A 54,796-nucleotide genomic window follows, 5' to 3' on the forward strand; every position below is an offset into this window, starting at 1 on the left:
TCGCTGTTCGCGCTGTTCGGCGGCACCTACTACTGGCTGCCCAAGTGGACGGGCGTGATGTATGACGAGAAGCTCGGCAAGATCCATTTCTGGTCGTCGCTGATCTCGTTCAACGTCACGTTCTTCCCCATGCACTTCCTGGGCCTGGCCGGCATGCCACGCCGCTATGCGGACTATGCCGCGCAGTTCACCGATTTTCACCAGATCGCCACCATCGGCGCCTTCTGGTTCGGCCTGTCGCAGTTGCTCTTCCTGTACGTCGTGGTGAAGGCGTGCCGCGGCCAGGGAGAACCGGCGCCGGCCAACCCGTGGGGTGCCGAGGACGGCGGGCTCGAATGGACGCTGCCGTCGCCCGCGCCGCATCATTCGTTCGAAACGCCGCCCGTGGTCAAGTAAATGGTCACTCCCGAGCAGCGCCGGCGCAACCGGCGCACGGGCCTCGCGTTGGCATTGCTCGTCATCGCTTTTTTCCTGGCGGTGATCCTGCGCAAGGTCTGGCTCGGCTGAACCGTATACGCCGGAGGTGCCCATGAACAACCCCGATCCCGATACCCAGCCGTCCACGCGGCGCGACAATCGCCAGATGCTCGGCAAGCTGGCGGTCATCATCGCGCTGATGTTCGGCTTCGGCTACGCGCTGGTGCCGTTGTATCGCGCCATCTGCGAGGTCACGGGCATCAACGTGCTGACGAAGGTCGACGAGGATGCGGCCCGGTTCGCCCGCAATACCCAGGTCGATACCAGCCGTACGATCAAGGTCGTGTTCGACGCGAACATCCATGGACCATGGCGCTTCCGCCCCGTGCAGGGCTCGATGGACGTGAATCCCGGCGAACTGGCCACCATCGTCTACGAGGTCGCCAACCAGCAGGATCGCGAAATGACGGGCCAGGCCATCCCCAGCTACGCCCCCATGCTGGCCGGCCAGTATTTCAAGAAGCTCGAGTGCTTCTGTTTTGCGCAGCAGGACCTGAAGGCGCACGAGACCCGGCAGTTTCCGGTGGTATTCGTGGTCGATCCGAAGCTGCCCCAAGACGTCCAGACCATCACGCTGTCATACACCTTCTTCGAAATCGGTGGCAGGTCGGCGGGCGTGCGGGCCGATGCGCCCGCGGGAGGAGTATGAGCGATGATCTGAAGTCCGCAGCGGGTCGCAAGCTGAATTTTTTCCAGACCATCAAGGCCGTATTGTGGTCTTTCATCGGGTTGCGGCGCGGGGCCGATTATCGCGAGGATGCGTCCAAGCTCAATCCGATCTACGTTATCGTCGCCGGCCTGATCATGGCCGTCGTGTTTGTGGTGGTGCTGCTGCTGATCGTCAGGGCGGTAGTCAGCTAGAAGAATCCGGGTGGCCCGTGGGGGCCGCCATCGAATCGTGCGGTTTAGTGGAATTCGCGAAGGAGAGTTGAGATGAGTGCAAGTCACTCGGTTTCGGGGAAGGAGGCGCCATACTATTTCGTGCCGGCACCCTCCATGCACCCGGTCACGGCCAGCCTGTCACTGCTGTTCTTCGGTCTGGGCATGGCCTTGTGGGTCAATGGCGTCGCGGCCGGTCCCTGGTGTGTCCTGGCGGGCGTGCTGGGGCTCCTGTTCGTGCTGTACCGCTGGTTCGGGGACTCCATCGCCGAGTCCGAGGGCGGGCTCTACAGCAAGCGGGTCGACGTCTCTTACCGCTGGAGCATGAGCTGGTTCATCTTCTCCGAAGTCATGTTCTTCGGGGCATTCTTCGGCGCCTTGTTCTACGCGCGGCTTTTCACCACCCCCGAGCTCGCCGACCTCGACCATCGCCTAGTGCTGTGGCCCGGTTTCACCGGTGCCTGGCCCAATACCGGCCCCGCCGGCACGATCGAGCCGTTCACGGCCATGGGCCCGTTCTGGATCCCCACCATCAACACGGCGCTGCTGCTCAGCTCGGGCGTAACGCTGACGATCTCCCACCACGCCCTGCTGGCCAACAACCGCGCACGCTGTGCGCTGTGGCTGGCCATGACCATCCTGCTTGGCGCAATCTTCATGGGCTGCCAGGCCTATGAATACATTCACGCCTACAGCGACCTGAACCTGAAGCTGACGTCCGGCGCGTTCGGTTCCACCTTCTACATGCTGACGGGGTTCCACGGTTTCCACGTGACCATGGGCGCCCTGATGCTGGCGGTCATATTGCGGCGGGTCATCCGTGGCGATTTCACGCCGACCCACCATTTCGGTTTCGAAGGCGCCGCCTGGTACTGGCACTTCGTCGACGTGGTGTGGCTGGGCCTGTACCTGCTCGTTTACTGGTTCTAGCGAGGCTAGCCGGGGAGCGCAGCCGGGGGCGGTTCTCGCCGCGTCCCGGCGGGCTGGCAAGCGGATCTGGAGGCGCTGTACGGCGCCCCGGGGCCCCACCTCGCCGGGTAGCGCAAGCTAGCGCTGGGCTCGCGGTTCTATCGGGCGGCCTCCCGCGAGGCCGGCCTGCCAGTCCGGGGGTGCGACGTTTTGACGTATCGGCCGGCTACCGCGGCTCGGGCAAAATAACGGGGCATGCTGGCAGTCCGTTCCTGCGTTGCTTGCGATGCTGGAGGGCGGCAACTTGCCCCATATCGGCCTCCCATGGAGCCGCCTGAGGACGCCGCGTCACCGGCCGGGAGTCACCTCAGTCCCGTGAACTGGATCCAGCCCATCCAATGGGCAAACAGCACGAAAAGGAACAGCAGGACCGACAGCCCGATCCGGACCGTAAGCGCATAGGCCATGCGCTTGCTGTTACCGGTGTCCTTCATCAGAAAGACCACTGCCGAACCCAGACTGCAAAGAATGCCGATGAAGGCTATGGCGACGATGAAGCGCATCAAGTTTCTCCTCCTGGCTGGGATTATCGCAGGCACAGGGGGTTGAGGAGGCAGTTTTGCATTCTTCCCCTGCGGGCCTTACGCCGCGCCCGCGCCGTCACAAGATCGGGGTCGCGCTCGTATTGCTGGCCTTGACGGTGGCCGCCACAGTGGCATTGGGCCGCTGGCAATTGCAGCGTGCCGAGGAAAAGCGGGGAATCCTGGCGTCGGTAGAAGCGGGGCGTCAGCTGGCGCCGCTGCAATTGACAGCCGGCCTCGACCGTGCCGAGCTGGTCCCGTGGCGGCCGGCGGCGGCGACGGGGCGCTGGCTGGCCGAGCGCACGGTACTGCTGGAGAACCGTATGGCGCAGGGACGGCCTGGTTTCTGGGTCGTGACGCCCCTGGCACTCGAGCGGGGCGGCGGGGCCGTCGCCGTGCTGCGCGGCTGGGTCCCGCGGCCCGTGCCGGACGCTCCGGTAATGGTGGATACGCCAACGGGGCCGGTGACGGTGCGAGGCGAGTTGATTCCGCAAATTCCGCGCCTGCTGGACCTCGGCGCGCTGGGGGGCCACCCCGAGGCGTTGCCGCGGCCGTGGCCCGGGCCGGGCAGTCCGCCGCCACGGATGCAGAACCTGGACCTGCCGTCCTATGGCGAGGCCGCGGGCGTGGGACTGCTGCCGGTCGTGCTGGAGCAGACCGGGGATGCGCCGGACGGCCTGGTGCGTGAATGGGCCGGGCCGCCCACCAACGTCGATACGCACCGCGGCTATGCGTTGCAATGGTTTTCGTTCGCGGCGATTGCCGCCATCGCTTTTGGAGTCCTCCTTGTCCGATCCCTCCGCTCGACACACTGACGGCGCGCGGCCAACGCCGCGCAAGAAGCGGTCCCTGTTTTCGCTGTACGCCGTATTGATCGTGTGCGCCGCGCCGGTCGTGGCGGCGGCGCTGGTTTATTTCCTGGACTGGGGGCCGCGCGGCCCGGGCAGCAATTATGGCCACCTGGTCGAGCCCCAGCGGCCAGTGCCCGACGCATCGCAGCTTCAGCTGACGGACCTGGACGGCACGCCCTTCGATTTGCGGAGCCTGGCCGGCAAATGGGTCATGGTGACCGCCGATAGCGGCGCCTGCGGCGAGGAGTGCGCCAAGAAGCTCTACATCATGCGCCAGACCCATGCCAGCACGGGCAAGAATGTCGCCCGCATCGAGCGTGTATGGCTGATCCTCGACGACGAGCCGGTACCGACCATGGTGATCCGGGCCTACGAGGGTACGCACATGGTGCGGGCCAACGCCGCGCAGGCGGCGCGCTTTCTTGCCTTGCCCGCGGACGTGAGTCCCGGTGGCCCGGCACTTCGGCAGCACATATGGCTGATCGATCCGCTTGGCAACCAGATGCTGCGTTTCCCCGAGAATCCCGATCCCACGCGCCTGCGCAAGGACATCGGCAAGCTGCTGCACGCGTCGCGCATAGGGTGAGGGCAGGGAATGGATACAGCAGTACAACGACCGGCAGACCGCGCCGCCCGCATACGCGCCCGCTACGCCAGGCTGGTAGCGGTCACCATGTTCCTGACCTTCGATCTGATCATGTTCGGCGCCTTCGTGCGCCTGACGGACTCGGGCCTGGGCTGCCCGGATTGGCCGGGGTGCTACGGAAAGGCTTCGCCCATCGGCGCGCTGGATCACATCCATGCGGCCGCCACGGCGATGCCGGAAGGACCGGTTACACTGTCGAAGGCCTGGATAGAGATGATTCATCGCTATGCCGGCACCCTGCTGGGCATCCTGATCATTGCCATCGTGGTGGTGGCCTGGCGCCATCGCCGGGTGCTTGCCCAGTCGCCATGGCTGGCAACCGTGATCCTGCCCGCCGTGTGCCTGCAGGGCGCGTTCGGGGCCTGGACGGTGACCCACCAGCTCATGCCGGTCGTCGTGACCGCGCACCTGCTGGGCGGCATCAGCCTGCTGGCGCTGCTGACCTGGCTCTCGGCCCGACAGACCGTGCTGCCCGACATTCCGGCCAGTGCCGGGCGCTGGTGGGGATATGCCGCGGTCGGGCTTGCGCTGCTCTATACCCAATTGGCCCTGGGTGGCTGGGTCAGCACCAACTATGCGGCCCTGGCGTGCATGGACTTTCCGACTTGCCACGGGCAATGGCTGCCCGAGATGGATTTTCGTGGCGGGTACTCGATCGTGCGGGCGTTGGGGCAGCTGCCTTCGGGCGAAATTATTTCGCAAAGTGCGTTGACGGCCATCCATTGGACTCATCGCAACTTCGCCTTCGTGGTCCTGGTCTATCTGGGCTGGCTGGCCCTCAAGTTGCGCCGCTACGACGGGCTCAAGGGCCCCGCGACGGCGTTGCTGGGCATGTTGTGCGTGCAGCTCCTGACCGGCCTGACCAGCATTTTCCTGCAATGGCCTATAGTGATCGCCGTGCTGCATAACGGCGGGGCCGCCGTCCTGACCATCTTGTGCGTGACGCTGCTGGTCAGGCTGGCGCGGGCTCGCCGGCCGCCCGGAGAGGCCGCGCACGCTTTTTGAAGTTCCGGATTCCTCATGGAAAGCATTCGAGTGTCTAACGTTGGTCTGCGTCTTCGGCAATATTGGGTACTGACCAAGCCCCGCGTGAGCCAGCTCGCCGTTTTCTGTGCCGTCATCGGCATGTTCCTGGCTACGCCCACCGTACCGCCGTGGCGCACCGTCGTGGCAGCCACGATCGGCATCTGGCTGCTTGCGGCGGCCGCATTTGCGATCAATTGCCTCATCGAAGAACAGGTCGATGCCAGGATGGCGCGGACCGCGCACCGGCCGACCGCCCGGGGCGACATCGGGGCGTTGCAGATCATCGCCATGTCGGGCGTGGTCGGCGGCCTCGGGATGGTGGTGCTCTACACCCTCGTGAATCCGCTCACCATGTGGCTGACCTTCGCCACCTTCGTGGGCTATGCCGTGATCTACACCGTCATTCTCAAGCCCCGCACGCCGCAGAACATCGTGATCGGCGGCCTGTCGGGCGCCATGCCGCCCGCGCTCGGGTGGGCGGCGGTGGCCGACAGCGTGCCCGCCGAAGCATGGCTCCTTGTGCTCATCATCTTCATCTGGACGCCGCCGCATTTCTGGGCGCTGGCGCTCTACCGCACCAAGGATTACGAGAACGCCGGTCTGCCCATGCTGCCCGTCACGCATGGGCAGAAAATCACCCGCCTGCACATCCTGCTGTACTCGATAGCGCTGTTCGCCACCTCGGTCCTGCCGTATGTGATCCGGATGAGCGGGCTGGTCTACCTGGTGTGCGCCGTGGCGCTGGGCGCGGTATTCGTGGGCTACGCGTGGAAGCTTTACCGCAGCTATAGCGATGAACTGGCGCGGCGCCTGTTCCGTTTCTCCATCCTGTACCTGGCCCTGCTGTTCGCGGCCTTGCTGGTCGACCACTGGTGGTAGGGCGCCGGGCCGTCCGGCGTGCCGGTGCCGCTCCCCGGGGAGAATGGCGCCCGGTGCGCCAGGGCAAGATGACTTGAGGAGGTTTTGATGATTGCAGGATTTTCCGACTCCCGCCGCTTCGTGCTGCGGGCCGGCGCCGCCGCGGTAGCGGCCGGGTTGCTGGCCGCATGCAAGCAGAAGCCCGCGTTCAACAGTACCGACGTGAGCGGATCGGACCTGGGGACGGATCTTTCCCTGACGGATTTCAACGGCCAGCCCCGTACCCTGCAGGACTTCAAGGGCAAGGTACTGGTTGTTTTCTTTGGCTTCGTGCAATGTCCGGACGTATGCCCCACGACCTTGGCCGATTTCGTGCAGGTCAAGAACCTGCTCGGCAAGGAGGGCGAGCGGGTCCAGGTCGTGTTCGTCACGGTCGACCCCGAGCGCGATACGCCCGAGGTTTTGCGCCAGTACGTGACGCAGTTCGATTCCTCCTTCCTCGGACTGCGCGGCGATCCCGACGCGACTGCCCGTGTGGCCAAGTCGTTCAAGGTGTTCTACGCCAAGGTGCCCGGCAAGGAGCCGGGTTCCTACACCATGGACCATACCGCCGGTGTGTATATCTTCGACCCCGAAGGCCAACTGCGGCTGTTCGCGCGTCACAACAGCGGCGCAGAGGCGCTGGCCAGCGATATCCGGCAGTTGTTGGCATGAGTCCGACCGGCGGGCCGGTAGCTGTTCCCATGACCGCGCTTCGCCGGGGCGCATGGTATAAATCGAACCGCTATGAATCATTAACGATTCATGGGTCTACTCCTGGCCTTCACCATGCCTCGCCGCGCACCTTCCTCTCCTTCCAACACCACCGTTCGGTCCGCGACTGAGGACATGCCGCCGGCGACTATGCCGCCCGGCGCAACGCAATCGATAGGCAGCAGCCTGGCAGAAGTGCTTCGCGACCGCATCGTGACGGGCGTTTATCCGCCGGGGATGTGGATACGCGAAAGCGCGTTGGCCGAGGAGTTCGGGTATTCCAACGGGCCGATTCGCGAGGCGCTGCAGCTGCTGGTCAGTGAGGAACTGCTGGTGCGCGAGCCGTGGCGCGGCGTGCGTGTCGTCGAGCTTAGTGGCGACGAGATCGTCGAGATCTTCCAATTGCGGGCTGCGCTACTCGAACTGGCCGCCGAACTGGCCGCGAGCCATATTACGGCGGCACAACTGGAAGAGGGGAGGCGGATGTTGCTCCAACTCGAAAAGCATCTGGACGAGGGCGACATCAAGGGCCAGATGGCTCTTGGCCACTCCCTGAACCATTGGGTCTGCGAATGTTCCGGCAACCGGCGTCTCGCTCAGAATTGGAGCCGCTTCACCTCGCAGGCACGGATGTACTTTCACACCGCGCTACGCAATAGCACCGACCCGGACGAAGTGAGCGAGCCCTGGCGCCAACTGATCGCGGCGCTCGAGCGCCGCGATGTCGTCGGCGCTCGGGGCGCCGCCCGTCGGATCGTCCGCCGGCCATTGATCGGCCTCGGACTGTCGCCCGGCCTGTAGCTCCGTCATGGATCGAAAATCTGGTGGTTTACCCTGATTTTTCATTAAAGATTAATCATTAATAATTTCTCCGAAGACTGCGCCGGACGGCTACCGCTGTCGCGCGCCCCACCTGCCGGAGAAGTTCCATGAGCCTTACCCAGACAACAGTCACCCTGCAAGGCATCGAAGTGCCAATCAGCCGCAAGGGACACGGACGCCCGCTGTTAATGCTGCACGGCGGAGGCGGCCCCGTTGCGTCTCGTCCGTTCGCCGATTTACTTGCGCAGCACATGGAGGTCATCGAGCCGGTACATCCCGGTTTCGCCGGAACTGCCATTCCGGACCATTTCGACGGAATGGAGGATCTGGTCTACCTGTATCTCGATTTGATGGATGCGCTCGATTTGCAGGATGCCGTGCTGATGGGCTTTTCCATGGGAGGTTGGACCGCGGCCGAAATCGCGGTCAGGAACCTTCAGCGTATCGGGCAATTGATCCTGGTCGACGCCTTGGGCATCAAGCCCGGCGGCCGCGATGATCGCGACATTCCCGACATCTTTGCAATGTCGCCGGAGGACGTAGAACGTTTGATGTGGCACGACCCCGCGAAAGCGCCCGGTGCGACGCAGCGCAGCGATGAGGAGTGGCAGGCGGCCGCCGCCAACCGTGTCGCGCTAGGGATGTACACCTGGGATCCCTACATGCACAACCCGAAGCTGCCGAACCGGCTGCAACGGATTAGCGTGCCGACCCTGCTGCTGTGGGGAGCCAGCGATCGCCTGGTCACGCCCGACTACGGCCGCGCCTACGCCGGATTGATTCCGCAGGCCGATCTGCGGGTGATAGGCGCGGCAGGCCATGCGCCACACATCGAGCAGCCCGAAGCCTTCGCCCGCCGCGTCCTCGATTTCGTTGCCCTCCGTTCCGCTGCCTGACAGGAATTGCCATGAAAACCTGGTTCTTCAATGAGTGCCCCTATCCATATCTGCCGGACCCGGCCAGCTATGAATCGATCCGTGTCACCTTGCCCAATGGACACTACGACCCGCGTATAGGCGCCGATCTGTACCACATGTACCTCGACCTCTGGCTCGAGGCGGAAGACCTGGGCCTGGACTTGATGTTGAACGAGCACCATCAGACGCCCACGTGCACGGTGCCGGCCGTGCCGCTGATGCTGAGCATCCTGGCGCGCCAGACCAGCCGGGCCAGGCTGCTGGTGCTGGGCAATCCGCTTGCCAACCGCAACCAGCCGGTGCGTGTGGCGGAAGAGATGGCGATGATCGACGTGCTGTCGCGCGGCCGTCTGGAATGTGGCTTCGTGCGTGGCGTGCCCTACGAAGCCTCGGCAGCCAACATCAGCGCTTTCCGAGGAAGTCAGCGCGTCTGGGAAGCACACGACCTGATCCTGAAGGCCTGGACGACGCACGATGGCCCGTTCAATTTCGAAGGCCGCTTCTACACTCATCGCCAGGTCAACATCTGGCCCCGCCCTTGGCAGCAGCCGCATCCGCCTGTCTGGATCACCGTGGGAAGCGGCCCCAGTACCACGCCCGTCGCCAAGCGGGGCCACGTCGGCGCAGTCTTTCTCGCGGGATACCAGAACATCCGCAAGATCTTCGACGGCTATCGCCAAGCCTATCTGGATGCACACGGCAAGCCGGCACCGCTCGACCGGCTCGCCTACTGCGCGCTGGTATTCGTAGGCGATAACGAGGCACAGGCGCGCGAAGGGGCCGAAAAGCTGCTTTGGTACATGAATACCAGCAAGGGCGCGCCGCAGTTCTCCAACCCGCCGGGCTACCACCCGCCGGCGGTCGCAGCGCAGTTTCTCAAACCGCAGGCTGGCGAAGCTACGCCGATCACGGTCGAGGACCAGATGGCGCGCGGCAACCTGTTCGCCGGTACGCCGGATCAGGTTTTCGACCAGATCAAGGCGTTCTGGGAATACAGCGGCGGCTTTGGCCACTTTCTGATGATGGGCCACGCGGGATTGATGACGCGCGAAGAGACTTTGGGATCGATGACGCGGTTCGCGCAGGAGGTCCAGCCTCGCCTGGTGGAGCTTGCCGCCGGCTACGACGAAAGCGAGATGAGGGCACGACGGGAAGCGTCGCCCGACCGTCGTTTTGCCGATACCGGCGGTATGGCGCGCGATTTCGTCCGGTGAACGCGATGCAGGACGGCTACATCGACATCGACGGGATTCGCACCCATTACCTCGAGGCAGGGGAGGGGCCGACCGTCGTGCTGCTGCATTCGGGCGAGTTCGGCGGCGCCGCAGAGTTGAGCTGGGAGTTTACGCTGCCGGCGCTCGCCCGGCATTTCCATGTCGTCGCGCCGGACTGGCTGGGCTTCGGCCGCACCGACAAGGTGTTTGACTTCGCCGACCCGCGCGGCCGCTCGGTTCGTCATATGTGTCGCTTCGTCGAACGAATGTTGAACGCTCGCGGGGTAACGGAAGCCGATTTCATCGGTAATTCGATGGGCGCAAGCAGCCTGCTGCGCATAGCGGCAGAGACACCGGGCCTGTTGCCGATCCGCTCGCTCGTCATCGCCAGTGGCGGCGGTTTCGTCCCGATGACGCCGGAGCGGCAGATCTTGCTGGACTACGACGGAACGGCGCTGGCGATGCGCGCGCTACTGAGGGCGATGTTCCACGATCCGGCCTGGGCTGATGACGACGCCTATGTTGGACGCCGCCAGGAATTGGCGCTGCTTCCCGGCGCATGGGAGTGCGCCGCGGCGCCCCGCTTGAAACCCGGCGCACGGGGTGCTGCGTCTGGAAGCTTTGGCCGAGTCGACCGCACTCCCTACGAGGCTATCGCAGTACCGACACTTATCGTGGCCGGCGCCCAGGATCGTCTGCGCGAGCCGGGCTATGCCGACGACTTGGGCCGCCGGATTCCCGGCAGCGAAGTACATGTTTTCGATCGCTGCGGCCACTGTCCCAACATCGAACAGGCCGATCGTTTCAACGACCTGGTCATCGGCTTTTTGCATCGAGTCCATCAAAAGGAAACGCCATGGAACAAGCACCCCTGATCGTCGGCCTCGGCGGCACGACCCGGGCCGGCTCATCCTCCGAGAAGGCCCTCGCGGTCAGCCTGCGCGCGGCCGAGCGGGAGGGCGCACAGGTGGTCATGCTGGCAGGCCCTCAACTCGACTTGCCCATGTACGCGCCCGAGCGTCCGGAGCGTTGCGATGCCGCGCGGCGCCTGGTGGCATTGCTGCGGCGCTGCGACGGGTTGATCATCGCATCGCCGTCCTACCACGGCACGATCTCCGGCATGCTCAAGAACGCGCTTGATTACACCGAAGACTTGAGCCGCGACCATCGCGTCTATTTCGACGATTGCGCGATCGGCCTTATTGCTTGTGGCGCGGGATGGCAGGGTGCCGGCCAAGCGCTGGTTGCGCTGCGGGCCATTGCCCATTCTCTGCGCGGCTGGCCTACGCCGCTTGGCGCGGTGCTCAATACATCGACTCCATTGTTCGACGACAGCGGCGCATGTCGCGAGCCGTCGGCCGCGTTCCAGCTCGAATGCGTAGGACGCCAAGTGGTCCAGTTCGCCCGGATGAAGAAGGCCTTGGCTCGCGTGCCGTCGCTGGCCGAGACCTGAAGCAGGACGACCCAAGAAACCAACATCCAACAAGGAGGAGACAATGCAACACCCATCGCCAATCCGCACTCCCGCCGCGGGCATCCTACGGCGCATCGCTGGCATGGTGGCAGCGTGCGCGCTGTTGCAGGCCGGCGGCGTGGCTCACGCGGAAACCGCCTATCCCGGCCGAGCCGTTCGCGTCGTCGTGCCCTCCACGCCCGGCGTCGTCCCGGACGCGCTCACGCGGTTGATCGCCCAGAAGCTCGCCGAAATATGGGGAGTACCCGTGGTCGTCGAGAACCGGCCGGGCGCTTCCGGCCTGGTTGCCGCGGCCTTTGTCGCCAAGTCCGAGCCCGACGGCTACACCATCCTGTTCGGTGATAGCTCGCTGTGGGCCATCAATCCTCACGTCTATAGCAAACTACCGTACGACCCACTCAACGACTTCGCGCCCGTCATCGGCGCTGCCCACCTGCCGATGTACCTGACCGTAAACGCGTCGTCGCCGATGCGGACGGTGCGGGATCTCATCGGTTACGCCAAGAAGAATCCTGGCAAGCTCGCGTACTCCACGCCGGGAGCCGGCTCTTCCGGCAACCTTGCTGGCGAGATGTTCAGTTCGATGGCGGGAGTCCAGCTGCTGCATGTGCCGTACAAAGGGTCGGAAGGTATCAAGGGCCTGCTCGCCAACGACGTGCAGCTAGCCATCTATGGGCAGGTTGCGGTCGTACCGCAGGTGAAGGCCGGCAATCTGCGCATCCTCGCTGGCACGATGGCGGAGCGGTCTCCTACGTTGCCCGATGTGCCGACCGTGGCCGAGTCGGGCGTGCCCGGCTACGACATCTCGTCGACATTTGGCGCGATGGTGCCGGCTGCCACCCCGCCCGCCCTGGTGGCGAGAATCAACGCCGATATTGTCAAGGCGCTCGCGGATCCCGACGTGATTGCCAAATTCAATGGCTACGGTACGCCGCCGATCGCAAAGATGACGCCGGCACAGTTCGGTACGATCATGCGGGGCGAGTACGAAAAGTTCGGCAAGCTGGTACGAGAGACCGGCATGAAGCTGGAATAGCCGGCACGTATATCCGGCGTCCTTGGTCCCGCCCTGCTACTGATTGACTGAGCCAAAAAAAACGGGACACCGTAGGTGTCCCGTCAACATATCCGCCTCAAGTGGGGGGGGAGGGAGGAGAAAAGCAGAGGCGGACGTATCGGTTGGTACCGGCAACCTGCGCCGGAAGGGATATCGCGCTGGGGGAAGCCCGATAACCCGACACATAGGCATTGCACCCAAAATGTGTCCCACCTGACGGTTAGGTTCTACCGGTTGGAGGAAGTTCACCGGCTTGCGCGGGATTCGCGTAAATTTCCTCCAATCTTGTAACTATCTGTGACGGATGTCAGTCGCCGGGAAGCAAAAATGGGCGGCCCCGGCATAACCGGAGACCGCCCATGGGCAGGCCAGGCAATCAGGCGTAAGCGGCCAGCGCGCCTCGCATTTTCGTCATGGCACGTGCTTCGATCTGGCGTATCCGCTCGGCCGATACACCGAACTCGTCCGCCAGTTCCTGCAGCGTCGCGCCGCCTTCGTCCTTCAGCCAGCGTGCCTCGATGATCCGGCGCGACCGTGTATCCAGGGTCTCGAGGGCTTCTTGCAGGCCTTGCCCATGGAGCTCGTCACGGCGCCGTTCTTCCAGGACCGCGCTGGGCTCGTGCTGGCCTTCGTCGGATAGGTAGGCGATGGGCGCAAATTCGGTTTCGCCGTCGTCCGTGCGGCCTTCCAAGGCCATTTCCTGGCCGGACAGCCGCACTTCCATTTCGGTGACGTCCTGCGGCCTGACGTTCAAGCTGGCGGCGATTTCCTCCACCTGCTCGGGCGTAAGGGCGTGCGTATCCTGTTTGAGGCTGCGCAGGTTGAAGAACAGCTTGCGCTGCGCCTTGGTGGTAGCCACCTTGACCAGGCGCCAGTTCTTCAGAATATATTCATGGATCTCGGCCTTCACCCAGTGGATGGCGAACGACACCAGCCGCACGCCGCGGTTGGGGTCGAAACGCTTGACGGCCTTCATCAGCCCGACGTTTCCTTCCTGGATGAGGTCGGCATGCGGCAGCCCATAGCCCAGGTATTGCCGCGCGATGGCGACCACCAGGCGCAGGTGGGACAGCACGAGTTCACGCGCAGCGTTCAGGTCCTGCTTGTCGCGATACCGCACCGCAAGCTCGTGTTCCTGTTCGGCCGTCAGCACGGGGAGCCGGTTCACGGCCCCGATATAGGCTTCGATCGTGCCAAGCGCGCCGGGGTTGGCAATCGCGAGTGCCAGCGCGCCCGGACCGCTTGTGGCGGGAACGAGAGCGTTGGACTGATTCGACGAACGTTTCATAAACGGCTTACCTCCATGCAAGAAGGTTAGCACTCCGGGCCAAAGAGTGCTAATGGGTCTTTTTGATGACGTCGATAGCGTGAACGCATGGCTGTGCATTGCAGCACGGCAGCAATCCCGGAACCCGGTGTGCTCCTCTAGGAGCGCCGCGGTGGCGGGGCGGAACGACGTCACAAGATGTCATGCTGCATAGACCGCGGAATCGGCGTATTGTTCGCGGAAATCAGCAACTTCCATACCCTGCGCTGGTGCGTCCCTATTTCTCATGGCTCGTCTCCCCCGTCTGTACGCCCCCGACCTTCCCAACCTGGCTCAGGCCAGGTTTACGGTGCCTTTGTCGGCCAGCAGCGACGGCAACGCGCTCCTCGACCACGTCGCGGCATGGCTGGCCGCCGACGCCCGTCAGTACGGGGTGGCGGTCCATGGCTGGGCGCTGACTTTTGACCAGCTGTTGTTGCTTGCTACGCCGGCGGGCCCCACGGGCCTGTCGGGGCTGATCCAATCGCTGGGCCGCCGGCTGGCGGCGCGTTTGCAGGTGGGACGCGTCTTCGCCGGGCGGTTCCGGTCCACGCTGGTGGAGCCGGGGGCTTGGGTCCTGCCGTCCTTGATCTGGCTCGAAACCGCACCGGTCCGGCAAGGATTGGCCGGCGATGCAGAGCATTGGCGCTGGTCTTCGGCGGCCGCCCACATGGGCGCGGCGCCGGCCAGCCTGCTGCACGATCACGCTGACTACTGGGCATGCGGCAATACGCCGTTCGACCGCCAGGCCAGCTACCGCGCCATGGTGCTCGACGGTCTGCCCGCGGCGTCGGTGGCCCGCATCGAGCAAGCCCTGCATGGCCAATGGGCGTTGGGGAGCCCGGCCTTCGTGCAAGGCCTCGAGGGCACGAGCAGCCGCCGGCCGGTGGCTGCCAGGCGGGGGCGGCCGCGCAAAACTGCGTCACCGATCGGCGAATAATGCACGGAATTGGTGCGTCCCTATTTTATTTGGGCGGTTTTTGCGGGTGAGAAAAAATTGGGGACGTTCCCCTTTTTATTTTTCTTGCGCCGTCTGATGCGTCGCAGTATCGTCACACTCCCCGCGGAGCGCCATGCGTGCCGCGGCTGAATGCCGGCCGGTGGTCCGAAGGCTTTACGCCTCCCACTCCCCGCCCGATGTCCTAGTACCTGGATTCGTCCGCGCGAATCCTCCAGCGGAGCGCACCATGCCCCAATCCCGTCAGGAACATATCCCGGCCTCGCCGCCGCAGACCGCCGTCATCGACGCCTCCGCCATCGGTCTGCCCGCGTCCCGCAAGGCGCCTCAGGCCCAGGGCCTGTACGACCCGGCCAACGAGCACGATGCCTGTGGCGTGGGCTTCGTCGCCCACATCAAGGGCAAGAAAAGCCATTCCATCATCCAGCAGGGCCTGAAGATCCTCGAGAACATCGACCACCGCGGCGCGGTGGGGGCCGATCCGCTCATGGGCGACGGCGCCGGCATCCTGATCCAGATTCCCGATGCCTTGTATCGCCAGGAAATGGCCGCCCAAGGCGTGGAGCTGCCCGCGCCAGGGGAATACGGCGTTGCGATGGTATTCCTGCCGCAGGAAATCGCTTCGCGGCTGGCCTGTGAGCAGGAACTCGAGCGCGCGGTCAGAGCCGAAGGGCAGGTCGTGCTCGGCTGGCGCGACGTCCCGATCGACAAGGAAATGCCGATGTCGCCCAACGTCAAGCATGTGGAGCCGGTGATCCGCCAGCTCTTCATCGGCCGCGGCGGCGATGTCATGGTGCCCGACGCGCTGGAGCGCAAGCTGTACGTCATCCGCAAGATGGCCTCGCATGCCATCCAGAAAATGCGGCTCAAGCACGGCAAGGAATATTTCGTGCCGTCCATCTCCAGCCGCACGGTGGTCTACAAGGGCCTGCTGCTGGCCGACCAGGTCGGCCGCTATTACCGCGACCTGGCCGATCCCCGTGCCGTGACGGCGCTCGCGCTGGTGCACCAGCGGTTCTCGACCAATACCTTCCCGGCGTGGCCGCTGGCCCACCCGTACCGCCTGATCGCGCACAACGGCGAAATCAATACGGTCAAGGGCAACTTCAACTGGCTGCGCGCGCGCGAAGGGGTGATGCAGTCGCCCGTGCTCGGCGACGATCTCAAGAAGCTCTATCCCATCGTCTACGAAGGCCAGTCCGACACGGCCACGTTCGACAACTGCCTCGAACTGCTGGTCATGTCCGGCTATCCCATCGCCCACGCGATGATGATGATGATTCCCGAGGCCTGGGAACAGCATGCGGAAATGGACGAGACCCGCCGGGCATTCTACGAATACCACGCTGCCATGATGGAGCCGTGGGACGGCCCGGCCGCGATCGCCTTCACCGACGGCCGCCAGATCGGCGCGACGCTGGATCGCAATGGCCTGCGCCCGGCGCGTTACGTCGTGACCGACGATGACCTGGTCATCATGGCGTCGGAATCGGGCGTGCTGCCTGTTCCGCAAAGCAAGATCGTCAAGAAATGGCGCCTGCAGCCCGGCAAGATGTTCCTGATCGATCTCGAGCAGGGCCGCATCATCGACGACAAGGAACTGAAGGACCAGCTCGCCAACAGCAAGCCCTACCGGCAGTGGATCGAGCGCATCCGCATCAAGCTGGACACCCTGCCGGAGCCGGTCAAGGAAGAAATCGAGGAAGGACGCTCGTCGGTTCCCATGCTGGATCGGCAGCAGGCCTTCGGCTGGACCCAGGAAGACTACAAGTTCATCCTGCGTCCCATGGCCGTGCTGGGTGAGGAAACGACGGGTTCGATGGGCAACGATGCGCCGCTGGCGGTGCTGTCCAACAAGAGCAAGAGCCTCTATAACTATTTCCGGCAGTTGTTCGCCCAGGTGACCAACCCGCCCATCGACCCGATCCGGGAAAACCTGGTCATGTCGCTGGTGTCGTTCATCGGGCCCAAGCCCAACCTGCTGGATATCAACAACGTCAATCCGCCATTGCGCCTGGAAGTGGCGCAACCCGTGCTGGACTTCGCCGACATGGCGCAGATCCGCCATATCGAGCGGGTCACCAACGGCAAGTTCAAGAGCTTCGAGCTGGATATCACCTATCCGGCCGAATGGGGCAAGGAAGGCATCCAGGCGCGGGTGGCCGCGCTGTGTGCGCAGGCCGAGGAAGCGGTCCGGAGCGGCTACAACATCCTGATCGTGTCCGACCGCCTGGTCGATGCGACCCGTGTGCCGATTCCCGCGCTGCTGGCCACGTCGGCCGTGCACCAGCACCTGATCCGCGCGGGGCTTCGTACCAGCACCGGGCTGGTCGTGGAAACCGGATCGGCGCGCGAGGTGCATCACTTCGCGCTGCTGGGCGGCTATGGCGCCGAGGCCATCCATCCGTATCTCGCGATGGAGGCCCTGGTGCGCGAGCACGAGCACGATGCCAAGGTGTCCCCCGAGAAGGCCATCGCCAACTACGTGAAGGCTATCGGCAAGGGGCTGCAGAAGGTCATGTCCAAGATGGGCATCTCGACCTACATGTCGTATACCGGCGCCCAGATCTTCGAGGCCGTCGGCCTGAATCGCGCCTTGGTCGAGCAGTACTTCCCGGGTACCGCCAGCAATATCGAAGGCATCGGCATATTCGAGGTGGCCGAGGAATCGCTGCGCATGCACAAGGCGGCTTTCGGCAACGACCCGCTGCTCGAGAATGCGCTGGACGAAGGCGGCGAGTACGCGTTCCGCATCCGCGGCGAAGAGCACATGTGGACGCCCGACGCCATCGCCAAGCTGCAGCACTCCACGCGCGCCGACAACTACCGCACGTACAAGGAATACGCGCAGATCATCAACGACCAGAGCAAGCGCCACATGACGTTGCGTGGCCTGTTCGAGTTCAGGTTCGATCCGGCCCATGCCATCCCGCTCGACGAAGTCGAGCCGGCCAAGGAGATCGTCAAGCGTTTCGCCACCGGCGCCATGTCGTTGGGTTCCATCTCCACCGAGGCACATTCGGTGCTGGCGATCGCGATGAACCGTATCGGCGGCAAATCCAATACCGGCGAGGGCGGCGAGGATGAATTGCGCTATCGCGCCGAAATGCAGCACGGCAAGGCCGACATCAAGGACGGCGATACGCTGGCCTCGGTGCTGGGCGCCGAGCGCGTGGTGGCCGACGTGCCTCTCAAGGCCGGTGACTCGCTGCGCTCGCGCATCAAGCAGGTGGCCTCGGGCCGTTTCGGCGTGTCTGCCGAGTACCTGGCCAGCGCGGACCAGATCCAGATCAAGATGGCGCAGGGCGCCAAGCCCGGCGAGGGCGGCCAGCTTCCCGGCCACAAGGTGTCCGAATACATCGCCAAGCTGCGTTTTTCGGTACCCGGCGTGGGCCTGATCTCCCCGCCGCCGCACCATGACATCTATTCCATCGAGGACCTGGCGCAGCTTATCCACGACCTGAAGAACGCCAACCCGCACGCCTCGATTTCGGTCAAGCTGGTATCCGAGGTCGGCGTGGGAACGGTGGCGGCGGGCGTGGCCAAGGCCAAGGCCGACCACGTGGTCATTGCCGGCCACGACGGCGGCACCGGCGCTTCGCCCGTCTCGTCGATCAAGCATGCCGGCACCCCGTGGGAACTGGGCCTGGCGGAAACGCAGCAGACGCTGGTGCTGAACCATCTGCGCGGACGCATCCGCGTCCAGGCCGACGGCCAGATGAAGACCGGCCGCGACGTGGTGATCGGCGCGCTGCTGGGTGCCGACGAGTTCGGCTTTGCCACGGCGCCGCTGGTGGTCGAAGGCTGCATCATGATGCGCAAATGCCACCTGAACACCTGCCCGGTGGGCGTGGCGACGCAGGATCCGGTGCTGCGCGCCAAGTTCCAGGGCAAGCCCGAGCACGTGGTCAACTTCTTCTTCTTCATTGCCGAAGAAGTGCGCGAGATCATGGCCCAGCTGGGCATCCGCAAGTTCGACGACCTCATCGGCCGCGCCGACCTGCTGGACATGCGGGCCGGCATCGAGCACTGGAAGGCGCGCGGGCTGGACTTCAGCCGCGTGTTCTACCAGCCGGCCGTCGCAGCCGAGGTGGCCCGCCGCCATGTCGACGAGCAGGATCATGGCCTGGTGCGGGCGCTGGATCACCAGCTGATCGAACGCGCCAAGCCTGCGATCGAGCGCGGCGAGAAGGTGTCGTTCATCACCACGGTGCGCAACGTCAACCGCACCATCGGCGCGATGCTCTCGGGCATGGTGGCCCGCAAGTACGGCTACGAGGGATTGCCTGACGACACCATCCATATCCAGTGCAATGGCACCGCCGGGCAGAGCTTCGGCGCCTTCCTGGCGCACGGCATCACGCTCGACCTGGTGGGCGATGGCAACGACTATGTCGGCAAGGGCCTGTCGGGCGGCCGTATCATCGTGCGCTCGCCCAACGATTTCCGCGGCCATGGGCCGGAGCACATCATCGTCGGCAACACGGTGCTGTACGGCGCCTTGTCGGGAGAAGCCTACTTCAACGGCGTGGCGGGCGAGCGCTTCGCGGTCCGCAACTCGGGCGCGGCCGCCGTCGTCGAGGGCGTGGGTGACCACGGCTGCGAGTACATGACCGGCGGGACGGTGGTGGTGCTGGGCGAAACCGGCCGCAACTTCGCCGCCGGCATGTCGGGCGGCGTGGCCTACGTCTACGATCCGGACGGCACCTTCCGCCAGCGCGCCAACCTTGCCATGGTGGAGCTCGAGCCCGTGCTGGCCGCCGCGGTGCAGGAGAAGGACGGCTCGCGCCGCCTGTGGCACAGCATGGTCCGGGGCGGGGAACGGGACACCGACGAGGCCATCCTGCGCCGCCTGGTGGAAAACCACTTCCGCTATACCGGCAGCTTCCGGGCACGCGACATCATGGACAGCTGGGAAACCTCGCGCTCCAAGTTCGTCAAGGTCATGCCGACCGAATACCGGCGCGCGCTGGGCGAATTGTGGGACGCCCAGAACCCGCAGAAGCTGGCTGCCTAGCATGTATCGCCGGGCGGGGGCCGCGCATGGGTTAGGCCCCCGCCCTCGCCCAGCCCCGATGAGGCACGGCGATCAGTAACGAATCCGAAGCCGGCGCCGCGTCCTGCGCGACGCCCGGCCTCAATAGAATTGTCAGGAAACAACCATGGGTAAGGTCACCGGATTTCTGGAGTACCAGCGTCTGCAGGAAGCGGCCGAAGCGCCGGAGCAGCGCGTCAAGCATTGGAAGGAATTCGTACTCCATCTGAACAACGAGGAAGCCAAGCAACAGGGCGCCCGCTGCATGGATTGCGGCATTCCGTTCTGTACCAACGGCTGCCCGGTCAACAACATCATTCCGGACTGGAACGATCTGGTGTATCGCCAGAACTGGAAGCAGGCGCTGGCCGTGCTGCATTCCACCAACAATTTCCCCGAGTTCACGGGCCGCATCTGCCCCGCGCCGTGCGAGGCCGCGTGTACCCTGAACATCAACGACGACGCGGTCGGCATCAAGTCCATCGAACACGCCATCATCGATCATGGCTGGGAGCACGGCTGGGTCACGCCCATGCTGCCCAAGGCCAAGACCGGCAAGAAGGTGGCGGTGGTCGGCTCCGGTCCCGCGGGTCTTGCCTGCGCGCAGCAGCTGGCCCGCGCCGGTCACGATGTGACGGTGTTCGAGAAGAACGACCGCGTCGGCGGACTGCTGCGCTACGGCATTCCCGATTTCAAGCTGGAGAAGTGGCAGATCGACCGCCGCATGGCGCAGATGGAACAGGAAGGCGTGGTGTTCCGGCCGTCGACGTTCGTCGGCCGCCCGGAAGACGCCAAGGCCCTGGGTATTTCGGCGACCGTGAAGACCCCCGATGAGCTGCAGGCCGAATTCGACGCCATCGTGATCTCCGGCGGTTCCGAAACTCCGCGTGACCTGCCGGTGCCCGGCCGCGAGTTGCAGGGTGTGCATTTCGCGATGGACTTCCTGCGCCAGCAGAACAAGGTCGTCGCCGGCGACAAGGTCAAGGACCAGATCATGGCGACCGGCAAGCACGTGGTCGTGATCGGCGGCGGCGATACCGGATCGGACTGCGTCGGCACCAGCAACCGCCATGGCGCGGCGTCGGTGACCCAGTTCGAAGTCATGCCGCAGCCGCCCGAGACCGAGAACAAGGAGCTGACCTGGCCGTACTGGCCGCTCAAGCTGCGCACCTCGTCTTCGCACGAGGAGGGCGTGCAGCGCGATTGGGCCGTGTCGACCAAAGCGTTCAAGGGCAAGAACGGCAAGGTGACCGCGCTGGTCGCGTGCCGGGTGGAATGGGTGCGTGGCGACAACGGCCAGATGAAGATGGCCGAGGTGGAAGGTTCGGAGTTCGAGATTCCGGCTGATCTGGTGTTGTTCGCGATGGGCTTCGTCTCGCCGGTACGGCAAGTGCTGGATGCGTTCGGTGTCGAGAAGGACGCGCGGGGCAATGCGCGCGCCAATACCGAAGACTACCGTACCAATGTGGACAAGGTGTTCGCCGCCGGCGATATGCGGCGCGGGCAGTCGCTCGTGGTATGGGCGATCCGCGAAGGCCGCCAGTGCGCGGCCGCGGTAGACAGCTTCCTGATGGGGGCGACGGAACTGCCGCGCTGACCCGCGCCAGGCGGCCCGGCGTGCGGCGGGCCGCTGCCGGACGCCATTTGTTACCCTGTTTCCGGGTGTCGCGGCGCCGCTTAAAAACTCGTTAATTCGGCGTCGTCATAATGCCTCCCGTCTGCAGGACCGGTGCGGCGGCTCTTGCCGCCCATGACCGGTCCGTATGGACGCGGAGGCTTTTTCATGCCGATACAAACGCCTGCGACACTGTTGTAAAAACGTAAACCCGGCCGCGGCTGCCGTGGGTCATAATCGGCTCTCCCTTGCGCGGCCGTAATGGGCAATGCCTGGCGCTTCGGCGGGCTGCGCGGTCTTTTCAGCAAGGAAGGCACGGCCATTGGCCGGGCAGGCAATACCCGTCGCCAGGTCGGGTTAAGCACGGTGTCAGGATGAGCTGCTGGTAGAATCGCGGGCTGGATTGCCCTTCGAGCTCGCCGACTCGTTCCCTGGCACCGCCCTTCTTTTCAACTATTCCCGGTTCTACATGCCCGATTCGGCACGATCTTCGTCACCTAGCTCCAGCGATGTCGCCCTTGCCTTCGACCGCCTGTCGGTCGGCTATGGCGAGCGCACGATCCTGCAGAACATCGATATGCAGGTCCGGCGCGGGCAGGTGGTTGCCATCATGGGCGGGTCGGGCTCGGGCAAGACTACCTTGTTGCGCGCCGCCACGGGGCAGCTTGCTCCCCAGGCAGGGCGGGTCGTGACGCTGGGCGAGGATCTGTCCCGCCTTTCCGGCGACCGCCTTTTCGCGCTGCGCAAGCGCATGGGCGTGCTGTTCCAGCAAGGGGCCTTATTCACCGACCTGGACGTGTTCGAGAACGTGGCTTTTCCCCTGCGGGAACACACGTCCATGTCCGAGGCGGAAATCCTGGACCGCGTATTGGCCAAGCTAGACGCCGTCGGGTTGAAGGCCGCGGCGTTCTTGCGCACCTCCGAGATCTCCGGCGGGATGGCCCGCCGCCTGGCCCTGGCCCGGGCGGTGGTGCTCGAGCCCGAGTTGATCCTCTACGACGAGCCGTTCGCCGGCCTGGATCCGATTTCCATGGGCGTGACGGCGCAATTGATACGTACCATGACCGATACCCTGGGCTGTGCGTCGGTCCTGATCACCCATGACGTACAGGAATCCTTCCATATCACCGACCAGGTGTACCTGCTGGGCCGCGGCTCGCTCGTGGCCAGCGGCACGCCTGCCGAGTTGTCCGCTTCCAAGGATCCGTTCGTGCATCAATTCCTGAACGGCGAGCCCGATGGGCCGGTGGCTTTCCAGTATCCCGAGACCCCCGAGTACCGGGCGTGGCTCGAACGCCGGCGGAGCGCGCGCTGATGGGCGGGCTTGCGCGGTTCTTCATCATGGTGGGCGCCGGCACGAGGACGTCGATCGCGGGCGTGGGCGCTTTCGCCCGGTTTTTCCTGCAGCTGCTGTTCAAGAGCGGCACGGCGCTGCGGCGTCCCGGGCTGGTGGTGCAGCAGATCCACTTCATCGGCAATTATTCCCTGGTGATCATTGCCGTCTCGGGGCTGTTCGTCGGTTTCGTGCTGGGCTTGCAGGGGTACTACACCCTCAATCGCTATGGGTCCGAGCAGGCGCTGGGGCTGCTGGTGGCGCTCGGCCTGGTGCGCGAACTCGGTCCGGTGGTCACCGCGCTGTTGTTCGCCGGCCGGGCCGGCACCTCGCTGACCGCCGAGATCGGCCTGATGAAGGCCGGCGAGCAGCTATCCGCCATGGAGGTCATGGCGGTGGATCCGGTGCGCCGCGTGCTGGTGCCGCGCTTCTGGGGCGGCGTGATCGCCATGCCGTTGCTGGCCGCGGTGTTCTCGGCCGTCGGCATACTTGGCGGGTGGGGCGTGGGCGTGCAACTCATCGGTGTGGACGATGGCGCCTTCTGGTCGCAGATGCAGAATGGCGTGGACGTCTGGAAGGACGTCGGCAATGGCGTGCTCAAGAGCATCGTCTTCGGTGTCGCCGTGACCTTGATCGCGCTCTATCAGGGCTATTACGCCACGGCCACGCCCGAGGGCGTCTCGCGCGCGACGACGCGCACGGTGGTGGCGGGATCGCTGGCCGTGCTGGGCCTGGACTTCCTGCTGACGGCCGGGATGTTCGGCAATTGAATGATCGGCACTGCCCCTGGCGGTGCCGCGATGAAGAACTGGCAAAGGACGCACCCCTACGCGGGAGGTCCAAAGGAATACGAAATGTCGCGAGAGAAAGTCGATCTCTGGGTGGGAGTATTCGTGCTGCTGGGGGCGGCGGCCCTGGTTTTCCTGGCGCTCAAGGCCGGCAACCTGGTCAGCGTGCTGTCGGTCGGCAATACCTACTCCCTGACCGCCAACTTCGACAACATCGGAGGTCTCAAGCCGCGCGCCCCGGTCAAGAGCGCCGGGGTAGTGGTGGGCCGTGTCTCGAATATCACCTTCGACGACAAGATGTTCCAGGGCGTCGTGACCCTGGAGCTGGACGAGCGTTATCAGTTTCCCACCGACTCGTCCGCGAAGATCCTGACGTCAGGGCTGCTCGGAGAGCAGTACATTGGTATCGAGCCGGGCGGCGAAGAGAAGAACTTCGCCGCCGGCGATAAGATCCGCTATACGCAAAGTGCCGTCGTGCTGGAGAACCTGATCAGCCAGTTCCTCTATAGCAAGGCCGCCGAAGGCGGCGGTTCCGGCACGGCGAACCCGCAGTAAATAACGACAAGCGAACGAGCATGAATAACAAATTCCTGGCAGTAGTGCTGGCGGCTGGCCTCGCCGGCTGTGCCGCTGCGCCCGAAGGGCAGACCGCCGATCCGCGTGATCCGTTGGAAGGCTTCAACCGTGGCGTGTACAAGTTCAACGACACGGTGGACCGCGCCGTGCTCAAGCCCGTGGCGCAGGGCTACGTTAATGTAGTGCCTTCACCGGTACGCAGCTGTGTGCGCAACATGTTCAACAATGTGGGCGACGTCTGGTCGGCCATCAACAGCTTCCTGCAGAACCGTGCTCCCGACGGCCTCAATTCCGGCTTCCGCGTCCTGTTGAACACCACCATGGGGGTGTTCGGCTGTTTCGACCTGGCGACGCAGAACGGCCTGCCGCGCAACAAGGCCGACTTCGGCCAGACGCTCGGCGTGTGGGGCGTCGGCCCTGGGCCGTACCTGGTGCTGCCGCTGTTGGGCCCCAGCACGGTACGCGATGCGGGCGGCACCGTAGTCGACTTCGTCGGCGACCCGGTGGCCGTCGGCAATATCGAGAACGTGCCGGTCCGCAACACCTTGTACGGGCTGCGCGCGGTCAATACCCGCGCCAATCTGCTCGAGGTGGGCGACCTGCTCGACCAGGTGGCGCTCGATCCCTATACCTTTACCCGCGACGCGTACCTGCAGCGCCGGGCCAGTTTGATCCGAGGGGTAAAATCCGACGGTAATGAGCTGCCGGATTATTCGCTGCCGGACTACGGCGACGACGATCAATCGGAGGCGCCCGCGCCAGCCGCGGGCCAATCGCAACAATAAGGATGGTTTTGATGGCTTGGAGGTATTCGATGGGACCCGCCGCGGGGTCGCGGGGCATGGTTTGGCTTGCCGTATGGTTGCTGGGCACGGCGCTGGCCTTCGCCGGTGTCCAGGTCCGCGCGCAGGGTACCGGCTCCCCCGAGGCGTTGGTCAAGAAGGTAACGGACGAGGTCTTGACCGCGATCAAGGCCGATGCGTCGGTCCAGTCCGGCAATCCGCAACGCCTGCTGCAACTGGTGGACGAAAAAGTCCTTCCGTATGTGGACTTCGAGAAGACGACCCGCCTGGCCGCCGGCCGCTACTGGCGCCAGGCGACGCCCGAGCAGCAGAAGGCCTTGATCAAGGAGTTCCGCACTACCCTGGTGCGCACGTATAGCGGCGCTGTTTCTTCGGTGAAGCAGCAGACCACGGTGGAGCTGCGGCCCTCGCACTATCCGCCGGAGGCGACCGACGTCGTGGTGCGGACCTTGATCAAGCAGCCCGCGGGCGATCCGATCCCGGTGGATTACCGGATGGAAAAGGAAGCCCAGGGCTGGAAGATCTACGACGTCAACGTCCTGGGCGTGTGGCTGATCGAGAACTACCGCAACCAGTTCTCGCAGCAGATTTCCCAGAACGGGATCGATGGGCTGATCAAGTCGCTGGCGGACCGTAACCGCCAGTTCGAGTCCGCGCGCTAGGGAATCCCCATGCCCGGCCGGTGCCGGGCTGCTTCCCCTTTCGCCTATAATGCGGGATTGCCCGGATCGTTCCGGGATGGCGCTTTTTCAAGCGCGGAAGCCGTTTTTTCATACAAGCCATGTCACCCGCCGTTCGCATCGAACATGTTTCCAAGGTCTACCCCAAGCCGACGAGCCTTTGGCGGCGCATGGCCGGTAGCCAGCCTGCGGGCGGGTTCCAGGCGCTGAACGACGTCAGCCTCGAAATCGAGCAGGGCGAGTTCTTCGGCTTGCTGGGCCCCAACGGGGCGGGCAAGACCTCGCTGATCGCGATCCTGGCGGGCTTGTCGAAGGCGACCGCCGGCCGGGTATCCATCTGCGGCTACGATGTCGTCACCGAGTTCCGGGCGGCGCGCCGCGCGCTCGGCGTGGTGCCCCAGGAATTGGTGTTCGACCCGTTCTTCACGGTGCGCGAAACCCTGCGTATCCAGTCCGGCTATTTCGGCTTGCGCAACAACGACGACTGGATCGACGAGATCCTCGAGAACCTGGGCCTCTCGTCCAAGGCGGACGAGAACATGCGCGCCTTGTCGGGCGGCATGAAGCGCCGCGTGCTGGTCGCCCAGGCGCTGGTGCATCGCCCGCCCGTCATCGTGCTCGACGAGCCCACCGCCGGCGTCGACGTGGATCTGCGCCGTACGCTGTGGCAGTTCATTTCGCGCCTGAACCGGATGGGACACACCATTTTGCTGACCACGCATTATCTGGAAGAGGCCGAGGAACTCTGCGGCCGCATCGCCATGCTCAAGAGCGGCCGCATCGTGGCGCTGGACACCACGCGTGCGCTGCTGGCCAAGGTCGGGGGCTCGCGTCTGGTCCTGCACATGGGGCCGTCGGGATGGCCCGAGGGCCGGAATCCCGCGCTCGACGAACGCCTGGTGCAGCGGCAGGGCAGGCGCGCCACGCTGCGCCTGGAAAACAGTACCGAACTGGAGGCGCTGCTGGCGCAGGTGCGCGCGGCCGGCGGCGTGATCGAAGGTATCGAGGTCCTGCCCGCCGACCTCGAGGACGCCTTCCTGAACATCATGCATGGAACCGCCGCTCCGGCGTTGGAGCGGGCAGCATGAGCGCGATCCAACCCGTGGAGCCACAGGACAATGCCGCGCAAGGCACGCCCCGGCAGGCCGGCTTTGTCGGGCTGCAGCCCAACCTGAATGCGGGATCCGGTTTCCTGACGCTGTTCTTCAAGGAAATGCTGCGGTTCTGGAAGGTCGGCTTCCAGACCGTCGCGGCGCCGGTCGTCACAGCCGTGCTGTACCTGCTGATCTTCGCGCATGTGCTCGAGGGGCGCGTCACCGTCTACGACACGGTGCCCTATACGGCCTTCCTGATACCCGGGCTCATGATGATGAGCATGCTGCAGAACGCCTTTGCCAATTCGTCGTCGTCGCTCATGCAGAGCCGCGTCACCGGCAACCTGGTGTTCGTGCTGCTGCCGCCGCTGACCCATTGGGAGTTCTTCTGGGCCTACGTGCTGGCGGCCATTGCCCGGGGGCTGTTCGTCGGGCTGGGCATCTACGCCGTGTCGCTGCTCTTCGCGGCGCCGAGCTTTGCCGAGCCGCAGTGGATCCTGGTGTTCGGCGTGCTGGGCAGCGGCATCATGGGAGTGCTGGGCCTCGTTGCCGGGATCTGGGCCGAGAAGTTCGACCAGATGGCGGCATTCCAGAATTTCCTGATCATGCCGGCGACATTCCTATCCGGGGTATTCTATTCCGTGCATTCGCTGCCGCCCTTCTGGCAGGCGGTGTCGCACTGGAACCCCATTTTCTACACCATAGACGGCTTCCGCTATGGGTTTTTCGGTGTTTCCGACGTCACGCCCTGGCACAGCCTGGCGGTAGTCGCCGGCACGTTCCTGCTGGTGGCCGCGTTCGCGCTGAGGCTGCTGGCGACCGGTTACAAACTTCGCTATTGAGATGAAACGGCCCGCGGTATCCGGTCCGGCCGCCGCTTGCGGCGGCTCCCGGGGCGGGACACTGATATGAGCACCACGCTTCCTACCCCCGACCAGGTCCGGCAATACATCCTGGATGGCCTGCCTTGCGAGCACGTCGAAGTGCAGGGGGACGGCCAGCATTTCGAGGCGCTCATCGTCAGCTCCGCGTTTGCCGGCAAGCGCTCGATCGCCCGGCACCAATTGGTCTACGCCGCGCTGGGAGACCGCATGCGCGAAGAAATCCACGCGTTGTCGATGCGTACGTTCACTCCCGAGGAATTCAAGGCGAACCATTGATGGATAAGCTGCAGATCACCGGCGGTCGTCCCCTGCGCGGCGAGGTCGAAGTCTCGGGGGCGAAGAACGCCGCCCTGCCTTGCCTGTGCGCATCGCTGCTTACCGCCGACGCGGTGGCGCTGGAAAACGTTCCCCAGCTCAACGACATCGGCACGACGCTGCGCCTGTTGCGCCGGCTGGGTGTGAAGGCCGAACGGGGCAGCGCCGGCCGGGACGCCGGCACGCGCGTGACCCTGGACGCCAGCCAGGTGGATTCGCTGGAGGCGCCGTACGAGCTGGTCAAGACCATGCGGGCGTCGATCCTGGTCCTCGGGCCGCTGCTGGCGCGCTTCGGCGAGGCCCGGGTCAGCCTGCCGGGCGGCTGCGCCATCGGCCAGCGCCCGATCGACCAGCACATCAAGGGGTTGGCCGCAATGGGGGCCGACATCCGTATCGAACACGGTTTCGTCGTCGCGCGGGCCCAGCGGCTCAAGGGCGCCACCATACGCACCGACATGATCACGGTGACCGGCACCGAGAACCTCCTCATGGCAGCCGTGCTGGCCGACGGCCTGACGGTGCTCGAGAATGCCGCACGCGAACCCGAGATCGTCGACCTGGCGGAACTGCTCATCAAGATGGGTGCGCGCATCAGCGGGCACGGTTCTGACCGCATCGTCGTGGAAGGGGTCTCCCGGCTGCACGGCGCCACCCACCGCGTAATGCCGGACCGTATCGAAGCCGGCACCTTTCTTTGTGCCGTGGGCGCGGCGGGCGGGGAAATCGTGTTGCGCAACGCGGATCCGGCCAGCATGGGAGCTACGCTCGACAAACTTTCCGAGGCCGGATTGTCGATCGAGTGCGGGACCGACTGGATCGAGGCCGGCATGGGCCGCCGCCCGCGCGCGGTGAGCTTCCGGACGCTGGAGTATCCGGGCTTTGCCACCGACATGCAGGCCCAGCTGATGGCGCTGAACTCCATCGCCGAAGGCACCTCGGTCATTACCGAGACCATCTTCGAGAATCGCTACATGCACGTCCAGGAGCTGCGGCGGCTGGGCGCGGATATCGACATCGACGGCCACACGGCCGTGGTCAAGGGCGTGGGCCGCCTGTCCGGGGCCGCCGTGATGGCCACCGACCTGCGCGCCTCGGCCAGCCTGGTCATTGCCGGGCTGGTGGCCGACGGCGACACCGTGATCGACCGGATCTACCACCTCGACCGCGGCTACGAACAGATGGAGCACAAGCTGGTGGGGCTGGGCGCCGACATCCGCCGTATAAGCGGCAGCGGGGGGCAGGCATGAGCGCGTTTGCTCCGGCCGATTCCCAGGCACCCATCACCCTGGCGTTGTCCAAAGGCCGCATTTTCGAGGAAACCATGCCGCTGCTGGCAGCGGCCGGCATCACCGTGGCCGAGAATCCCGAGAAATCGCGCAAGCTTATCCTGCCGACCAGCGATCCGGACGTGCGCATCATTATTGTGCGGGCGTCGGACGTCCCCACCTATGTCCAATACGGCGCGGCGGACCTGGGCGTGGCGGGCAAGGACGTACTGATAGAGCATGCCGTCCACCACCCCGGCGTCCTGTACCAGCCGCTGGACCTGCGCATCGGCCGGTGCCGGCTGTGCGTGGCGGTACCCGAGGGTTTCGATTACGCCACGGCGGTGCGCCAAGGCGCGCGCCTGAGGGTGGCGACCAAGTATGTGCAGGCTGCGCGGGAACATTTCGCCGCCAAGGGCGTGCACGTCGACCTCATCAAGCTGTATGGCTCGATGGAGCTCGCGCCGCTGGTAGGCCTGGCCGACGTGATCGTCGACCTGGTGTCCACGGGCGGCACCCTGCGAGCCAACAACCTGGTCGCGGTCGAAGATATCATGGACATATCGTCGCGCCTCGTGGTCAATCAGGCGTCGCTTAAGACACGGCGACACCGGTTGCAGCCTCTGATCGACGCCTTCGCGCGCGCCAGCCTGGCCATGCCGGCCTGAGACTGGCCTTCCGTGTCCGAAGGCTCGCCGCGCGGCTTGCCCGCCGCGCCGTGCAGAGGCTGCGTGTCCATTGCCACCGCGCCGATGGCGCGGGGCCGGGCTGCCCACCGGAAAACCGACTTTGCAGAACAAGCGTATGCCCCTAATCAACCGACTCGACTCCCGTAGCGACGACTTCCGAACCCGCCTGCAATCGCTGCTGGCCTTCGAGGCGTCGGAAGACGCCTCCATCGAGCGCGCCGTGGCCGACATCCTGCTGGACGTCCGTACCCGGGGCGATGGCGCGGTGCTGGAGTACACCCGGCGCTTCGACCGGGTCGAGGCCTCGTCCATCGAGGAACTCGACATCCCCCGTGCCGACTGGATCGCGGCGCTGGAAGCCTTGCCGCGCGAGCAGCGCGCCGCCCTGGAGGCTGCCGCCGACCGCATCCGGGCCTATCACGAGCGCCAGCGCGCCGAGACCTGGACCTATACCGAGGCCGATGGCACGGTGCTGGGACAGAAAATCACACCCCTGGACCGCGTGGGACTCTACGTGCCGGGCGGCAAGGCGGCCTATCCGTCCTCGCTGTTGATGAACGCCATTCCCGCCAAGGTCGCGGGCGTCGGCGAGATCGTGATGGTGACGCCCACGCCCGGCGGGGTGCGCAACCCCATGGTGCTCGCCGCGGCGGCCATCGCCGGCGTGGATCGCGCCATCTCCATAGGCGGTGCGCAGGCGGTCGGGGCGCTGGCCTACGGCACCGCCTCCATCGCCCCGGTCGACAAGATCGTCGGTCCGGGCAACGCCTATGTGGCCGCCGCCAAGCGGCGCGTGTACGGTACGGTGGGCATAGACATGATCGCCGGTCCCAGCGAGATCCTGGTCATCGGCGACGGCAAGACGCCGGCCGACTGGATCGCGATGGACCTGTTCTCGCAGGCCGAGCACGACGAACTGGCCCAGGCCATCCTGCTGTGCCCGGATGCCGGCTACCTGGACGAGGTCGAGGCCGCCATTGCCCGGCTGCTGCCCACCATGCCGCGCGCCGACATCATCCGTACCAGCCTGGCGAACCGGGGCGCGCTGGTCCTGGTGAACGACCTGGCCGAAGCTTGCGCGCTGGCCAACGAGATCGCGCCCGAGCACCTGGAAATTTCGACCGAGGAACCCGAGCGCTGGGCCGAACTGATCCGGCACGCGGGGGCCATCTTCATGGGCTCGCACAGCTCGGAATCGCTGGGCGACTATTGTGCAGGTCCTAACCACGTGCTGCCCACGTCGCGTACGGCGCGGTTCTCCTCGCCCCTGGGCGTGTACGATTTCCAGAAGCGGTCCAGCCTGATCAAGGTATCGGGGGCGGGCGCGCAGACCTTGGGGCGCGTAGCCGCGACGCTGGCCTACGGCGAAGGCTTGCCGGCCCACGCGCGCAGCGCCGAGTACCGGCTGGAGGAGCCGGCGGCCCCGGGGCGGCCGTCCGGTTCGGCATGAAACCGCCGTTCGCCCCTCAACGAGACTATCCGGAAACGATCATGCGTACCGCCGAGATCACCCGCAACACCAATGAAACCCGCATCCGCGCGGTTGTCAACCTCGACGGCACCGGCAAGCAGAACCTGCAGACCGGCGTGCCGTTCCTGGATCACATGCTCGATCAGGTCGTGCGCCACGGCCTGATCGATATCGACCTCGTGGCCGACGGCGATCTGCATATCGATGCCCACCATACGGTGGAGGACGTCGGCATTACGCTGGGCCAGGCGGTCGCCAAGGCGGTCGGCAACAAGGCGGGCATCCGCCGGTACGGCCATGCCTACGTGCCCCTGGACGAAGCCCTGTCGCGCGTGGTGGTGGACTTCTCGGGCCGTCCGGGCCTGGAGTTCCACGTGCCGTTCACGCGCGCGATGATCGGCCAGTTCGACGTCGACCTGGCGCGCGAGTTCTTCCAGGGATTCGTCAACCACGCGCTGGTGACCCTGCATGTGGATAATCTGCGCGGCGTCAATGCGCACCACCAGTGCGAAACCGTGTTCAAGGCCTTCGGACGCGCGCTGCGCATGGCGCTGGAGATCGATCCGCGCGCCGGCGGCGCGGTGCCGTCGACCAAAGGGGTACTGTAGCCATGACGCGCATCGCCATCGTCGACTACGGCATGGGCAACCTGCGCTCGGTCGCGCGGGCGCTCGAGCACGTCGCTCCCGGGGCCGACGTACGGATCTGCAGCGACGCGGCGGGCGTGCGGGCGGCCGACCGGGTGGTGTTTCCGGGGCAGGGCGCGATGCCCGACTGCATGCGGTACCTGGAACAGACCGGCCTGCGCGACGCCGTGATCGAGGCTTCTCGCACCAAGCCGCTGCTGGGCGTGTGCGTGGGCGAGCAAATGCTGTTCCAGCGGAGCGAAGAAGGCCCGGCAGACGGCCTGGGCATCTTCGAGGGCCAGGTCGTGCGCTTCGCCGGACCCGCCTTCGAAGGGCCCGACCGGCTGAAAGTGCCGCACATGGGCTGGAACCGCGTCCGGCAGACCTTGTCCCACCCGTTGTGGGACGGCGTGGCTGACGACACCTATTTCTACTTCGTCCACAGCTACTACGTGGCCCCGGCCGATCTAGGGGTAATTGCCGGGCAATCGGAGTACGGCCTTGCCTTTACCTGCGCGGTAGCGAGAGATAACATCTTTGCAACCCAGTTCCATCCTGAGAAAAGCGCGGGTGCGGGCTTGCGCATTTATCAGAATTTCGTGGGATGGAACCCGTGAGTCCCCGCTCGTCGACGTCCAACCGGTTTTTTTGTCCAGCCGCCCCGTCAGTGCTTCCTGTTTCGAACGACACCCTGATTCGCCATGCTCCTCATTCCTGCGATTGATCTCAAAGACGGTCGTTGTGTCCGCCTGCGTCAGGGCGATCTCGACGATGCCACCGTGTTCTCCGAAGAGCCCGCCGCCATGGCCGCCCACTGGCTGGATCAGGGAGCGCGCCGGCTGCATCTTGTGGACCTGAACGGCGCCGTGGCCGGCAAACCCAAGAACGAGGCCTCCATCAAGGCCATCGTCGAGGCTGTCGGCGACGAGATCCCCGTCCAGATCGGCGGCGGTATCCGCGACCTCGATACCATCGAACGATATCTGGACAACGGCATTTCCTACGTCATCATCGGGACGGCCGCGGTCAAGAACCCAGGTTTCCTGCATGACGCGTGCAGCGCCTTCCCCGGCCAGATCATCGTCGGGCTCGACGCCAAGGACGGCAAGGTGGCCACCGACGGCTGGAGCAAGCTCACCGGCCATGACGTCACCGACCTGGCCAAGAAGTTCGAGGACTACGGCTGCTCGTCCATCATCTACACCGACATCGGCCGCGACGGCATGCTGTCGGGCGTCAATGTCGAAGCCACCGTCAAGCTGGCGCAGCACGTGCGCATTCCTGTCATCGCCTCGGGCGGCATCGCCAACCTTTCCGATATCGAGAAGCTGTGCGCGGTCGAGGAAGAGGGCGTGGAAGGCGCCATCCTGGGGCGCAGCATTTACGAAGGCACGCTCGATTTCCAGGAAGCGCAGGCGCGGGCGGATGAACTAGGTACCCCGCCCACGCGCTGACGCGCGCCCGGAGCGGTGGGCCCCGGCTGCTCGGCGCCGCCCCCGAAAAAGGGGCCTGGGGCTCGCCGATTGGGCTTATGGCGTCCTGGTGCCGGATTCGCGGTACGCTAAGGGTCTAGCGGACCGGCAAAGCCGGCCCCTTCCTGATCCGGGCAGCGTCCCGGACCAGGCGTTTTGAACACATATTTGTTGAGTCAACCATGGTAGCAATAGCACTCCGCTCCTTATCCCGGGGCACCGCGGGTCCGGCTTTGCCGGTCCGCCAGCGCCGCCCCCTGGGGGGCGCGCGCAGCGCGTAGGGGGGAGCATGCTCACCCGTCGTATCATCCCTTGCCTCGACGTGACCGCGGGTCGCGTGGTGAAGGGAATCAATTTCGTGAATCTGATCGACGCCGGGGACCCGGTGGAGATCGCCCGCCGCTATGACGATCAGGGCGCAGACGAGATCACTTTCCTGGACATTACGGCCTCGAGCGACCAGCGCGACATCATTCTTTCGGTGATCGAGCAGGTGGCGTCCCAGGTTTTCATTCCGCTGACCGTCGGGGGCGGCGTACGCCAGGTCGGCGACGTCCGACGGCTGCTGAACGCCGGCGCGGACAAAGTGGGTATCAATACGTCCGCCGTGACCAATCCCGAGCTGGTGCGCGAGGCATCCGAGCGCTACGGGGCGCAGTGCATCGTGGTCGCCATCGACGCCAAGCGCGTCTCGGCCGAAGGCCAGGCGCCGCGCTGGGAGGTTTTCACGCATGGTGGCCGCAATGCCACCGGCCTGGATGCGGTGCAATGGGCGCGCCAAATGGCCGAGTACGGGGCGGGCGAGATCCTGCTGACCAGCATGGACCGCGACGGCACGCGCTCGGGCTTCGACCTGGCTCTGACGCGCGCCGTTTCCGACGCCGTGCCGATACCGGTCATTGCGTCCGGCGGCGTGGGGTCGCTGCAGGACCTGGCCGACGGCATTACCGAGGGCCATGCCGATGCGGTGCTGGCCGCAAGCATCTTTCACTACGGGCAGCACACGGTGCAGGAAGCAAAGCGTTTCATGGCCGAGCGCGGCATACGCATGAGGCTGGAAGACTGATGGTTATGGATATGCAAACGCCGTCGGCAGGCCAGGACGCGTGGCTGGACGAAATCGTCTATGACGAGCACGGCCTGGTGCCGGGCATCGCCCAGGATGTCTCGACCGACAAAGTCATCATGTTCGCGTTCCTGAACCGCGAATCGCTGCGCGAAACGCTGCGCACAGGCAACGCCACCTATTGGTCCCGCTCGCGCGGGCGGCTGTGGCGCAAAGGCGAGGAGTCCGGCCACGTCCAGCGCGTGCGTGAAATCCGCCTCGACTGCGATGGCGACGTCGTGCTGCTGCGGGTCGAGCAGGTCGGCGGCATTGCCTGCCATACCGGACGTGAACGTTGCTTTTACCGTCGCCTGGAGACCGAAGGTGGCGTACGATGGGTGGAAACCGATCCCATCCTGAAGGATCCTGAGAGTATCTATAAATGAGCGATTTCCTGACGCGGCTGGCAGACACGATCGCCACCCGCCGGCCCGACCGGGGCGGCTCGCCCGATACCTCTTATGTGGCGCGCCTGCTCAGCAAGGGACCGGATGCCTTTCTGAAGAAAATCGGCGAGGAGGCCACGGAAACGGTGATGGCGGCCAAGGACGGCATCCCGGAAAAGATCATTTACGAGACAGCCGACCTCTGGTTTCATTGCCTCGTCATGCTGGAGTATTACGGTTTGCGTCCCGAACAAGTCATCGCCGAGCTCGCGCGGCGCGAAGGCTTGTCGGGTTTGGAAGAAAAAACTTCGAGAACCGGCACAGCCACGAAACCATGAAATGAGCGACAACTGTATTTTCTGCAAGATCGCGCGGGGCGAGATTCCGTCCCGCAAGGTCTACGAAGACGACGAGATCTTCGCTTTCCACGATATCAATCCGATCGCGCCGGTCCACTTCCTGGTCATCCCCAAGCGCCACCTCCCGTCACTGCAGGACGTGACCGAAAGCGACGCGCAGCTGTTGGGTAGAATGCAAGTTCTGATACCCCGCCTGGCGCTCGAACAGGGCTGCCGCCCCGGGTCGGAAGGCGGGTTCCGTCTGGTCGCCAACAACGGCGCGGACGGCGGGCAGGAAGTGCCGCACCTGCACTATCACGTGGTCGGCGGCCCTCGCCCCTGGAAGCGCAACTGAACCGGGCGGCGTACCCGCCCTCTGGAATGACTGGACGATTTTCCGCCGCAAGGCGTGGAGCATGTAATGGGTAGCTTTAGCATTTGGCACTGGTTGGTAGTTCTGGTGATCGTGGTTCTGATCTTCGGCACCAAGAAATTGAAGAACCTGGGGCAGGACCTCGGCGGTGCCGTCAAGGGATTCAAGGAAGGCATGAAGGAAGGCGGCGACGCCGCGGCGTCGCAGTCCACCTCCGCCGATCCCAAGCGCGTCTCGGCCGACACTATCGACGTCGAAGCCAAGGAAAAAGAGCGGACGTAGTCCATGCCGCCACGCGCCGACGCGCGCCCGGCGGCGAGCTTTCCCGCCGTTGCGCAGCGGTTCCCGCAAGGGAGCCGGCCCGCGGCCGGGGAGTTCTGCGCCCGGAACCGCGGCGCCAGGGCGCGGTATTCTTGTTCGAGTTGAATGTATGGCCAAGACAATGGCGCTCCGCGCCGAGACAACATGCCCGACCCAGGGCGCCGCGGATCCGGCCTCGCCGGTCCGGCAGCGCCGCCCCTTGCAGGGGATGCGGCCACAGGCCGCCTGTGGGTGGGCCTCTCCTAGTGCGTGCTGAATGTTCGACGTCAGCTTTACCGAGCTTATGACCGTGGGGGTGGTGGCGCTCATCGTCATCGGACCTGAGCGACTGCCCAAGGTAGCCCGTACGATCGGCCACTTGTTGGGCCGCGCCCAGCGCTACGTCAACGACGTCAAGAGCGACATCCGCCGCGAAATGGAGCTCGACGAGTTGCGCAGCCTGCGCAAGGAAATGGAAGACGCCGCCCGCGCCCTCGAGACGACGGTCAAGACCAATGTCGACGACCTGCAGAAGGGGCTCAGCGAGGTCCAGCAGACCGTCGGGGACGCTGCCCGCGACGTCAAGACGGCGGCGACCGGATCGCTGGAGGCGCCAGCCGGCTCGGGATCCACCCCGGGCCTGACCTCGGAGAAGGCGGCCGCGCCGGGCGCCCCGGACGGCGAGCCTATGTCGGCCGCCACGCCCGGCTCTGAATCCGCCCCCTCCACGGCCCCGGACTCCGCGCCCGAGCATGACGCGGCCCAGGCTTCGCTGTTTCCGCCCGACGTGATGCCACCGGCTGTCAATCAACCCGCCGCCGGCCAGCCGGCCGAGGCCTCGACGGTACGCGAAAGAACGTGACTGAAAAAGACGCATCGCAAGAAGACAGCTTTATCTCCCACCTGGTAGAGCTGCGTGACCGGCTGCTCAAGGCCATCATCGCGGTGGTGGCGGTGTTCGTAGTGCTGTTCCTGTATCCGGGCGCGTCGGCCATCTATGACGTGCTGGCACAGCCCATGCTCGCAACGCTCCCTCCCGGCACACGCATGATCGCCACCGGCGTCATCACGCCGTTCATGGTGCCGGTCAAGGTGACACTGCTGGCCTCCTTCGTGCTCGCGCTGCCCTTCGTCCTGTACCAGGCGTGGGCCTTTGTCGCGCCCGGGCTCTACCAGCACGAAAAGCGGCTGGCGATGCCCCTGATCGTATCGAGCACGGTGCTGTTCCTGGCGGGCATGGCCTTCTGTTACTTCGTGGTCTTCAAGACCGTATTCCATTTCATCGCAACCTTCGCGCCCCAATCCATCACGCCCGCGCCTGACATCGAGGCCTACCTGAATTTCGTCATGACCATGTTCCTGGCGTTCGGGTTGACCTTCGAGGTTCCCGTGGCGGTGGTGCTGCTGGTCAAGACCGGCGTGACCACCGTGGCCAAGCTGTCGGCGGCGCGCGGCTACGTCATCGTTGGCGCTTTCGTGCTGGCAGCGGTGGTCACGCCGCCGGATGTTGTCAGCCAGTTCCTGTTGGCGGTACCTTTATGCGTCCTCTACGAACTGGGCCTGTTCGTCGCCCGCTTCGTCAAGGGCCGCGAGTCGGATTCGACCGCCATCGAGAAAGTCTGAATTCCTGCCGCCTCCGTCCGGGGAGGCGGGGTGCGGGATTCGGTTCCAGAACATAAAACACAAGTGGGGACCTTTATGTTTTCCTTGAGCAAACTGGCCCTGGCGGCTAGCCTTGCCGCGATCGCCACGGTCGCGCAGGCCGACATCACGGTGGGCGTCAACGTGTCGGCAACCGGGCCGGCCGCGTCGCTGGGCATACCCGAGAAGAACACGTTCTCCCTGATGCCCAAGACCATCGCGGGCCAGAAGGTCAACTACATCGTCCTGGACGACGCCAGCGACACCACGACCGCGGTCAAGAACGCGCGCCGCTTCGTGACCGAGGACAAGGCCGACGTCATGGTCGGCTCCACGATCACGCCCAACTCGCTGGCCATGGTGGACATCGCCGCCGAATCGGGCACGCCGGTCATATCCATGGCGGCCTCGGCCATCATCGTCGAGCCGCAGGATGCCAAGAAGCGCTGGGCGTTCAAGACCCCGCAGAACGACGCCGAGATGGCCAAGGCGATCGTCGAGCATATGCAAGGCCAGAAGGTCAAGACGGTGGCCTTCATCGGTTTTGCCGACGCGTATGGCGAGGGCTGGTACCAGGAGTTCTCTAAGGTGGCCCAGGCGGCCGGCATCAAGGTCCTCACCAACGAGCGCTACAACCGCACCGATACCTCGGTGGCCGGCCAGGTCCTGAAAATGATCGCGGCGCGGCCCGACGCCGTCCTGATCGGGGCCGCCGGCACGCCTGCCGCCTTGCCCCAGAAGACGCTGAAGGAACGCGGTTACCGCGGCAAGTACTACCAGACCCATGGCGTTGCCAACAACGACTTCCTGCGCGTAGGCGGCAAGGATATCGAAGGCACTTTCCTGCCGGCCGGTCCGGTGCTGGTTTCCGGCCAGCTGCCTGCCGACAACCCGGTCAAGGCGTCGGCCACCGAATACGTGCAGAAGTACGAAGCCGCCTACGGCAAGGGGTCGGTTTCCACGTTCGGCGCCCATGCCTGGGATGCCGGCAAGTTGATCGAGGCCGCCGTGCCGGTGGCGCTCAAGAAGGCTCAGCCCGGCACGCCCGAGTTTCGCGCCGCCTTGCGCGATGCGCTGGAAAACACCAAGAATGTGGCCGGCGCCCACGGCGTCTTCAACCTCAGCCCCACCGACCATGTCGGCCTGGACCACCGGTCGCGCGTGATGGTGACCATCGAGAACGGTGGCTGGAAGCTGATCAAGTAATCTCCCGACGGAACAGGGCGGACCTCCGGCCCTGCCGGAGTCGACATGGATTTGCAGATCGCCCTTTTCCTTATCCAGGACGGCGTCGTCAACGGCGCCATCTACGCGCTGCTCGGCATGGCGTTGGTCCTGGCCTTTACCGTGACGCGCGTGGTCTTCATTCCCCAGGGCGAATTCGTCGCCTGGGGCGCGCTGACCCTGGCGGCCCTGCAGGCGGGAGAGCTGCCCGGTACGGTGTGGCTCTTGGCCATGGGCGGCTGTGCGGTCATGGTGGTGGAGCTCTGGAGCGCCTGGCGCCGCAAGGATGGGCGGACCCTTCCCCGGGCGGCAGCGTGGAACCTGCTGTATCCCGGCCTGGTTCTGGCCGTTGCCCATTTCGTCGATTTCCAGGCTGCGCCCTTGCCGGTCCAGATCCTGTTCGCGCTGCTGGCGGTCGTGCCCATGGGGCCGATGGTCTGGCGGCTGGCGTTCCAGCCCTTGGCCGAAAGCAGCGTGCTGGTGCTGCTGATCGTCTCGGTTGCCGTCCATGTTGCCATGGTGGGGCTGGGCCTGCTGTTTTTCGGCGCTGAAGGGTCGCGTACGCCCCCGTTCACCGAGGGTGGCCTGGAGTTGGGCGGCATCCCGATTCCAGCGCAGACGCTATGGGTCATCGGCTGTTCCATCGTGCTCATTTTCGCGCTGACGGTGGTGTTCGGCCGCACCCTGTACGGCAAGGCGCTGCGCGCGACCGCGGTCAATCGTGTCGGCGCGCGCCTGATGGGCATCCCGACCAGCCTGGCAGGTAAGCTTAGCTTCACGCTATGCGCGCTGATCGGCGCGTTCTCGGGCATTCTCATCGCGCCCATCACCACCATCTACTACGACACCGGCTTTCTGATCGGATTGAAGGGATTCGTCGCCGCCATCATCGCGGGTCTCGCGAGCTACCCCCTGGCCGCGGCGGGTGCCGTGCTGGTCGGGCTGCTGGAAGCCTTTTCGTCGTTCGCCGCCAGCGCCTACAAGGAAGTCATCGTGTTCACGCTGATCATCCCCGTGCTGATCTGGCGCTCGCTGGCGTCGCGCCACGTGGAGGAAGAGTGATGCGCCTGCGCCCCGCCTGGTTCGTCGGCGTTTTTATCGTCCTGCTCGTAGCGGCCGTGTCCGGCATGTCGGAATTCACCGTCACACTGCTGAACTACATAGGCTTGTATGCCCTGGTCGCCTTGGGACTCGTCCTGCTCACCGGCGTAGGGGGACTGACCTCGTTCGGCCAGGCGGCCTTCGTCGGCCTGGGGGCCTACACCAGCGCGTGGCTGTCCATTGCTGCGCTGCCGCCGGCCTTTGCGTGGATGGGCGGGTCGCCTTGGCTGGGCCTGGTGGCCGGCCTGATCGTAACCGCGGTCGCGGCGTGGCTGCTGGGCGCCATCGCGCTGCGGCTGTCGGGTCACTATCTGCCGCTGGGGACGATCGCCTGGGGCCTGAGCCTGTACTACTTGTTCGGCACGCTCGAATTCCTGGGGGGACATACCGGCTTGTCGGGCGTCCCTCCGATCTCGCTATTCGGCTTCGACCTGTCGCAGGGGCGCCGCCTGTTCTGGCTCATCTGGGGCCTGCTGCTGCTGGCGATGCTGGTGGTCAGCAACCTGCTGGATTCGCGCGAAGGACGCGCCATCCGGGCCCTCAAGGGCGGCATGGTCATGGCCGAATCCATGGGCGTCGATACCGCGCGGTCGCGTATTGCCATTTTCATGATCGCCGCATTGCTTGCCAGTATCTCCGGCTGGCTTTACGCGCATATGCAGCGGTTCGTGAATCCCACGCCGTTCGGCCTGCATATAGGCATCGAATATCTGTTCATGGCGGTGATCGGCGGCGCGGGCCAGGTCTGGGGCGCGCTGGTCGGCGCGGGCCTGGTGACCATGCTCAAGCAATGGCTGCAAGATCTGCTGCCCAGCCTGCTCGGCGCGTCAGGCAATTTCGAGAGCATCGTCTTCGGGATCCTGCTGGTGGTGGCGCTGCAGCGCGCGCCGGATGGCCTGTGGCCCGTCATCGTGCGGGTGGGCCGCAAGGTCCTGCCGATCGCGCATACCGAGCGTGCGATCGACGAGCAGGCGCCGCCCCTGGCTCGCCGCGCGCTGCCTGCGCACGGCGAGGTCGTGCTTGAGGCCCAGGGGCTCACCAAGCAGTTCGGCGGTCTCGTAGCCAATGACAGCATCAGCTTTTCCGTCTTCGCCGGCGAGGTGCTGGCCCTGATCGGGCCGAACGGCGCAGGCAAGAGCACCATGTTCAACCTGCTTTCGGGCGTGGACGATCCGACCCGCGGCCGGGTGGTTTTCCGAGGTCGGGATGTCACGGGAAGGCCCTCGCGGGAGATCGCCGCGTTGGGTATGGGCCGCACCTTCCAGCACGTGCGCCTGCTTGCGCAGATGACCGTGCTCGAAAACATCGCGCTGGGCGCCCATTTGCGCGAGCGCGGTGGCATCCTTTCTGGGTTGGTACTGGGAGGTCTGCACCTGGAACGCCGGGCGGAGGCCCGCTTGCTGGCCGAAGCGGCCCGCCAGGCGCGCCGCGTGGGCCTGGGCGATGCGTTGCACGTGCCGGCAGGCTCGTTGCCGCTGGGCAAGCAGCGCATGCTGGAGATCGCCCGTGCGTTGTGCGCCGACCCGTGTCTGCTGCTGCTGGACGAACCGGCGGCGGGACTGCGCTATCTTGAAAAGCAGGCCTTGTCGGAAACCTTGAAGGCGCTGCGCGCCGAGGGCATGGCCATTCTGCTGGTCGAGCACGATATGGATTTCGTCATGGGGCTGGCCGACCGTGTCGTGGTGATGGAGTTCGGCCAGAAGATCGCCGAGGGCCTGCCCGAGCAGGTGCAACGCGACCCGCGCGTGCTGGAAGCCTACCTGGGAGGTGTGGAATGACGGGGCCGGCGGCAGCGGCCGCGCCATTGCTGGAGGTTTCTGGGCTATCCGTGGCCTATGGCAAGGTCGAGGCGCTTCATGGCATAGACCTGTCGGTTCCGGCCGGCACCATCGTGACGGTGATCGGTCCCAATGGCGCCGGCAAGACGACCTTGCTGTCGGCCATCATGGGCCTGTTGCCGGCCCGGGGGACCATCCGCCTCGACGGACAATCCCAGCGGCGCGTGGAAATCGAGCAGATGGTCGCGGCGGGCTTGAATCTGGTGCCCGAAAAACGCGAGTTGTTCGGCGACATGAGCGTGGAGGACAACCTGCTGCTGGGCGCGTTCCAGCGCTACCGCAGCGGCCACCGCGATCAGGCCGCGTCCATGGAGGAGGTCTACACGCTCTTTCCCCGCCTGAAGGAGCGGCGCCGCCAACTGGCCGCCACGCTTTCCGGCGGCGAGCGCCAGATGCTGGCGCTGGGACGCGCCTTGATGGCCAAGCCGCGCCTGTTGCTGCTCGACGAGCCGTCGCTGGGCCTGGCGCCTCGCATCGTCAAGGAAATTTTCCTCATCATCGCCGAGTTGCGGCGCCGCGGCGTGGCCATCCTGCTGGTCGAGCAGAATGCCCGGGCCGCCTTGCAGACCGCGGATTACGCCTACGTGCTGGAAACCGGCCAGGTCGCTCTGTCCGGACCCGCAGCCGAGCTGGCCGACGACCCGCGCGTCGTGGCCAGCTACCTGGGCTTGGGCCGGCACTGAGCCATCCGGGCCATGCCCCGGATGGCGGGGGAGCCTTGCGGACGAGACGGGTAGCGAGACCCGCCCTCGCCGGCGCCAGCCTCAGCGTGGCGGCAGTTCGGTACGCGGCCGGGGCCGTGTGCCTATGGTCACGGCGGTGTCCATTTCCTGGCCGCCGCGCACGATCTTGATGGTGACTTTCTCACCAGGCGGCAGCTGGGCTATCGCGTTGAGCATGGTGGTGGTGTCGGTGATCGGCTTGTCGCCTACCGAGACCACGATGTCGCCTGTGCGTATGCCTGCGCGGGCGGCGGGGCCCCCGCGCACCACGCCGGCGATGATGACGCCTTCCCTGCGGGACAGCTTGAAGGCATCCGCCAGTTCCGGAGTCAGGTCTTGCGGTTCGACGCCGATGTAGCCCCGCGTTACCGTACCGGAAGTGATGAGCTGTTCCATGACCTGCCGCGCAGTGCTGACGGGAATGGCGAAGCCTATGCCGAGCGAGCCTCCGGAGCGCGAATAGATGGCCGTGTTGATGCCGACCAGGTTGCCTTGGGCGTCGATCAGGGCGCCGCCGGAGTTGCCGGGATTGATGGCGGCATCGGTCTGGATGAAGTTCTCGAAGGTATTGATACCCAGATGGGTGCGGCCCAGCGCCGAGACGATGCCCATGGTCGTGGTCTGTCCCACGCCGAAGGGGTTGCCGATGGCCAGCACCACGTCTCCCACCTGAAGGTCCTCGGCGCGGCCGAAGGTGACCGAAGGCAGGTTGGGCATGTCGAGCTTGAGCACCGCCAGATCGGTTTCCGGATCGGCACCGACCAGGGTGGCCTTGCCTTTGCGCCCATCGGCCAGGGCGACCTCGATTTCGTCGGCGGCCTCGATCACGTGGTTGTTGGTCAGGATGTAGCCCTCGGGGCTGACGATCACGCCGGATCCCAGGCTCGAGACCGGCTCCGGATTCATGTCGGGTTCGCCGAAGAAGTGGCGGAAGACCGGATCGTCGGAAAACGGATAGGACGGCTGCTGGGGCGTTTCCTTGCTGGTGAATATGTTGACCACCGCGGGAGCGGCCTTGTGCGTCGCGCCCGCATAGGAAGCGACGGCGCCGCCTTCGCCGACGGGGGCGGGCGGCGCCTCGAAGAACGGGACGACGATGGCGTTATTGGTGCCCGGGCCGCCGCGCCGGGGCAGCCACTCCGGGCGCAGGGTCGCGACGATGAATAAAATGGCCAGACAGACAGTGGTGGTCTGGGCAAAGATCAGCCATAGTCGGCGCATGTGCAAAATACTTTTCCCTAGCGTAGGAGGTTGACAATGATCGCAGGCGAGCAGGCCTCAAGGCAAACGGGCGCACCAAACCAGGGCGCCGGCAGCGTGGCCGCAGAGGAACTCGCCTCGTGGCTGGCTGCGGAGCTGCAGGTCGACCGGTTCCGGGACTATTGTCCGAATGGTCTGCAGGTCGAGGGCAGGCCGGTGGTGCGCCATATTATCGCCGCGGTTACCGCCTCCGAGGCCGCCATCCGCCATGCGATCGACGTTGGCGCCGACGCGCTGCTCGTCCATCATGGCTGGTTCTGGAAAAACGAGGACCCGCGCGTGCGCGGCATACGGCGTACGCGCCTGTCTCTGGTGCTGGGCCACGACCTGAACCTGTTTGCCTACCATCTTCCCCTGGACGCCCATCCGCGCTGGGGCAACAACGCGCAATTGGCCGATGTGCTGGGCCTGGCGCCCCACCTGGTGGACGGCGCCCCCCAGACCGCGGGCCACGAAGGCCTTATCTGGCTCGGCCACGCGCCGGGCCTGGCAACCCTAGGCGATCTGGCGGCCAGGATTGCCCAGCGCCTGCAACGCGAACCCATGCTGATCGGCGATCCCGCCCGCCCCGCAGGCCGCGTAGCCTGGTGCACCGGCGCAGCCCAGGGCATGCTCCAGGACGCCATCGACGCCGGGGCGCAGACCTACATCACCGGCGAGGTCTCCGAACCCACCGTCCACCTCGCCCGCGAAACCGGCACCGCCTTTCTGGCCGCCGGCCACCACGCCACCGAACGCTACGGTGTCCGGGCCCTAGGTCAAGCCATCGCCGCCCGCTTCGGCATCAAGGTCGACTTCATCGACATCGACAACCCGGTGTAGAGCCGCCGCTGGCAGCCAGCGACAGCACCGGCGCCCCAACCCAAGAAACCCTCACTAGACCCAGGGCACAGCGGATCCGGCTTTGCCGGTCCGCCAGTGCCGCCCCCTGGGGGGCGCGCGTAAGCGCGTAGGGGGGGCCTACCTCTTCAACAGGTCGCGGATCTCCCGCAGCAGCACCACGTCTTCCGGCGGGGCGGCGGGCGCTTCTGCCGGCTTTTCCTTCTCGAACGCGGTGCGGGCGCGGTTCATGGCCTTGACCATCCAGAAGATGACGAAGGCCAGCAGGATGAAGTTGATCAGGATGGTGACGAAGTTGCCCCAGGCCAGCAGCGTGGCGCCTGCTGCGGTCAGCGCTTCATAGGTTTGCGGGCCGGTATAGTCGGCAGGCGCCCTCAGGACGATGAACTTGTTGGTGAAGTCGACGTTGCCGCCGAGGATGAGGTTGACGATAGGCATGATCACGTCCTTGACCGCCGAGTCGACGATCTTGCCGAACGCGCCGCCGATGATCACGCCCACGGCCAGATCGACGACGTTCCCCCGCATTGCGAAGTCGCGGAATTCCTTGATGACGCTCATTTAGGCTACCTCCCGGCCTGGTTATTCCCGGCCGAAGTATCTCTTATTTTCCCCGGGGACGGGTGCTGGGCCGTAAGGGGAGAGGCCGAATTTACGACGGAGTCTGTCGGGCTCGCGGGGCATTGCGTTATACTCGAAGGTTACTATAAGGCGCCGACTCGCCTAAGAGCGCCAAGCCAGCTTTCAAGTGCTTAAAAGACTAGAAGTAATCTTGAGGGTCAATCAATGAGTCAGGACAAAGTGGTAGACGCCGACCGCCGCTTTTGGGTCGGAACCACCTGTGCCGTCGGGGGGGTCGCGGCCGTAGGCGTGGCCGTGCCTTTCGTCAGCACGTTCGCGCCGTCGGAACGGGCGAAGGCGGCGGGCGCTCCGGTGGAAGTCGAAGTGGGAGACATGCAGCCAGGCGAGATGCGTACCGTCGAATGGCGCGGCAGGCCGGTCTGGATCATACGCCGGACGCCCGAGCAGCTCGCTGCGCTGAAGGGGATCGACGGTCAGCTCGCCGACCCCGAATCCGAGCGCAATCCCAACGAGATCACGCCTGAGTACGCCCGCAACGAATACCGGTCGATCAAGCCCGAGTACTTCGTCGCGGTCGGCATCTGTCCGCACCTCGGCTGCTCGCCCACCGCCCGGTTCGCTCCCGGGCCCCAGCCCAACCTGCCGGCCGATTGGCATGGCGGCTTTCTGTGCCCTTGCCACGGTTCGACCTTCGACATGGCCGGCCGGGTATACAAGAACAAGCCGTCTCCGGATAACTTGACGATCCCTCCCTACCAGTTCGTGTCCGACACCAGAATCCTGGTCGGTGTCGACGAGAACAACAAGGCCTGAGCGTCAACATCCGTAGCGACGCCGGCAGCCGCCCGCGTCCCTGTTAAACGAAGCCATCGAAACACATCGGCGCTGCGGAACGAGAAGCGCAGCGCCGGGGAACCCGCCGAGCAAAAGGAGCAGCAGCCATGGCTGGCGAGAAGAATGTCGAGACCACAGGCCTTCTGGGCTGGATCGACGCCCGCTTTCCGCTCTCATCGACCTGGAAAGCGCATCTGTCCGAGTACTACGCGCCGAAGAACTTCAACTTCTGGTATTTCTTCGGCTCGCTGGCGCTCCTGGTCCTGGTCATCCAGATCGTGACCGGTATTTTCCTGGTCATGCACTACAAGCCCGACGCCGAACGCGCGTTCCAGTCGGTCGAATACATCATGCGCGAAGTCCCATGGGGCTGGCTGGTCCGGTACATGCATTCCACCGGCGCCTCGATGTTCTTCGTCGTGGTCTACCTGCACATGCTGCGAGGGCTGTTCTACGGCTCGTACCGCAAACCCCGCGAACTGGTCTGGATCTTCGGCGTGGCAATCTTCCTGTGCCTGATGGCCGAGGCCTTCATGGGCTACCTGCTGCCGTGGGGCCAGATGTCCTACTGGGGCGCCCAGGTGATCGTCAACCTGTTCTCGGCCATCCCGTTCATCGGCCCCGACCTGGCGATCCTGATCCGGGGCGACTACGTCGTGTCCGACGCGACGCTGAACCGCTTCTTCTCGTTCCACGTGATCGCCGTGCCGCTGGTGCTGCTGGGGCTCGTGGTCGCGCACATCATCGCGCTGCACGAAGTGGGCTCCAACAACCCCGACGGCATCGAGATCAAGGAAAAGAAGGACGCCAGCGGCAAGCCGCTCGATGGCATTCCGTTCCATCCCTACTATTCGGTGCATGACCTGTTCGGCGTGGCCATCTTCCTGATGATCTTCAGCGCGATCGTCTTCTTCGCGCCGGAGATGGGCGGCTACTTCCTGGAATACAACAACTTCATCCCGGCCGATCCGCTCAAGACGCCGCCGCACATCGCCCCGGTCTGGTACTTCACGCCGTTCTATTCGATGCTGCGCGCCTGCACGGACGACTTCACCTGGGTGCTGGCCTTCTTCGCCGTAGTCGCCGCGCTGTGGGTCCTGGTCAAGAGCCGGCTGGGCACCGTGGCCAAGATCGCCGCAACCGTGGTGCTGCTGGCGGCGGCCGTGCTGCTGCGCGTCTGGGATGCCAAGTTCTGGGGTGTGGTGATCATGGGCGGCGCCGTCGTCATCCTGTTCTTCCTGCCCTGGCTGGATCATTCTCCGGTCAAGTCCATCCGCTACCGCCCGGGCTGGCACAAATGGCTCTATGGCGTGTTCATCGTCAACTTCCTGGTGCTCGGCTACCTGGGCACCCAGCCGCCGAACGAGGTCTTCAACGTCATTTCGCAGATCGGCACGCTCCTCTACCTCGGCTTCTTCCTGCTGATGCCGTTCTGGAGCCGGCTCGGCACGTTCAAGCCGGTGCCTGAGCGAGTCAATTTTTCTGCCCACTGAGGATGCCCAACGGCGCCGGCAGCCTTTGCCGGCCCGACAGACTTAACGGATATCAAGATGAAGAAGCTGCTCGGTGTACTGATTCTGATGCTGGCCTGCACGGGGGTGCAGGCCGCCGAAGGCGGGTATCACCTCGAGAAGGCGCCGCCCCGCCTGAACGACCTGCCTTCCCTGCAAAACGGGGCCAAACTGTTCGTCAACTACTGCCTCAACTGTCATTCCGCCTCGTCCATGCGGTACAATCGCCTCCGGGACATCGGCCTGACCGACGATCAGATCAGGGACAACCTGCTGTTTACGGGCGGTAAAGTCGGCGACATGATGACCGTTGCCATGAGCGCCACAGAGGCGAAGGAATGGTTCGGCGCCGCACCCCCCGACCTGTCTGTCATCGCCCGGGCGAAATCCGTCAATGCGGGTCCGTCCGGTGCCGATTACCTCTACACCTACCTGCGTACGTTCTATCGCGACGATACCCGGCCCACGGGCTGGAACAACCTGGTGTTTCCGAACGTGGGCATGCCCCATGTCCTCTGGGAGCTCCAGGGGCCGCGCGAGCTGACCACCGTCGCCATGCACAAGGGCGAGGGCGAGCACGGTTGGGAGCGCGTCACGACTACCTACGACGTGAACGGCGTGGCCACCGTCAAGCACGAGCCGGTGGCGGACTACCATGGCCATGAAACGATGGAAACGCGTTTCACCGCCAAGGATCCCGCCCGGGCCGCCGCCTACGACAACGACGTGGCCGACCTGGTCGCGTTCATGTCGTGGATGGCCGAACCCGTGAAGCAGCATCGCGTGCGTCTGGGGGTGTGGGTGCTGATTTTCCTGGCTTTCTTCACAGTGATCGCCTGGCGTCTGAACGCCGTGTACTGGAAGGACGTCAAGTAGTTTTTCAGACTACCTATCCGGGGCCAGCATCCGGTTGGATGGCTGGCCCTTTAACGTTTTTATATCTCTCTCTGGAGACCCCGCCATGATGGTGCTTTACTCCGGAACCACGTGTCCGTTCTCCCAGCGCTGCCGTTTCGTTCTGTTCGAAAAGGGCATGGATTTCGAAATCCGCGACGTCGACCTCTACAACAAGCCAGAGGACATCGCGGTCATGAACCCCTACGGCCAGGTGCCCATCCTGGTCGAGCGCGACCTGGTGCTCTACGAGTCGAACATCATCAACGAGTACATCGACGAGCGCTTTCCGCATCCGCAGCTCATGCCGGCCGATCCGGTCATGCGCGCACGTGCCCGACTGTTCCTGTTCAATTTCGAGAAGGAATTGTTCGTGCACGTCAGCACGCTGGAGGCGCGGGAGTCGCGCGCCGATGAGCGCGCGCTCGAACAGGCCCGCCAGCAGATCCGCGACCGGCTGTCCCAGCTGGCGCCGATGTTTTTGAAAAACAAGTTTATGCTTGGTGAAGAGTTCTCGATGCTCGACGTCGCCATCGCGCCGCTGCTGTGGCGCCTGGACCATTACGGCATCGAGCTGCCGAAGAACGCGGCGCCGCTGCAGAAATATGCAGAGCGCATTTTCTCGCGTCCGGCATATATCGAAGCACTGACGCCGTCCGAAAAGGTCATGCGTCGCTGATGCGAGGCGCCCGGACCATCCGGCGGCCCGCGGCCTGGCGTGCCGCGCCCGCCGACCACCGGCCGCTGTGCGCCGCGCCAGGGGTGTCATCATGAGCGAAATCTCTACCAAGCCTTACCTGATCCGCGCGCTGCACGAATGGTGCACCGACAACGGCTACACACCGCACATAGCGGTCACTGTGGACGAACGCGTCGTGGTACCGCGTGAACATGTCAAGAACGGCGAAATCGTGCTGAACGTCGGCCGGCTCGCCACGCACAAGCTGCAGCTGGGCAACGAGTTCATCGAGTTCCAGGCGCGGTTCGGCGGGGTGGCGCGGCAGATTTCGGTGCCGATCGATGCGGTCACCGCCATCTATGCGCGCGAGACCGGCCATGGCATGGCGTTCGAAGTCGGGCCGTCCGTCTCCGAGGCCGGCGGCACGCAACCCGACAGCCCGGTCGTGGACGACGCGCAGGCCGATTCCCAGGACCACGCGTCGGGCGGCCGCCCGCAATTGTCCGCCGTGCCGGCGAGCGAGGCGCCGTCGTCCTCGTCCGCGGAGGGCCCGGACGATCCGGATCCCGCGCCCCCAGGTGGCCCCGACCGTGGCCGGCCCAGGTTGACAGTCATCAAGTAACCCCCGATCCGTCACGGTCCCCGAGAAATGCCGCACACGTGCGGCATTTCTGCTTTTAGTCATTTGCAAAGACGCATTTGCAAAGACGCATAACGAAACGCGGAAAAATTCGTTAGCCGCGCGCGAGCCCGTCGTTATTCTGTCTTCTCTTTGAAGGGACGAATGACGATGAACGCGTTGCCCAAGTCGCTGCATCGGCCAGCGGATACTGAATTGCACCAGCCGCGCATTCTCGAGCCGGAACTCTACCGCTACGAGGACATCCGCCTGGGCCATCTCCGCATCAAACCCTATTCGCCGATTGTCGGCGGCGTGGTCGAAGGGTTCCGTTTCGACCGGGATGCCCGTACGTCGCCGGACGTACAGGCATTCCTGTATCGCTCCCTGCTCGAATACGGCTTCCTTTCTTTTGTGCCGGGCTCGGTGGCTGCGGAGGATTTCGAGCGCTTTGCCTCGCTGTTCGGCGCGCCGCGCTTTGCCGGCAATCCGCAAGCGCCCAGGGTGGGCGGCCAAGCCAACTCCATCGATTCGGCGCGCAAGAAGACCCGCACGAATTACATCTGGCATATCGACCAGGCCTATCGCGAGCGTCCGCAGAAGTTCACTGCCCTGTATGCGGTCAAGGCGCCCGAGCGGGGGGGCGGCACGCTGTTCTCCAACGCCACGGCGGCGTACCGGCTGCTCGACCCCGCGTTTGCGGCCTATCTCGACACGCTGACCATACTGCACAACGCCGACCAGATGGGGCTTATCTCCATGTCCTATCCCGATCCAGAGCGCCTGGGGCAAGCCAGGCACGACACGCCGCCGCTGGAGGTGCCGCTGGTGCGTGTCCATCCGGAAACCGGCGCAAAGCAGCTCTTTGCCTGCGAACTCTATACCCAGCGCGTGCTGGGACTGCCACGGCAGGTCAGCGATCACCTGCTTGGCATCGTGTTCGAGTTCATCAAGTCCCCGGAGGTCTGCACCGAGTACCGCTGGGAAACGGGCGCAGCGCTGATCTGGGACAACCGCATCGTCCAGCATCGCGGCATTTTCAATTATGCCGGCCAGGATCGCCTGCTACACCGCGCCGTGCTGGACTGAATGGAAGGACGCCATGAGGAAATCGTGCAAGAAACTGGCTGCCGGCCTGGTCACGGGACTGGCGTTGAACGCGCTCGCTGCGGTCGGCCATGCCGCCGAATCGCTGCCCAAGCTGTCGGTAACCGTGTTTGCTCCGCCCTCGCAGAGCGTCTGGATTCCGGCGCTGATCCAGCGCCTGGGGCTGGACCGCAAGCATGGGTTTGAACTGGTCGTCACGCCCAAGCCGTCCAACGTCGCCTATACGGATTTCGCCACCGGCAAGGATCCGGTGTGCTTCTGCGCCGCGATCGCCGCGGTCAGCCGCTTCAAGCAGCAGGGGGCTGACTTCACGTTGCTGTGGAACATCTTCAATTTCGAGTCCGACATCGTCGTGCGCGATCCCGCCATGACGGACGTCAAGCAGTTGGAAGGCAAGGTCGTGCAGACTGACACCATCACTGGCAGCTGGGCCTTGTCGAAATGGTTTCTCCAGGCCCGAGGCGTGGACCTGGGCAAGGTCAAGATCAAGTCTTCCAGCGCGCGGGGGGCGGCCGGCCTGGCCGAACTGCAGCTGGGCCGCGTCGATGCGCTGCTGGTCAATCCGACCGAAGGCGCGGCCGCCGTCGCGCAAGGCAAGGCCTCCCTGCGTGCGTTGCCGGTGTTCGACAAGGCGGTGTGGCAGCAGGTCTCGGGTACGGACTTCGTTCCTTCCATCACGCTGGGCGTCGCATCGGCGTGGATTGCAGACAAGGCCAACCAAGACCTGGTCCGCAAGTTCTACGCAGCCAATCGAGAAGCTGCCGCCTTTATCCAGCAGCAACCGGCGCAAGCGGCGAAGCTCGTCGCCAAGGACGCGCAGATGGATGTGCCGGCCCTGCAGGGCGTGCTGGAGCGGTACCGCGATCTGATGCGCATCGAGCCGCTGCGTCGCCACATCAAGACCGTTGCGTTGCTCACGCAGAAGCTGTTGCCCGAAGGCGGCCAGCTGCCGCGTCCGTTGACCGATGCGGAACTGGATGCGCTGGTGTCGACATTCCACGTGGAAGGGCGCCATGAATAGTCTTGCAGGGCGACACGTCGGCCACCGGGGCGGGTTCGGCTGGCGCCGGGGACCATGGCCCGCCGTGCCGTGGGAGGGTGCACTGGCCATCGCGCTCATGCTGCTTGCCTGGGAATGGGCGTCGCGCCATTCCACGCCGATGTTTTTCCCGCCGCTGGCGCAGATTGCAGCCACCGCTGCAGACTTGCTGGGTTCGGCCCAAGGGTGCTCCGACATCGCCGTTACCTATGGGCGCATATGGGCGTACTTGCTGGCTTCGTTCGTCGTGTCCTTCCTGCTCGGCATGGCCGTCGCCGGCAACGTCCACATCGAGCGCTTCCTCGTGCCGCTGGTCGAGCTCAAGCAAGGCATTCCTTCGCTATGCTGGGTGATCTTCGCCATCCTCTGGTTCCAGGATGCGGAAGCCCGCATCGCCTTCGTGGTCGTGACCTCGGCCCTGCCTGCCTTCTTCTACCAGGCGCGCGACGCATTGCGCGGCATTCCGCGGGATTGGGTCGACCTGGTGCAATCGATGCGCCCGACGCTGTGGCAGAAAGCGCGCATCCTGTGGTGGCCGGCGGTGCTGCCCTCGCTGTTGACGGTATGGCGGATCAATGTGGGCAATGCGACGCGTGTGACCATCATGGCCGAGCTGCTGGGCGGCATCACCGGCATCGGGCACCAGCTGCGGATATCCCAGGAAATGTTCCGCATGGACCAGACCATCGTCTGGACTGCCGTACTGGTGGCCTTTGTCATTCTTAGCAATTTGGTTCTGAGCGGCCTCGAACGGCGCTTCCTGTCGTATCGCGGTCATGATGGAGTACGTGGCCATGCCTGATGCGATCCAGTTCTTCCAGGTCGAGAAGCGCTTTTCCAAGGGAGCCGGCCAGCCTGCCATCGCGGACCTGAGTTTCGCCGTCGCGGCGGGCGAACACGTCTGCATCGTTGGCCGGACCGGGTGCGGCAAATCCACTGCGGTGAATCTCATCCTCGGCTTGACCAGCGCGACCCGCGGGCAGGTGCAGGTATTGGGCGTCGACCCGTATCGGGCCTTCAATCAGCTGCGCGGCCGTATAGGTTGCGTGTTCCAGACCGACCGCCTGTTGCCCTGGCGAACCGCGCTGGAGAACGTGCTGATGCCACTGGAGATCCTGGGGACGCGCACGGCAGAGACCGAGCGGCAGGCCATCGGCCTGTTGCACAAGGTGGGGCTGGGTGGCTATGAATCCCTGCATCCCCAGCAATTGTCGGGAGGCATGCGCCAGCGCGTAGCGCTGGCCCGCGCGTTGATTACGCGCCCCGACGTCATGATTGCCGATGAGGCGTTCGGCGCGCTCGATGAGGTTACGGCAGCTGCGCTGCGAGCCGATTTCCAGCGCATCGCCAAGGCGCACGGGCAGACTGTCCTGCAGATTACGCACTCACTTGATGAAGCGTTGGCGATGGCCGATCGCGTTCTGGTGTTCGATCGGCCGGGACGCGTGGCGGGCGAGTTTGCGCGGAGCCAATGGGAGACGTCGGCGCAGCGGCAGGCGGTCAGGCAATCGTTGCGCGCGCTGATCGCTGGTGCCGATGACGGCGAAGCGGCCCCGGCCGCCGTGCGAAAGGTGGCCTGATGCCGCCGGCAACTGCCGCGGCAGCGGCGCCGTCCGAACGCCTGTCGCCGCAGACACGGCGCACGGCCTGGATCGTGTCGTCCATTTTCTTCGTCGAACAGCTCGATGCGACCAGCGTGGCTTCCGCGCTGCCCGCCATGGCCGCCGAACTGCAGACCGATGCGGTCACGCTCAGCGCAACCATTACCGCCTATCTGCTGGGCCTGACCATATTGATTCCGCTGAGCGGCCGGTTGGCGGAACGCTACGGCGACAAGAAGGTTTTCACCGGCGCGATCTGGCTCTTCCTGGCTAGTTCGATCGCCTGCGGACTGGCGCCCAGCGCGTCCATCCTGATCGCGCTTCGGTTCGTACAGGGCATGGCCGGTGCGTTGATGGCGCCGGTCGGGCGATTGATCGTCCTGCGCGCAGCCGCCAAGCACGAAATCGTCGAGGCCATGGCGCTGGTCATCCTGCTGGCGATGATCGCGCCCATGGTGGGCCCGTTTCTCGGCGGCTTGCTGACGACCTATGTAGGATGGCGCTGGATCTTCTGGATCAACGGGCCGCTTTGCCTGGCGGCATTATGGCTGGTGTGGCGCTATTTGCCGGCGACCGAGGGCAGGCAGGAAGGGACCTTCGACGTCCGCGGCACCTTGCTGACCGGTGCCGGGTTTGCCTGCTTGATGTGGGGCCTGGTGTCGCTGGCCGATGCGCAAGTCCGGAGCGGCCCGGCCGCCGTGGCGCTTGCTGCCGGAGGGCTGCTGCTTGCCGCGTATGTTCGCCATGCGCGGCGGACGGCCGCGCCTGTTCTCGCCCTGGACCTGCTGGCCGTGCGCAGCTTTCGCGATGCCATGGCGAGCGGCTCGGTATTCCGCATCGCAGTGGGCGGCGTACCCTTCCTGCTCCCCGTCACCTTGCAGCAGCGCGACGGCTATAGCCCGCTGGAAGCAGGGTTGGTGGTGCTCATTCCAGCAGCGGGCGGTTTCGCCATGAAATTCTTCAGCGGCAAGATCCTGCGCCGGACCGGATACCGTAAAGGGCTGTTCCTGCATGGGCTGATGGCGGCAGCTTGCCTGGCGGTGGCGGGGCTGGTCCCGCCCCGGGATGTCCTGCCAGCGTACGCCGCGATGCTGCTGGGCTTCGGATGGGCCCGGTCGCTGCAGATGAATGCCTTCGGCACACTGGCCTATGCCGATGTGGGGCGCGCGCGCCTGGCGGCCGCGACGAGCTTCTTCCTGGCCATCCAGAATCTTACGGTCGCCATGGGAGTAGCAGCCGCCGCGTCGTTGCTGCGGGGCGGCGCAGCCATCGGGGCCGGCGGTACGGCGTTTTATTCGTGGGTATATCTGACGCTAGGAGCCATTGCGCTGGCCAGCGCCTTCATGACGCTGGCCATGCCGCGTTCCGCCGGGCAGGACCTATTGCAAGGCAACCGCGCATCTTGACGAGGAATAAGGAGTAACCAAT

The 54,796-nt window shown here is 65.0% G+C and carries 60 protein-coding genes (1 of these 60 cut by a window edge); 56 read left to right on the plus strand and 4 right to left on the minus strand.

Annotated elements, in window-relative coordinates; genetic code table 11:
* From QHC78_RS19925 to QHC78_RS19945, 5 genes are all read left to right on the plus strand, one after another.
* Window positions 1-396 (plus strand): cbb3-type cytochrome c oxidase subunit I (locus QHC78_RS19925; RefSeq protein WP_319747706.1); only part of this gene is annotated, 396 nt, incomplete at its 5' end.
* On the plus strand, window positions 397-507 hold the full coding sequence (locus tag QHC78_RS19930) for a cytochrome oxidase small assembly protein (RefSeq protein WP_319747708.1): 111 nt from the start codon (window positions 397-399) through the stop codon (window positions 505-507).
* 22 nt (window positions 508-529) lie between these two features.
* The gene (locus QHC78_RS19935) at window positions 530-1,126 is read left to right on the plus strand and encodes a cytochrome c oxidase assembly protein (RefSeq protein ID WP_319747709.1); all 597 of its coding nucleotides are present in this window, start codon (window positions 530-532) and stop codon (window positions 1,124-1,126) included.
* Window positions 1,123-1,338: a DUF2970 domain-containing protein gene (locus QHC78_RS19940; RefSeq protein ID WP_319747711.1), complete on the plus strand. Its 216-nt coding sequence runs from the start codon at window positions 1,123-1,125 to the stop codon at window positions 1,336-1,338. The genes QHC78_RS19935 and QHC78_RS19940 overlap by 4 nt, the downstream gene beginning before the upstream one ends.
* Before the next feature lie 72 nt (window positions 1,339-1,410).
* Window positions 1,411-2,286: a cytochrome c oxidase subunit 3 gene (locus QHC78_RS19945; RefSeq protein ID WP_319747713.1), complete on the plus strand. Its 876-nt coding sequence runs from the start codon at window positions 1,411-1,413 to the stop codon at window positions 2,284-2,286.
* Window positions 2,287-2,627: 341 nt separating this feature from the next.
* Here the strand turns inward: QHC78_RS19945 and QHC78_RS19950 are convergent, their stop codons facing one another.
* The gene (locus QHC78_RS19950; RefSeq protein WP_319747715.1) at window positions 2,628-2,828 is read right to left on the minus strand and encodes a twin transmembrane helix small protein; all 201 of its coding nucleotides are present in this window, start codon (window positions 2,826-2,828) and stop codon (window positions 2,628-2,630) included.
* 56 nt (window positions 2,829-2,884) lie between these two features.
* Here QHC78_RS19950 and QHC78_RS19955 point away from each other — a divergent pair, with 56 nt between their 5' ends.
* The 11 genes from QHC78_RS19955 (at window position 2,885) to QHC78_RS20005 (ending at window position 12,443) form a co-directional block, all read left to right on the plus strand.
* Window positions 2,885-3,661, plus strand: coding sequence for an SURF1 family protein (locus tag QHC78_RS19955; RefSeq protein WP_319747717.1), 777 nt, complete (start codon window positions 2,885-2,887; stop codon window positions 3,659-3,661).
* On the plus strand, window positions 3,633-4,283 hold the full coding sequence (locus tag QHC78_RS19960; protein WP_319747719.1) for an SCO family protein: 651 nt from the start codon (window positions 3,633-3,635) through the stop codon (window positions 4,281-4,283). Before QHC78_RS19955 ends, QHC78_RS19960 begins: the two co-directional genes overlap by 29 nt.
* A gap of 9 nt (window positions 4,284-4,292) precedes the next feature.
* Entirely contained in the window at window positions 4,293-5,348 is a 1,056-nt protein-coding gene (locus QHC78_RS19965) for a COX15/CtaA family protein (protein ID WP_319747721.1), read from the plus strand.
* Window positions 5,349-5,363: 15 nt separating this feature from the next.
* Entirely contained in the window at window positions 5,364-6,248 is an 885-nt protein-coding gene (cyoE, locus tag QHC78_RS19970; RefSeq protein WP_319747723.1) for a heme o synthase, read from the plus strand.
* Window positions 6,249-6,335: 87 nt separating this feature from the next.
* A complete protein-coding gene (locus tag QHC78_RS19975) occupies window positions 6,336-6,941 on the plus strand; it encodes an SCO family protein (protein WP_319747725.1) in 606 nt (201 codons plus the stop codon).
* A gap of 174 nt (window positions 6,942-7,115) precedes the next feature.
* A complete protein-coding gene (locus QHC78_RS19980) occupies window positions 7,116-7,781 on the plus strand; it encodes a GntR family transcriptional regulator (RefSeq protein ID WP_319747727.1) in 666 nt (221 codons plus the stop codon).
* 128 nt (window positions 7,782-7,909) lie between these two features.
* Window positions 7,910-8,698: an alpha/beta fold hydrolase gene (locus QHC78_RS19985; RefSeq protein WP_319747729.1), complete on the plus strand. Its 789-nt coding sequence runs from the start codon at window positions 7,910-7,912 to the stop codon at window positions 8,696-8,698.
* Window positions 8,699-8,709: 11 nt separating this feature from the next.
* Window positions 8,710-9,933, plus strand: coding sequence for an LLM class flavin-dependent oxidoreductase (locus QHC78_RS19990; protein WP_319747731.1), 1,224 nt, complete (start codon window positions 8,710-8,712; stop codon window positions 9,931-9,933).
* Between the two features lie 5 nt (window positions 9,934-9,938).
* On the plus strand, window positions 9,939-10,808 hold the full coding sequence (locus QHC78_RS19995; RefSeq protein WP_319747732.1) for an alpha/beta fold hydrolase: 870 nt from the start codon (window positions 9,939-9,941) through the stop codon (window positions 10,806-10,808).
* Complete coding sequence (locus QHC78_RS20000; RefSeq protein WP_319747734.1) at window positions 10,790-11,386, plus strand: NADPH-dependent FMN reductase; 597 nt, start codon at window positions 10,790-10,792, stop codon at window positions 11,384-11,386. Before QHC78_RS19995 ends, QHC78_RS20000 begins: the two co-directional genes overlap by 19 nt.
* A gap of 43 nt (window positions 11,387-11,429) precedes the next feature.
* A complete protein-coding gene (locus QHC78_RS20005; protein ID WP_319747736.1) occupies window positions 11,430-12,443 on the plus strand; it encodes a Bug family tripartite tricarboxylate transporter substrate binding protein in 1,014 nt (337 codons plus the stop codon).
* Between the two features lie 397 nt (window positions 12,444-12,840).
* On the opposite strand, the gene rpoH is transcribed toward QHC78_RS20005, so the two are convergent.
* A complete protein-coding gene (gene rpoH, locus QHC78_RS20010) occupies window positions 12,841-13,752 on the minus strand; it encodes an RNA polymerase sigma factor RpoH (protein WP_319747738.1) in 912 nt (303 codons plus the stop codon).
* A gap of 265 nt (window positions 13,753-14,017) precedes the next feature.
* Between rpoH and QHC78_RS20015 the strand changes: the two genes are divergently transcribed.
* The 28 genes from QHC78_RS20015 (at window position 14,018) to QHC78_RS20150 (ending at window position 42,363) form a co-directional block, all read left to right on the plus strand.
* A complete protein-coding gene (locus tag QHC78_RS20015; protein ID WP_319747740.1) occupies window positions 14,018-14,710 on the plus strand; it encodes a hypothetical protein in 693 nt (230 codons plus the stop codon).
* A gap of 247 nt (window positions 14,711-14,957) precedes the next feature.
* Window positions 14,958-19,745 carry a glutamate synthase-related protein gene (locus tag QHC78_RS20020; protein ID WP_319747742.1) on the plus strand — a complete coding sequence of 1,596 codons (4,788 nt, stop codon included), beginning with the start codon at window positions 14,958-14,960 and terminating at the stop codon, window positions 19,743-19,745.
* 145 nt (window positions 19,746-19,890) lie between these two features.
* Window positions 19,891-21,360 carry a glutamate synthase subunit beta gene (locus QHC78_RS20025; protein WP_319747744.1) on the plus strand — a complete coding sequence of 490 codons (1,470 nt, stop codon included), beginning with the start codon at window positions 19,891-19,893 and terminating at the stop codon, window positions 21,358-21,360.
* A 487-nt stretch (window positions 21,361-21,847) separates the two neighbouring features.
* Window positions 21,848-22,693, plus strand: a complete 846-nt coding sequence (locus QHC78_RS20030) for an ABC transporter ATP-binding protein (RefSeq protein ID WP_319747745.1) — start codon at window positions 21,848-21,850, stop codon at window positions 22,691-22,693.
* A 26-nt stretch (window positions 22,694-22,719) separates the two neighbouring features.
* Complete coding sequence (mlaE, locus tag QHC78_RS20035) at window positions 22,720-23,481, plus strand: lipid asymmetry maintenance ABC transporter permease subunit MlaE (protein WP_413816502.1); 762 nt, start codon at window positions 22,720-22,722, stop codon at window positions 23,479-23,481.
* Window positions 23,482-23,565: 84 nt separating this feature from the next.
* Window positions 23,566-24,054: an outer membrane lipid asymmetry maintenance protein MlaD gene (mlaD, locus tag QHC78_RS20040; protein WP_319747747.1), complete on the plus strand. Its 489-nt coding sequence runs from the start codon at window positions 23,566-23,568 to the stop codon at window positions 24,052-24,054.
* Window positions 24,055-24,074: 20 nt separating this feature from the next.
* Complete coding sequence (locus tag QHC78_RS20045; protein WP_319747749.1) at window positions 24,075-24,860, plus strand: MlaA family lipoprotein; 786 nt, start codon at window positions 24,075-24,077, stop codon at window positions 24,858-24,860.
* A 56-nt stretch (window positions 24,861-24,916) separates the two neighbouring features.
* Window positions 24,917-25,540, plus strand: coding sequence for an MlaC/ttg2D family ABC transporter substrate-binding protein (locus tag QHC78_RS20050; protein WP_319747751.1), 624 nt, complete (start codon window positions 24,917-24,919; stop codon window positions 25,538-25,540).
* 119 nt (window positions 25,541-25,659) lie between these two features.
* Window positions 25,660-26,646 (plus strand): ABC transporter ATP-binding protein, encoded by a 987-nt coding sequence (locus QHC78_RS20055; protein ID WP_413816500.1) that lies wholly within the window; start codon window positions 25,660-25,662, stop codon window positions 26,644-26,646.
* Window positions 26,643-27,494: an ABC transporter permease gene (locus QHC78_RS20060; protein ID WP_319747753.1), complete on the plus strand. Its 852-nt coding sequence runs from the start codon at window positions 26,643-26,645 to the stop codon at window positions 27,492-27,494. Before QHC78_RS20055 ends, QHC78_RS20060 begins: the two co-directional genes overlap by 4 nt.
* A gap of 66 nt (window positions 27,495-27,560) precedes the next feature.
* Window positions 27,561-27,812 (plus strand): BolA family protein, encoded by a 252-nt coding sequence (locus QHC78_RS20065; RefSeq protein WP_319747755.1) that lies wholly within the window; start codon window positions 27,561-27,563, stop codon window positions 27,810-27,812.
* A complete protein-coding gene (murA, locus tag QHC78_RS20070; protein ID WP_319747757.1) occupies window positions 27,812-29,098 on the plus strand; it encodes a UDP-N-acetylglucosamine 1-carboxyvinyltransferase in 1,287 nt (428 codons plus the stop codon). Before QHC78_RS20065 ends, murA begins: the two co-directional genes overlap by 1 nt.
* Window positions 29,095-29,784: an ATP phosphoribosyltransferase gene (hisG, locus tag QHC78_RS20075; protein ID WP_319747758.1), complete on the plus strand. Its 690-nt coding sequence runs from the start codon at window positions 29,095-29,097 to the stop codon at window positions 29,782-29,784. Before murA ends, hisG begins: the two co-directional genes overlap by 4 nt.
* Window positions 29,785-29,920: 136 nt before the next feature.
* On the plus strand, window positions 29,921-31,255 hold the full coding sequence (hisD, locus tag QHC78_RS20080; protein ID WP_319747760.1) for a histidinol dehydrogenase: 1,335 nt from the start codon (window positions 29,921-29,923) through the stop codon (window positions 31,253-31,255).
* Window positions 31,256-31,296: 41 nt separating this feature from the next.
* Window positions 31,297-31,884: an imidazoleglycerol-phosphate dehydratase HisB gene (gene hisB, locus QHC78_RS20085; protein ID WP_319747762.1), complete on the plus strand. Its 588-nt coding sequence runs from the start codon at window positions 31,297-31,299 to the stop codon at window positions 31,882-31,884.
* A gap of 2 nt (window positions 31,885-31,886) precedes the next feature.
* A complete protein-coding gene (gene hisH / locus QHC78_RS20090; protein WP_319747764.1) occupies window positions 31,887-32,519 on the plus strand; it encodes an imidazole glycerol phosphate synthase subunit HisH in 633 nt (210 codons plus the stop codon).
* A gap of 84 nt (window positions 32,520-32,603) precedes the next feature.
* Window positions 32,604-33,356 carry a 1-(5-phosphoribosyl)-5-[(5-phosphoribosylamino)methylideneamino]imidazole-4-carboxamide isomerase gene (hisA, locus tag QHC78_RS20095; protein WP_319747765.1) on the plus strand — a complete coding sequence of 251 codons (753 nt, stop codon included), beginning with the start codon at window positions 32,604-32,606 and terminating at the stop codon, window positions 33,354-33,356.
* Between the two features lie 307 nt (window positions 33,357-33,663).
* Window positions 33,664-34,440, plus strand: a complete 777-nt coding sequence (gene hisF / locus QHC78_RS20100; protein ID WP_319747767.1) for an imidazole glycerol phosphate synthase subunit HisF — start codon at window positions 33,664-33,666, stop codon at window positions 34,438-34,440.
* Between the two features lie 11 nt (window positions 34,441-34,451).
* A complete protein-coding gene (gene hisI / locus QHC78_RS20105; protein ID WP_319747769.1) occupies window positions 34,452-34,865 on the plus strand; it encodes a phosphoribosyl-AMP cyclohydrolase in 414 nt (137 codons plus the stop codon).
* The gene (locus tag QHC78_RS20110; RefSeq protein WP_319747771.1) at window positions 34,862-35,203 is read left to right on the plus strand and encodes a phosphoribosyl-ATP diphosphatase; all 342 of its coding nucleotides are present in this window, start codon (window positions 34,862-34,864) and stop codon (window positions 35,201-35,203) included. The genes hisI and QHC78_RS20110 overlap by 4 nt, the downstream gene beginning before the upstream one ends.
* A gap of 1 nt (window position 35,204) precedes the next feature.
* The gene (locus tag QHC78_RS20115) at window positions 35,205-35,558 is read left to right on the plus strand and encodes a histidine triad nucleotide-binding protein (RefSeq protein WP_319747773.1); all 354 of its coding nucleotides are present in this window, start codon (window positions 35,205-35,207) and stop codon (window positions 35,556-35,558) included.
* Window positions 35,559-35,624: 66 nt separating this feature from the next.
* Window positions 35,625-35,858, plus strand: coding sequence for a Sec-independent protein translocase subunit TatA (tatA, locus tag QHC78_RS20120; protein ID WP_319747774.1), 234 nt, complete (start codon window positions 35,625-35,627; stop codon window positions 35,856-35,858).
* A 295-nt stretch (window positions 35,859-36,153) separates the two neighbouring features.
* Window positions 36,154-36,738, plus strand: a complete 585-nt coding sequence (gene tatB, locus QHC78_RS20125; protein ID WP_319747777.1) for a Sec-independent protein translocase protein TatB — start codon at window positions 36,154-36,156, stop codon at window positions 36,736-36,738.
* Entirely contained in the window at window positions 36,735-37,499 is a 765-nt protein-coding gene (gene tatC, locus QHC78_RS20130; protein WP_319747779.1) for a twin-arginine translocase subunit TatC, read from the plus strand. Before tatB ends, tatC begins: the two co-directional genes overlap by 4 nt.
* Before the next feature lie 75 nt (window positions 37,500-37,574).
* A complete protein-coding gene (locus QHC78_RS20135) occupies window positions 37,575-38,723 on the plus strand; it encodes an ABC transporter substrate-binding protein (RefSeq protein ID WP_319747781.1) in 1,149 nt (382 codons plus the stop codon).
* Between the two features lie 45 nt (window positions 38,724-38,768).
* Window positions 38,769-39,803 carry a branched-chain amino acid ABC transporter permease gene (locus QHC78_RS20140; RefSeq protein ID WP_319747783.1) on the plus strand — a complete coding sequence of 345 codons (1,035 nt, stop codon included), beginning with the start codon at window positions 38,769-38,771 and terminating at the stop codon, window positions 39,801-39,803.
* Window positions 39,803-41,620 carry a branched-chain amino acid ABC transporter ATP-binding protein/permease gene (locus QHC78_RS20145; RefSeq protein ID WP_413816501.1) on the plus strand — a complete coding sequence of 606 codons (1,818 nt, stop codon included), beginning with the start codon at window positions 39,803-39,805 and terminating at the stop codon, window positions 41,618-41,620. Before QHC78_RS20140 ends, QHC78_RS20145 begins: the two co-directional genes overlap by 1 nt.
* A complete protein-coding gene (locus QHC78_RS20150; protein ID WP_319747785.1) occupies window positions 41,617-42,363 on the plus strand; it encodes an ABC transporter ATP-binding protein in 747 nt (248 codons plus the stop codon). Before QHC78_RS20145 ends, QHC78_RS20150 begins: the two co-directional genes overlap by 4 nt.
* A gap of 81 nt (window positions 42,364-42,444) precedes the next feature.
* Here the strand turns inward: QHC78_RS20150 and QHC78_RS20155 are convergent, their stop codons facing one another.
* Entirely contained in the window at window positions 42,445-43,623 is a 1,179-nt protein-coding gene (locus QHC78_RS20155) for a S1C family serine protease (RefSeq protein ID WP_319747786.1), read from the minus strand.
* A 36-nt stretch (window positions 43,624-43,659) separates the two neighbouring features.
* On the opposite strand from QHC78_RS20155, the gene QHC78_RS20160 reads away from it, so the two are divergent.
* The gene (locus tag QHC78_RS20160) at window positions 43,660-44,484 is read left to right on the plus strand and encodes a Nif3-like dinuclear metal center hexameric protein (protein ID WP_319747788.1); all 825 of its coding nucleotides are present in this window, start codon (window positions 43,660-43,662) and stop codon (window positions 44,482-44,484) included.
* A gap of 138 nt (window positions 44,485-44,622) precedes the next feature.
* Here QHC78_RS20160 and mscL read toward each other — a convergent pair whose 3' ends face one another.
* Window positions 44,623-45,063, minus strand: coding sequence for a large conductance mechanosensitive channel protein MscL (gene mscL, locus QHC78_RS20165; protein ID WP_319747790.1), 441 nt, complete (start codon window positions 45,061-45,063; stop codon window positions 44,623-44,625).
* 225 nt (window positions 45,064-45,288) lie between these two features.
* Here mscL and petA point away from each other — a divergent pair, with 225 nt between their 5' ends.
* The 11 genes from petA to QHC78_RS20220 form a co-directional block, all read left to right on the plus strand.
* Window positions 45,289-45,897 (plus strand): ubiquinol-cytochrome c reductase iron-sulfur subunit, encoded by a 609-nt coding sequence (gene petA / locus QHC78_RS20170; protein ID WP_319747792.1) that lies wholly within the window; start codon window positions 45,289-45,291, stop codon window positions 45,895-45,897.
* A 128-nt stretch (window positions 45,898-46,025) separates the two neighbouring features.
* Window positions 46,026-47,411: a cytochrome b gene (locus QHC78_RS20175; RefSeq protein WP_319747794.1), complete on the plus strand. Its 1,386-nt coding sequence runs from the start codon at window positions 46,026-46,028 to the stop codon at window positions 47,409-47,411.
* A gap of 57 nt (window positions 47,412-47,468) precedes the next feature.
* Window positions 47,469-48,305 (plus strand): cytochrome c1, encoded by an 837-nt coding sequence (locus tag QHC78_RS20180; protein ID WP_319747796.1) that lies wholly within the window; start codon window positions 47,469-47,471, stop codon window positions 48,303-48,305.
* A gap of 85 nt (window positions 48,306-48,390) precedes the next feature.
* On the plus strand, window positions 48,391-49,002 hold the full coding sequence (locus tag QHC78_RS20185; RefSeq protein ID WP_319747798.1) for a glutathione S-transferase N-terminal domain-containing protein: 612 nt from the start codon (window positions 48,391-48,393) through the stop codon (window positions 49,000-49,002).
* A gap of 91 nt (window positions 49,003-49,093) precedes the next feature.
* Window positions 49,094-49,624: a ClpXP protease specificity-enhancing factor gene (locus QHC78_RS20190; RefSeq protein WP_319747800.1), complete on the plus strand. Its 531-nt coding sequence runs from the start codon at window positions 49,094-49,096 to the stop codon at window positions 49,622-49,624.
* A 168-nt stretch (window positions 49,625-49,792) separates the two neighbouring features.
* On the plus strand, window positions 49,793-50,710 hold the full coding sequence (locus tag QHC78_RS20195; RefSeq protein ID WP_319747802.1) for a TauD/TfdA dioxygenase family protein: 918 nt from the start codon (window positions 49,793-49,795) through the stop codon (window positions 50,708-50,710).
* A gap of 13 nt (window positions 50,711-50,723) precedes the next feature.
* Complete coding sequence (locus tag QHC78_RS20200; protein ID WP_319747804.1) at window positions 50,724-51,749, plus strand: ABC transporter substrate-binding protein; 1,026 nt, start codon at window positions 50,724-50,726, stop codon at window positions 51,747-51,749.
* Entirely contained in the window at window positions 51,742-52,569 is an 828-nt protein-coding gene (locus QHC78_RS20205) for an ABC transporter permease (RefSeq protein ID WP_319747805.1), read from the plus strand. The genes QHC78_RS20200 and QHC78_RS20205 overlap by 8 nt, the downstream gene beginning before the upstream one ends.
* Window positions 52,562-53,347, plus strand: a complete 786-nt coding sequence (locus QHC78_RS20210; protein WP_319747806.1) for an ABC transporter ATP-binding protein — start codon at window positions 52,562-52,564, stop codon at window positions 53,345-53,347. Before QHC78_RS20205 ends, QHC78_RS20210 begins: the two co-directional genes overlap by 8 nt.
* On the plus strand, window positions 53,347-54,774 hold the full coding sequence (locus QHC78_RS20215; protein WP_319747808.1) for an MFS transporter: 1,428 nt from the start codon (window positions 53,347-53,349) through the stop codon (window positions 54,772-54,774). The genes QHC78_RS20210 and QHC78_RS20215 overlap by 1 nt, the downstream gene beginning before the upstream one ends.
* A gap of 20 nt (window positions 54,775-54,794) precedes the next feature.
* Window positions 54,795-54,796: a 2-nt sliver of a sulfurtransferase gene (locus QHC78_RS20220; RefSeq protein ID WP_319747809.1), read on the plus strand. 820 nt of this gene lie beyond the right edge of the window; a 2-nt sliver of its 822-nt coding sequence is all that appears in the window; the start codon is cut by the window's right edge — 2 of its three bases fall inside, at window positions 54,795-54,796; its stop codon lies beyond the right edge, outside the window.

This window comes from Pigmentiphaga sp., assembly GCF_033795525.1.
GTDB lineage: Bacteria > Pseudomonadota > Gammaproteobacteria > Burkholderiales > Burkholderiaceae_B > Pigmentiphaga.

What these genes read in the sequence shown, in the direction of transcription:
- QHC78_RS19930 (WP_319747708.1), top strand. Translation starts at nt 397, where the DNA reads ATGGTCACTCCCGAGCAGCGCCGGCGCAACCGGCGCACGGGCCTCGCG.
- QHC78_RS19935 (WP_319747709.1), top strand. Translation starts at nt 530, where the DNA reads ATGAACAACCCCGATCCCGATACCCAGCCGTCCACGCGGCGCGACAAT.
- QHC78_RS19940 (WP_319747711.1), top strand. Translation starts at nt 1,123, where the DNA reads ATGAGCGATGATCTGAAGTCCGCAGCGGGTCGCAAGCTGAATTTTTTC.
- QHC78_RS19945 (WP_319747713.1), top strand. Translation starts at nt 1,411, where the DNA reads ATGAGTGCAAGTCACTCGGTTTCGGGGAAGGAGGCGCCATACTATTTC.
- QHC78_RS19950 (WP_319747715.1), bottom strand. Translation starts at nt 2,828, where the DNA reads ATGCGCTTCATCGTCGCCATAGCCTTCATCGGCATTCTTTGCAGTCTG.
- QHC78_RS19965 (WP_319747721.1), top strand. Translation starts at nt 4,293, where the DNA reads ATGGATACAGCAGTACAACGACCGGCAGACCGCGCCGCCCGCATACGC.
- cyoE (WP_319747723.1), top strand. Translation starts at nt 5,364, where the DNA reads ATGGAAAGCATTCGAGTGTCTAACGTTGGTCTGCGTCTTCGGCAATAT.
- QHC78_RS19975 (WP_319747725.1), top strand. Translation starts at nt 6,336, where the DNA reads ATGATTGCAGGATTTTCCGACTCCCGCCGCTTCGTGCTGCGGGCCGGC.
- QHC78_RS19980 (WP_319747727.1), top strand. Translation starts at nt 7,116, where the DNA reads ATGCCGCCGGCGACTATGCCGCCCGGCGCAACGCAATCGATAGGCAGC.
- QHC78_RS19985 (WP_319747729.1), top strand. Translation starts at nt 7,910, where the DNA reads ATGAGCCTTACCCAGACAACAGTCACCCTGCAAGGCATCGAAGTGCCA.
- QHC78_RS19990 (WP_319747731.1), top strand. Translation starts at nt 8,710, where the DNA reads ATGAAAACCTGGTTCTTCAATGAGTGCCCCTATCCATATCTGCCGGAC.
- QHC78_RS19995 (WP_319747732.1), top strand. Translation starts at nt 9,939, where the DNA reads ATGCAGGACGGCTACATCGACATCGACGGGATTCGCACCCATTACCTC.
- QHC78_RS20000 (WP_319747734.1), top strand. Translation starts at nt 10,790, where the DNA reads ATGGAACAAGCACCCCTGATCGTCGGCCTCGGCGGCACGACCCGGGCC.
- QHC78_RS20005 (WP_319747736.1), top strand. Translation starts at nt 11,430, where the DNA reads ATGCAACACCCATCGCCAATCCGCACTCCCGCCGCGGGCATCCTACGG.
- rpoH (WP_319747738.1), bottom strand. Translation starts at nt 13,752, where the DNA reads ATGAAACGTTCGTCGAATCAGTCCAACGCTCTCGTTCCCGCCACAAGC.
- QHC78_RS20015 (WP_319747740.1), top strand. Translation starts at nt 14,018, where the DNA reads ATGGCTCGTCTCCCCCGTCTGTACGCCCCCGACCTTCCCAACCTGGCT.
- QHC78_RS20020 (WP_319747742.1), top strand. Translation starts at nt 14,958, where the DNA reads ATGCCCCAATCCCGTCAGGAACATATCCCGGCCTCGCCGCCGCAGACC.
- QHC78_RS20025 (WP_319747744.1), top strand. Translation starts at nt 19,891, where the DNA reads ATGGGTAAGGTCACCGGATTTCTGGAGTACCAGCGTCTGCAGGAAGCG.
- QHC78_RS20030 (WP_319747745.1), top strand. Translation starts at nt 21,848, where the DNA reads ATGCCCGATTCGGCACGATCTTCGTCACCTAGCTCCAGCGATGTCGCC.
- mlaE (WP_413816502.1), top strand. Translation starts at nt 22,720, where the DNA reads ATGGTGGGCGCCGGCACGAGGACGTCGATCGCGGGCGTGGGCGCTTTC.
- mlaD (WP_319747747.1), top strand. Translation starts at nt 23,566, where the DNA reads ATGTCGCGAGAGAAAGTCGATCTCTGGGTGGGAGTATTCGTGCTGCTG.
- QHC78_RS20045 (WP_319747749.1), top strand. Translation starts at nt 24,075, where the DNA reads ATGAATAACAAATTCCTGGCAGTAGTGCTGGCGGCTGGCCTCGCCGGC.
- QHC78_RS20050 (WP_319747751.1), top strand. Translation starts at nt 24,917, where the DNA reads ATGGTTTGGCTTGCCGTATGGTTGCTGGGCACGGCGCTGGCCTTCGCC.
- QHC78_RS20055 (WP_413816500.1), top strand. Translation starts at nt 25,660, where the DNA reads ATGTCACCCGCCGTTCGCATCGAACATGTTTCCAAGGTCTACCCCAAG.
- QHC78_RS20060 (WP_319747753.1), top strand. Translation starts at nt 26,643, where the DNA reads ATGAGCGCGATCCAACCCGTGGAGCCACAGGACAATGCCGCGCAAGGC.
- QHC78_RS20065 (WP_319747755.1), top strand. Translation starts at nt 27,561, where the DNA reads ATGAGCACCACGCTTCCTACCCCCGACCAGGTCCGGCAATACATCCTG.
- murA (WP_319747757.1), top strand. Translation starts at nt 27,812, where the DNA reads ATGGATAAGCTGCAGATCACCGGCGGTCGTCCCCTGCGCGGCGAGGTC.
- hisG (WP_319747758.1), top strand. Translation starts at nt 29,095, where the DNA reads ATGAGCGCGTTTGCTCCGGCCGATTCCCAGGCACCCATCACCCTGGCG.
- hisD (WP_319747760.1), top strand. Translation starts at nt 29,921, where the DNA reads ATGCCCCTAATCAACCGACTCGACTCCCGTAGCGACGACTTCCGAACC.
- hisB (WP_319747762.1), top strand. Translation starts at nt 31,297, where the DNA reads ATGCGTACCGCCGAGATCACCCGCAACACCAATGAAACCCGCATCCGC.
- hisH (WP_319747764.1), top strand. Translation starts at nt 31,887, where the DNA reads ATGACGCGCATCGCCATCGTCGACTACGGCATGGGCAACCTGCGCTCG.
- hisA (WP_319747765.1), top strand. Translation starts at nt 32,604, where the DNA reads ATGCTCCTCATTCCTGCGATTGATCTCAAAGACGGTCGTTGTGTCCGC.
- hisF (WP_319747767.1), top strand. Translation starts at nt 33,664, where the DNA reads ATGCTCACCCGTCGTATCATCCCTTGCCTCGACGTGACCGCGGGTCGC.
- hisI (WP_319747769.1), top strand. Translation starts at nt 34,452, where the DNA reads ATGCAAACGCCGTCGGCAGGCCAGGACGCGTGGCTGGACGAAATCGTC.
- QHC78_RS20110 (WP_319747771.1), top strand. Translation starts at nt 34,862, where the DNA reads ATGAGCGATTTCCTGACGCGGCTGGCAGACACGATCGCCACCCGCCGG.
- QHC78_RS20115 (WP_319747773.1), top strand. Translation starts at nt 35,205, where the DNA reads ATGAGCGACAACTGTATTTTCTGCAAGATCGCGCGGGGCGAGATTCCG.
- tatA (WP_319747774.1), top strand. Translation starts at nt 35,625, where the DNA reads ATGGGTAGCTTTAGCATTTGGCACTGGTTGGTAGTTCTGGTGATCGTG.
- tatB (WP_319747777.1), top strand. Translation starts at nt 36,154, where the DNA reads ATGTTCGACGTCAGCTTTACCGAGCTTATGACCGTGGGGGTGGTGGCG.
- QHC78_RS20135 (WP_319747781.1), top strand. Translation starts at nt 37,575, where the DNA reads ATGTTTTCCTTGAGCAAACTGGCCCTGGCGGCTAGCCTTGCCGCGATC.
- QHC78_RS20140 (WP_319747783.1), top strand. Translation starts at nt 38,769, where the DNA reads ATGGATTTGCAGATCGCCCTTTTCCTTATCCAGGACGGCGTCGTCAAC.
- QHC78_RS20145 (WP_413816501.1), top strand. Translation starts at nt 39,803, where the DNA reads ATGCGCCTGCGCCCCGCCTGGTTCGTCGGCGTTTTTATCGTCCTGCTC.
- QHC78_RS20150 (WP_319747785.1), top strand. Translation starts at nt 41,617, where the DNA reads ATGACGGGGCCGGCGGCAGCGGCCGCGCCATTGCTGGAGGTTTCTGGG.
- QHC78_RS20155 (WP_319747786.1), bottom strand. Translation starts at nt 43,623, where the DNA reads ATGCGCCGACTATGGCTGATCTTTGCCCAGACCACCACTGTCTGTCTG.
- QHC78_RS20160 (WP_319747788.1), top strand. Translation starts at nt 43,660, where the DNA reads ATGATCGCAGGCGAGCAGGCCTCAAGGCAAACGGGCGCACCAAACCAG.
- mscL (WP_319747790.1), bottom strand. Translation starts at nt 45,063, where the DNA reads ATGAGCGTCATCAAGGAATTCCGCGACTTCGCAATGCGGGGGAACGTC.
- petA (WP_319747792.1), top strand. Translation starts at nt 45,289, where the DNA reads ATGAGTCAGGACAAAGTGGTAGACGCCGACCGCCGCTTTTGGGTCGGA.
- QHC78_RS20175 (WP_319747794.1), top strand. Translation starts at nt 46,026, where the DNA reads ATGGCTGGCGAGAAGAATGTCGAGACCACAGGCCTTCTGGGCTGGATC.
- QHC78_RS20180 (WP_319747796.1), top strand. Translation starts at nt 47,469, where the DNA reads ATGAAGAAGCTGCTCGGTGTACTGATTCTGATGCTGGCCTGCACGGGG.
- QHC78_RS20185 (WP_319747798.1), top strand. Translation starts at nt 48,391, where the DNA reads ATGATGGTGCTTTACTCCGGAACCACGTGTCCGTTCTCCCAGCGCTGC.
- QHC78_RS20190 (WP_319747800.1), top strand. Translation starts at nt 49,094, where the DNA reads ATGAGCGAAATCTCTACCAAGCCTTACCTGATCCGCGCGCTGCACGAA.
- QHC78_RS20195 (WP_319747802.1), top strand. Translation starts at nt 49,793, where the DNA reads ATGAACGCGTTGCCCAAGTCGCTGCATCGGCCAGCGGATACTGAATTG.
- QHC78_RS20200 (WP_319747804.1), top strand. Translation starts at nt 50,724, where the DNA reads ATGAGGAAATCGTGCAAGAAACTGGCTGCCGGCCTGGTCACGGGACTG.
- QHC78_RS20205 (WP_319747805.1), top strand. Translation starts at nt 51,742, where the DNA reads ATGAATAGTCTTGCAGGGCGACACGTCGGCCACCGGGGCGGGTTCGGC.
- QHC78_RS20210 (WP_319747806.1), top strand. Translation starts at nt 52,562, where the DNA reads ATGCCTGATGCGATCCAGTTCTTCCAGGTCGAGAAGCGCTTTTCCAAG.
- QHC78_RS20215 (WP_319747808.1), top strand. Translation starts at nt 53,347, where the DNA reads ATGCCGCCGGCAACTGCCGCGGCAGCGGCGCCGTCCGAACGCCTGTCG.